The sequence below is a fragment of the Pseudomonas sp. BNK-15 genome, from assembly GCF_047456105.1.
GTDB lineage: Bacteria > Pseudomonadota > Gammaproteobacteria > Pseudomonadales > Pseudomonadaceae > Aquipseudomonas > Aquipseudomonas putida_E.
Map to the genome: position 1 here is coordinate 5532307 of NZ_CP179898.1, position 56459 is coordinate 5588765.

Below are 56459 nucleotides of genomic sequence, written 5' to 3' on the forward strand. Positions count from 1 at the left end.
AGCGCTGAAATTGATCCCTCTGCGTTGAGGCCGTGGTACTCGACCCCAGCTCCCGAAATGTGTTTCCCGCATTCGAAGCAATTGTCCTCGCTGGCCAGGGGCTGAATGAACCGATCTGCATCTGGAAGGTTTCGATGGTAGGTCACGGCTTTCTCCAAGCTGGATATGGCCTTTCACTATCAACCACTTCGCAAAAACACGCCACCCCGGCGCTGACCGCCAGCGCCTTCCCCTATTCAACGACAGGGTCGGCGCCCAGGCCTTTCCGGTAGCGCGCAATCGCAATGATCTGGCGCAGGCAGATGACCATTTCCTTCTTCAGCTGGTCATCCGGCAGACCGATCTTTTTCAGCATTGCCTGGGCTTCTTCCTCGATTGAGGCAAGGGCCTCGGTATCGCTTTTCAGTGTCATGGCGACCTCCACCAGGTCGAGTCAACCATGGATTGATAGCTCAGCAGACAATGCGCGCCACTGCGGCGCCTTCCCCTATTCAAAGATAAAGCTCCCACAATCGCCTATTTTGACGGAGGTCCGATCCGTAGCTTCTCGATCAAACGTCGGTTACTACCATACGCCTCGAACGTAAAGAAATTAATGTGATCTTGATCCAAGAGAAGCGTCTCATCAAGATTATCAAATAAAGCAAAGCTGTAAACGTACTTAGTAAACTTACTCCCCTGCGGCGTCAGGCAATTATAAAAAATCATTACTAACTCATAGTCCGACATAAGTGATCGAACAAGCAAGCCAAATTTGGCCGCCCCAGAATGATTTGAGTTTTCGATCAACCGAAACACGGAATACAGGCTCCTATAATAAATGCCAAGATCAGACCTATAGTGCCAGTAAACTTGATTGTAGGCATGACAGTGCGGATCATTGACTATTAGCACGCCATAATAAAGCCGATAGTGATGGCCGACAAACCTATCCCAATGACGAAAGCAATCACGACCTTGCGCGACGATCTTTCTAGTTTTTGACTGTTGGATATCGAAGTTTTTTACCACCTCCTGCTGATGCTGGAGCATACTGTAGAACTGAGACTCAAAATTCTGCTCTCCAATTTGTTTACGTGTCTCAGACAAGTCCTTCCTCTGGAATAGCAAGGTAATCAACACGCCAGCAAATGCTAGACCAGAGCAAAGCGCGTTGATAGTTCCAAAACTATCGCCGAACACCCCTTTACGTAGCGTTTGAGGGATATACATAAATGGAATGTTCCACAACAGCATCACCATATACCCACTATAGAAATACAGAACAACAGCGAGCACAACAGCAACTCTGAAATAACTAGCGTGATTACTACCTTTCTTTTTTGCAAGACCGTAAAAATGCCAGACCAAGAATAAACTACCCCCCAGAAAAACAACGTACCACCAAGAGTTTACATCCGAAAAAGAGAGTTGCAGGAGGCTTGAATGAGCCTCCTCGCCCACCTGCCAACTTTTAATCAGATTTTTATGATCAAGCTCGGACGCTTGAAGTTCAAACCAGCTCAATGCGAGTTCCCCTGTTAGCCAAAATCACCTAATGGCCGCTATCTAACTACGAGCAGAGGCAAAACGCCACATAGAGATAACGAAATTTATCGACGTCAATCACTCCACTTCCTGCGTCTATCGAGAACTACCAATGCCCATCACCTATGGAAGCGTGTGCAGCGGCATCGAGGCCGCGACCGTTGCCTGGCACCCGCTGGGCTGGCGTGCCGCCTGGTACGCCGAGATCGAGCAGTTCCCCTGCGCGGTACTGGCTCATCACTACCCAGACACGCCAAACCACGGCGACATGACCCGCCTGTCGGCCATGGTGCTGGCCGGCAAGATACCGGCACCCGAGATGCTGGTCGGCGGCACGCCTTGTCAAGCATTCAGCGTGGCCGGCATGCGCGAAGGCCTGGCCGACCCCCGCGGCGCCCTCACCATCAAATACGTGGAGCTGCTCGATGCAATTGACCATGTTCGAACAATGCGAGGCGAGCCCGAGGCCGTCTGCCTCTGGGAAAACGTCCCCGGCGTCTTCTCCGACAAAGGCAACGCGTTCGGTTGCTTCCTCGGCGCCCTGGTGGGCGAATCCGAAGAACTCCAACCGCCAGGGGGCAAATGGAAGGACGCTGGTTGTGTGTATGGACCCACGCGAACAGTCGCATGGCGGGTTCTGGATGCCCAATATTTCGGCCTGGCCCAACGACGCCGCCGTGTGTTCGTTGTCGCAAGTGCTAGAGCAGGGTTCGATCCCCTCGAAGTACTTTTTGAGCGCGAAGGCGTGCGTCGGGATACTCCGCCGCGCAGAGGCGAGGGGCAAGACCTTGCCGGACGAGCTCCATTCGGCCCTGCTCTGCAGTGCGGATGTGGATATGTCTTCGGGTTAGACCTGGGCCAGCACGGCTGCCCGAACTGTGAGGGCGATGAGGGGCCAGCGTTTGAGGTGCTGGCCGGCGTTCCTGCCTACGGCGGCCACAGCCTTCAGGGTGATGTCAGCCAGGCCGCAACGCTGACCGCCAAGGACACGCGCCTAGACATCGAGAGCGAAACCTTCTGCATACACGGAACACAGGATCCGGACTTGCTGAAGGGCCTGGCGCATACCCTAGGTCGCAACAATGGCGCCGAGAACGCGCTCTTTGAAGGCGAAGGAATTCGCCGGCTGACACCGAAAGAATTCGAGCGCCTGCAAGGCTTCTCGGACACATATACCCGCATCCCCTATCGCGGCAAGCCCTCCGAGGAATGCCCTGATGGTCCGCGCTACAAGGCAATCGGCAACAGCAAGGCTGTGTATGTCGTTCGCTGGATTGGCCAGCGCATCCAGCAACAACTTGAAAGTATTGCTTGAGGCATCTTCATGCTCACAGAACCTGAACGATGGCCAATCAACTCGAGGTAGTTCCTAAAAGCCATGGATGTCGTCTTTCCATCCTCATAAACAGCGTAGGCTGAGTTCGACGTAATTCCCGGTAGTAATCGAGGCAGCGAGGTGGCCGCCTATCTTGGAATGCAGCATTAGCCTCATCAGCAAGCGTTAAAGCTGGACCAAAGTACAAAGCCTTCTGAGCGCTTATTGTCAAATCTAACCCATCTCGCCAGCCCTGTGTTACGCAGGACCTTAAAGCCTCAGTCACGAGCTTTCTCTCCGTGGCATTCAGATGAGCGGACCCGCCCTCTAGCTGCAAAAGGTGTGAAACAAACTCAGCTTGAGCGGCTCCTTCCTGTCTATTAACCAAGTGGCTGGATGTAAAGGTTTCAAGGATCGAAAACAATGTTAGTGCTACTGCACAGACTGAAGCAATCCCGAACTCCGGGCTAACATAGCCATCATAGAGGAGAATTGTGAACGCTAATGCGAGGCCTGCTGCAAAGCAGCCTGCAGCCCCCCAATAACGACCATCGAACCCGGCACTAAATGCCAAAACAATACCTGCTAAAAAAACTCCGCCGCTTAAAGCCAACTTTAGGTTCCACATGACTGACTGACCACGCTCCGGATTAAATATTGTTTGAGCTAATAATTTAACTCTTGCACCAACCTTGCGACAAGGAACTTCCGATGCCCACAGAAAACCGATCCAACGACGCCGACGGCTGGATAGCCTGCGACGACGGCCTGCACCTGATCCAGATGGACAAGAACCTCAGCCATTACGGCTGGGTGTTCAGGAAAATTGATGGAGGCCTGCCCTACTCGGTTCGTGAAGCCACACCCCACGAAATGGCGCATGCCCAAGCTCGCCAGCACCTGCGGATTGGAGTCGCGCAAATCGCTGGACAGGAGCCATCCCCGCAGCCCCACCCCGAGCCGATAGCCTGGATGGTTGGTACTGCCATCTGGTGGACCAAAGAAGAGGCAGAGAGGGATGCGGCAAATACTGGGCTACCGATTGTTGATCTGGGGCCGATGACCGGTGCCGCTGAGGTTGATCGGCTGCGGGTAGAGCTTGGCTACATGCGGGAGGAGCGCGACGACCTTAGCGCCAAGCTCGATCGTTTCTACTCGCGGAGCCATGGCATCAAGAACCTGGCCGCCATCGAGGAGCTGAGCGACAAGCTGGCCGAGCGAGATGCGCTGCTGCGCGACAAGTCTGGCGACCTTATCCGCATGGCGGCTCACCTAATCAGCGCACCGTTATTCGCCCTGCAAGACCTGCAGGACGAAGACAAGAAAATGACCAGGGCCCGAGTGGACAAGGCTGTCGACGCCGCAGACGCCAGGCTGAAGGATGCAGCCTACGAGCTCCGCCGAATCGCTGACGCCCTATCCGCCAGTGCAGAGCCGAGCGCACCGATCGCCTGGCATGTCGGCGGCAATGGCTATGACCGGATCTGCTTCGAGAAGCCAGACGATCTACCGGGCCGCCCTTGCATCCAGGCCATCCATGACCAGCGCCAGCTGATCGACCTGCTCAAGCGGTACGACCTGCGCGACGAGGACGTGCCACCAGACGAGCGCGCCCACGGCATCCCCGGCACCTCCTTCCAGCGACTGAACGCACTGGTCAGCCAGGGCGAGTAAGCCTCGGACCACAAAGAGCACATTTGTACTCCACCCAGCTGTAACCCCTCTCCCCTCTATTCACTGCCGCGATATGGCGGCCAACGGATCAGCTGCGGACACGCTTCACTGCCCCAGCAGCCATGAGGGCAGCGCCCGGTATCCAAAGACCGGGGTTCGAAGTGCCCAGCCCGACAGCAAGCAGCGCGATACCAATAGCAAACATAGCGTTCTCCTTAACCGAAAGATCCATTTCACAAACCTCGCCAATTTAAGCACAAGCCGGTCGCAGGAGCGGCCAAGGAATCGTCATGCCCGAGAAAAGTGGAATCACCCTCAACCGTGGGGCGCAGGATGTCGTGCTCGAGCGCCAGCGGCAGGTCAGCGACGAAGGCTATTCGCTGTATCGCGATGACGGCTACACCAGCGGCGAACTGGCCAGGGCGGCAAGCGTCTACGCACGGCTGGCAGGTCAGCCTGGCACCATGAGCACCGATTGGCCGTGGGCGCCGGGAGCATTCAAGCCAAGCGCTGATCGGCGCCGCGACCTGGTGAAGGCTGGTGCGCTGATACTCGCAGAGATCGAACGCCTCGACCGCCAAGGCCTGATCAGGTCAGCAGTGGTGCGCCGTGACGAATACGGCATGTTTCAGCACCCTGACCTGCCCGACTTCGACGAGGGCGACGTCGAGAAAAGCAAGGATTGGGTCGCCCAGCAGGGACTTGAGGTGGTCCGAGTCGATCTCGAAACCGACGCACCGGAGGACATCGCGGAACGCTACTTCGAGTCTGGCGACCCCGATTGCAGCTACTGGGATCCCAGTAAGCCAGATGGTGATGGCTGGTTCTGCCTGGCCATCTACGACACAGACGACGGGCCATCATGCTGGTGGGGTCGTCGAGTGGTGACGCCATGACCCGCCTCGCCCTCTGCCTCCTGCTGCTGGCCACCGGCACCAGCGCAACCGAGAACGTCATCGACGTGCAGCACGACAGCCAGCGCCGCGTCACCTGTTACCTGCTAAACGGGGTCGGCATCAGCTGCATCCCCGACAGCCAGCTGCAGGCCGGCAACGAGCGCCAGCTCTCCCCGCACGAAAACCAACCCGAACCTACACCCGCTCTGGCGCCTGGGCGCTGGATTGATGAGAGGTATCAGCTGTGAGCAGGAGGAAAAAACACTTCACCATCGTTTCCAGCGCAGAGCTGGAGGAATTGCGCCGCGACCGCGAGCGATTGAACGCGCTGGAGTCATGCTGCTGGGATGTTCGTTTCGAGAGTCACTCGAATGGCATGGACGGCGACTACACGATCGGCATTGAGATCGTCGGCCATTACATGGGCAAGCCATGTGCGCGGGTGCTCGGCGAGAACTCTAACGAGAACCTGCGCGCCGCCATCGACCAGGCGCTGACCGCTGAGGCATACCCGCCAGAACGCCCGGAGTACGACCAGTATGGTAATCCCGAGCGGAGGCACGCATGACCGACCTGATCGAAGTGAGGGTATCCAACCTGACTGGCCTTGCTCTGGACTGGGCCACAGGCATTGCAGATGGGCGCGAACTGGAGTTGCCCGGAGCAGTGAGAGGGCGGAATAACGTGGTCTGGTGTGATCCGTTCGTGGTTAAGCGGGATGGTCGCCCAGATTTCCATGACAAAACGCGCCGCAAGTGGCAACCGTCCACTGATTGGAGTACCGGCGGCCCGCTGATCGACAAACACCTCGGCAGCATCCATCACAACCCGCACCTGGAGGACAGCAGTTGCCGGTACAGCGCCGGCCCAGCAGCCGCCGGCATCTGGCTCTACGGGCCAACCGCATTGGTTGCCTTCTGCCGCACCCTCGTCCTCGCCAAGCTCGGCGATACCGTCCAGGTGCCCAAGGAGCTGCTGTCATGAGCGCTGCAGCCAAAGTGCTCGACCCCTGCAGCGCCAGCCGAATGATGTGGTTCGACAAGCAGGATCAGCGCGCCCTCTTCGGCGACATCCGCGACGAGGAGCACCTGCTCTGCGACGGACGGGTGCTGAAAGTTGAGCCCGATGTGCTGATGGACTTTCGCCGGCTGCCATTCGAGGCCTCAACCTTCCGCCTAGTCGTATTCGACCCACCTCACCTCACCCGGGCCGGCGTGGACAGCTGGATGCGCGCCAAGTACGGGGTGCTCACCAGCGACTGGCGCGAAGACATCCGTCAGGGCTTCGCCGAGTGCTTTCGAGTACTTGAACCCGAGGGCATCTTGATCTTCAAGTGGAACGAAACTCAGGTACTGGTCAGCGAGCTTTTGGCCCTGACGGATGAAAAACCCCTGTTTGGCCACAAGTCCGGCAAGCGCGAAAAGACGCACTGGATCACCTTCATGAAGCGCCACGCTTCAGCCTGACCCATCCCCCTACTACTCAAGCCCGCCGACATGCGCGGGCATGGAGAGCTATTGCCATGACGAAACACAAACACACGCCCGGCCCATGGGAAGTCCTGAACGAAACCGAGGTTTTCACCGGTCTCGGCGCTGACAGCGGCGATGGCGTGAAAGCACTCCCCTCTGACGGCTGGATGATCGCTGACTGCGGCGACTGCGTGACCTTCACCGAGATCGGCCCTGCGGAACTCAGCCGGGACCTGCGCCGGGCCAACGCAAAGCTGATCGCCGCGGCGCCCCTGCTTCTGGCCGACCTGACCGCAGCCGCCGCCCAGTTGCGCAAGTACGAAACCCTGCACAGGGCAAAGGGCACTGCTGACAGCCTGGCCAAAGCCGAGGTCAACGCTGAGTTGGCGTCACGGTTCGAACAGACCATCGCACTGGCCACGGCCTGACCACCAACCTGCCGCCACCGGCGGCGTGGAGACCATCCCATGGAAACCGAAATCCTTTTGGACGAAGAGCTGGTGGCGATCACCGGCTACAAACCCCGGGCGTGGCAGCGCCGTTGGCTCACAGAAAAAGGCTGGCACTTTGTCGAGAGCCGCGGCGGCCGGCCACTGGTTGGCCGCCAGTACGCCCGCCAGAAGCTCAGCGGCGTGGTGATTGACACCGTGCCGGTCGCTGCCGCCCCTCCACCAGCGCCCGCCTGGACCCCTGATTTTTCCCGAGTGAAGTGAAATGCGCCCAAGGAAGACTGAAAATCGCGACCTGCCACCAGGCATGTATCGCCGCAAGAGACAAAAAGCTAATGGCAAGGTGTGGGAGGCCCTGTACTACAGAGACAAGTCTGGCAAGGATATCTTTCTCGGCAATGACCTGGTGAAGGCCAAGTTGAAGTGGGCGGAACTGGAGGCCAAGTCGGTGCCGAAGGAACTGACCACTATGAGGGGAATTTTCGACGAGTACCTGCTAAAGATCATCCCGGGCAAGGCCGCCAGGACCCAAAAAGACAACATCTACGAGCTCAAGCAGTTGCGCGCCGTGTTCGACTCGGCGCCGATTGACGCCATCACGCCAGCGATGATCGCCCAGTACCGCGACTCGCGGTCGGCGAAGACCAGGGCGAACAGGGAAATCGCCCTGCTCTCTCACGTATTCAACACGGCCAGGGAATGGGGGCTCACCACCCGGGACAACCCGTGCCTGGGCGTGAGAAAGAACAAGGAGAAACCTCGCGACTTCTACGCCAACGAAACAGTTTGGCAGGCGGTGTATGAGGAGGCTCCACCGGAGCTGAAGGATGCGATGGACCTCGCGTACCTGACTGGCCAACGGCCGTCGGACGTGCTGTCCATGCGAAAGGACGATATGGAGGGGATCTACCTGCTGGTAAGCCAAGGTAAAACCGGCAAGCGACTGAGGATCGTCTTGGAGATGGACGGGGTGAAGAACAGCCTGGGCCAACTGCTCGAGCGAATCATGCGCAGGACCAGCGAGCACCTGTCGCCGTTCTTCATCGTCAATGAGCACGGCAAGCGCATGAGCTGGCCGATGCTGCGCAACCGATGGGCAGACGCCCGAGAGGATGCCAGGGTCAAGGCCGAGGCCGAGAAGAAGCCCGACTTGGCCAATCGAATCGCCCAGTTCCAGTTCCGCGACATCCGGCCGAAGGCGGCGTCGGAGATCAACGACCTGAGCGAAGCCAGCGTGCTGCTTGGGCACTCGAAAGAGGGAATCACCGAACGCGTTTACCGGCGCGTCGGCGCCATCGCCAAGCCTTCAAAATGATGAAGTTTTGGGACTGGCATCAATTAGTTTTGGGACTTCGGTCTTTTCTTGCGTCCAAAGAAAAACCCCGCAGACGTTAATCTGCGGGGCTTTCGAATGTGGAGGCCGAGGTCGGAATCGAACCGGCGTAGACGGATTTGCAATCCGGAGCATAACCACTTTGCTACTCGGCCTCAAAGTTCGGATCTAGTTGCTTGCGCTTCTATCTCCTTGAAACGTAGAACCTTTTTCAAAGTTTGCTGCGTTTCGATGGGCGCCATTATGTCTGCATTCCGCCAACCTTGCAACCCCCTGAACAGAAAAAATATTCAAGGGGTTCAAGGTGTTAGCGCAAGCGGCCAAGTTTGCTCCACAGCCCCACCACGGCGTTCTCCACCGCACCGCTCGCCGCCATGCCGATTCGCTCCTGCAAGCTTTTGCGTTCGGCATAGTGCACATGGAACAGGTTGGCGTTGCGAGCACGCTCGCTGAGGTACTCGTCGCTGGTCTGCAACTGGTCCACCAGCTTGCGGTTTAGCGCGGCAACACCCAGCCAGACTTCGCCGGTGGCTACTTCGTCGATGTGCAACTGCGGGCGGTAGCGGGCGACAAAGTCCTTGAACAGCTGGTGGGTGATGTCCAGGTCTTCCTGGAACTTCTCGCGCCCCTTCTCGGTGTTCTCGCCGAACACGGTCAGGGTGCGCTTGTACTCGCCGGCAGTCAGCACTTCGAAATCGATATTGTGCTTTTTCAGCAGACGGTTGACGTTCGGCAACTGCGCTACCACGCCGATCGAACCGAGCACGGCAAACGGCGCGCTGACGATTTTCTCGCCGATACAAGCCATCATGTAACCACCGCTGGCGGCCACCTTGTCGATGCACACGGTCAGCGGGATGCCGGCCTGGCGGATACGCGCCAGTTGCGAGGCCGCAAGGCCGTAGCTGTGCACCAGGCCACCACCGCTTTCCAGGCGCAGCACCACTTCGTCATGTGGCGTGGCGAGGGTCAGCAGTGCCGTGATTTCGTTGCGCAGGCTTTCGGTGGCGGACGCCTTGATGTCGCCATCGAAGTCGAGCACGAACACCCGGCCCTTCTCTTCGGCCTTACCTTTTTTCTGCTGTTTTTCCGCTTTGGCCTGCTGCTTGCGCAGGGCTTTGAGCTGGGCCTTGTCGAGCAGGCCGGATTCCAGCCGCTCGCGCAGCTCTTTATAGAACTCGTTGAGACGGGTGACCTGCAACTGCCCGCCAGCCTTGCGCCGCCCCTTGCCGCGCAAGCCGGCGATGGCAGACAGCACCACCAGGATGGCAATCACCAGGGTGGCGGTTTTAGCGAGAAAGCTTGCGTATTCGGCAAGAAACTCCACGTTGACTCCTTATGAACCTGCGCCTGTACGGCGCGAAACTGTAGCAAGCATACCGGTGCGCCCGTGGCGCTGCCAGCTGCGGTAAACGCTGGCAACACAGTTCAAACGACCTTTTCAAACGCTTGTATGTTTTTTCGTTGACAGCCCGTGTGGCGCATCCTAACCTCGCAGCAACCTTCAAACGGCCGGATACCTTCGTGGGCAATCTCTACCTCATCCGACATGGCCAAGCCTCATTCGGTGCCGACGACTATGACGTCCTGTCGCCGGTGGGTGTGCGGCAAAGCCAGGCACTGGGTGAACACCTCGCCCGGCTGGACCTGCGCCTGGACCGATGCGTGGCGGGTGACCTGCGCCGCCAGCAAGACACTGCGCGGCTGGCACTGCAGGCACTGCAGGGTAATGGCTGCGCAGTGCCCGCCATTGAGACCGACCCTGCGTTCAATGAGTTCGATGCCGACGGTGTTATCCGTGCCCTGCTGCCCGGCCTGCTGACCGAAGAGCCGCAGGCCCTGCACATCCTGCGCAATGGCGCGCAGAACCGCAGCGAATTCCAGCGTCTGTTCGCCCTGATGGTACAGCGCTGGCACGCCGGCGAACATGCCGACGACGGCCTGGAAACCTGGCAGGCGTTCACCACGCGAGTCCAGGGTGGTTTGCAACGTGTGCTGGACAGCGCTGGCAGCGGCGACAATATCGCGGTGTTCACCTCGGGCGGCACCATTGCCGCCCTGCTTCACCTGACTACCGGAATTACCCCCAGCCAGGCCTTCGCGCTGAACTGGCAGATCATCAACACGTCGCTCAGCCAGCTGAAGTTCCGCGGCCGTGACGTGGCACTGGCTTCCTTCAACAACCAGGCCCATGTGCAGTTGTTGAAGGTGCCGGAGCTCATTACCTATAGGTGAGCCCGGCCTGTTGTGTCCCTGTTAGGGACGTGAAATCACTCAATAAGGAATGCGCCATGACCTCCGTAGCTGATGCCGTGAAAAAGATGCAAGAGAAGTTCAATCCGTCTGCAGCCGAAGGCCTTGACCTGGTGTTCGGCTTCGACATCACCGACGAAGGCAAGAAATACGCCCTGATCGTCAAGGACGGTACCTGCGACCTGCAGGAAGGCGAGAACCCGGACGCCAACTGCACCCTGGTCATGGACAGCGAAACCCTCAAAGGCATCGTCAGTGGCGAGACCGACGGCATGCAGGCGTTCATGGGCGGCAAGCTGCGCGTTGAAGGCGACATGATGCTGTCGATGAAGCTCAGCGAGCTGTTCCCTTCCTGAGTGATGGGCGCACCGCGCGAGACGAAAACCGAAGCCTGACCGGCTTCGGTTTTTTTTTGCCCGCCAGTGTGCATTCGGTGCAGTGATCGGCCGGCAACACCCAAACCTATATGGCACCTGGCACGCTTGTACCAGCGCATCGAGGCCATTAGATTAGCCAATAATCCTTGCGATCGATAATAAGGTAAACGCATGACGCTCACCGACCAGTCCACCCAGGTACGCCCCGGCGAAGAACTCGACGCGGCCGTCATCGACCCTTACCTCAAGGCCAATATCGCGGGCCTTGAAGGCGCACCGCGCATCAGCCAGTTCCCCGGGGGGGCCTCCAACCTGACCTACCTGGTCGCTTACCCAGACCGTGAGTTCGTGCTGCGGCGCCCGCCTTTTGGCCAGAAAGCCAAGTCGGCCCACGACATGGGCCGTGAGTTCCGCATCCTCAACCAGCTCAACAGCGGCTTCCCTTACTGCCCCAAGGCCTACACCCACTGCACCGATGAAACCCTGATCGGCGGCGAGTTCTATGTAATGGAGCGGGTAAACGGCATCATCCTGCGTTCGGACATTCCCGCCGAACTGAACCTGGATGCCACCCGTACCGAGGCCCTGTGCAAAAGCTTCATTGACCGCTTGGTAGAGCTGCACCAGGTCGACTACCAAAGCTGCGGCCTCGCCGACCTGGGCAAGCCTGAAGGCTACGTGCAGCGCCAGATCGAAGGCTGGACCGGCCGCTACGAAAAGGCCCTGACACCCGATGCGCCGCGCTGGGAGCAGGTCATTGCCTGGCTGCGTGAAAAGATGCCGGCCGACCACCCTCGCCCAGGCATCGTGCACAACGACTACCGCTTCGATAACGTGATCCTCGATGCTGAAAACCCCATGCGCATCATTGGCGTGCTGGACTGGGAGATGGCCACGATCGGCGACCCACTGATGGACCTGGGCAACAGCCTGGCCTACTGGATCGAGGCAGGCGACCCGGCGCCGGTGCAATTGATGCGACGCCAGCCGAGCAATGCCCCCGGCATGCTGACCCGCCGCCAGTTCGTCGATTACTACGCCGAGCGTGCGGGCATACGCCTGGACAACTTCGATTACTACTATTGCTATGGCCTGTTCCGCCTGGCGGGCATCGTGCAGCAGATCTACTACCGCTTCTACCACGGCCAGACCCAGGACAAGCGCTTCGCCCAGTTCATCCACATGAACCGGCTGCTGGAGCAGATGAGCTTGCAGGTAATGGCCAAGTCCACGCTCTGACGACAGACAACAAGGAAAACAGCATGTCCAAGACCCACCTGTTCGACCTCGATGGCAAGATCGCTTTCGTCTCCGGCGCCAGCCGTGGCATTGGCGAAGCCATCGCGCACCTGCTGGCCCAGCAAGGCGCCCATGTGATCGTTTCCAGCCGCAAGCTGGAGGGCTGTCAGCAGGTGGCCAATGCGATCATCGCCGCAGGCGGCAAGGCCACTGCAGTGGCCTGCCACATCGGTGAACTGGAACAGATCCAGCAGGTGTTCGCCAGTATCCGCGAACAGTTCGGGCGCCTGGACGTGCTGGTCAACAACGCCGCCACCAACCCGCAGTTCTGCAATGTGCTGGATACCGACGCAGGTGCGTTCCAGAAGACCGTCGACGTCAATATCCGCGGCTATTTCTTCATGTCGGTCGAAGCCGGCAAGCTGATGCGTGAAAACGGCGCTGGCAGCATCATCAACGTGGCGTCGATCAATGGGGTTTCACCGGGCCACTTCCAAGGTATCTACTCGGTGACCAAGGCAGCGGTGATCAACATGACCAAGGTCTTCGCCAAGGAATGCGCGCAATTCGGCATCCGCTGCAATGCCTTGCTGCCGGGCCTGACCGACACCAAATTCGCGTCGGCGCTGGTGAAAAACGATGCAATCCTCAACGCCGCACTGCAGCAGATCCCACTCAAACGCGTGGCCGACCCCAAGGAAATGGCCGGCGCCGTGCTGTACCTGGCCAGCGATGCCTCCAGCTACACCACCGGCACCGCACTCAATGTCGACGGTGGTTACCTGTCCTGATCAGGCCTTGATCGCCTGCAGGGTGTAACTCAGCGGCAAGCGCTCGGGCGCCAGGCGCAGGCGCCATTCGCCGTCGGCGCCTTTGTCCATCTGCCCGGGTAACGCCTCCCAGGGGATGCTCTGGTGCTCGACCAAGGCCGCCAGTTGCAGCCCTTGCGCCAGCAAGGCACTGATGACTTCGCCCAGGCCGTGGTTCCACTCATGGGTTTCGGTCTGGGTGAGGCGTTGATCGCTGTCGACGTAGGTCTGGTCGCTGTGCCAAACCGTCGGTGCTTCTTGTTCGAAGTAGGGATACTCCAGTTGCAGCCGGTCCTGGTGGTCTTCATTGACGGCCATCAGCATCGGGTGCCCATCGCGCAGAAACAGCCGTCCGCCAGGTTTGAGCAAGGCCGCCACTGCACGGGCCCAAGGCTCGATGCGCGGTAGCCAGCACAATGCACCGATACCGGTGTAGACCAGGTCGAAGGTGCTTGCCTGCAGTGCCTGATCGGCCTGATAGACATCGGCTTCTACGTAGTCGATGGCCGTATTGCAACGCCCGGCAAGGCGCCGCGCCTGCATCAGCGAAGCTGCCGAATAGTCCAGGCCGCAGACCAGCGCGCCCAACCGCGCCAGCGACAAGGTGTCGGTGCCGATATGGCATTGCAGATGAGCTGTGCGCAGGCCTCGAATATCGCCAAGGCGTGGCAAGTCGAAGCGTACGGTCTCGGAAAGGTGCGCGGGCTGCTGGACCAGCAGCTCGACCTCGTAGTCCTTCGAGGCGGCATGCAGCGGCGCGCGCTCATCCCAGCTGGCGCGGTTGAGTTGATGCGATCGGTCCATGATTGTACGTCCTTGTTGTTTAGGTTACGGTCCCCGGCCCCTTGGCGGGCTTGCCAGCGAGGCGCCGGCAAAGCCCCCAATAGCTCCAAGCGTTACAGGCAGGTGGCCGCCGCCGCCCGCCGCTGCAACGCCACACCGTCGTTCTTCTGCGCGTAGTAATCCACCCGCGTGCCACCCGCCTGCGGGTAGACATCCACGAACGATTCCGCTTCGCGGGTATACACCGTCAGCCCACCTTGCTTGCGCGACTCCAGATAGCCGCTAGCGTCATCCCCGAACACATCCTCTTTCTGCCAGCTGAACTGGATGCATTGGGCCACCAGCTCCGGCGCCTTTTGCGAATCGAGCTGTGCAGTCGGCTTGCCGCCACGGGCCGTATCCATGGCTGCAGAAGCGCAACCGACCAATACCAGCGCCGCAGCCATCGGCAGAATTGCTCGCATGTTCCATCCTCGGGGCAAAAAAGAAAGCGACTCTAGCACTGCGCAGCATTGCGAGTGAATTGTCACACGGGGGCTGTTGTCGCAGATAAGGCATGCCGCCAACAGGAGATTGTCATGAAAGTACCTCGTCTTTTGCCTTCACTGCTACTCGCCGCCCTGCCCTGCCTGCCAATGATGGCGTCAGCCGCACCCTCGGCTGAAGAGAGCGTTACCGCACCAGAAACTCACAACCGCGAACTCAAAGTGGGCGACAAGGCCCCCGACCAGTACAAACGCGACGACGAAGCCTTGACCGACTGGAAGGCCAAGGGCCTGCCAGCACCGGAGAAAGAAAGCCACTGGGTACGCATGGGCGACCACTATGTACTGGTGCAGATCACCAATGGCGTTGTGCTGGCCATCCACCCGGCGTCCTGACTCAACCGGCAGCGGTCAACGCCGCCATGTGCACCGTGTTGCGCCCGGCTGCCTTGGCCTGATACAGCGCCGCGTCAGCCTGGGCGAGCAGGCTCGCGGTAGTGTCGTGCGGGCCAGGCACGCCGCACCACAGCCCCACGCTGAAGCGCAGCGTGATCTGGTCACCGGCAAAGTGCGCCGGGCTGAGGGCAATGGCCTCCCTCAGGCCCTGCAAGGCTGCCATCGCGCCGTCACGATCGGTGCGTGGCAACAGCAGCAGAAACTCCTCCCCCCATAGCGGCCAAGACTGTCGCCGTTGCGCAGGCGCTGCTCCAACTGACGCACGCAATGGCACAACACCTCGTCACCGGCCAAGTGCCCATACAGGTCATTGATACGCTTGAAATGGTCGAGGTCGATCATCGCCACGGCCAAGCTGCTGCGTTCGCCACGGGCGCGGTCCAGCTCGCAGGCAAAGCGCTCCAGAATCGCCCGCCGGTTGTAGGTGCCCGTCAGCACATCGCGCAAGGCCAGGTGCTTAAGGCGTGATTCGCTGCGCTCCTTGGCCATCAGCACCAGGCCGATGGAGTACATCATCACCGTTACCGTACCGATGGCGACGGAAATGCTCTGCTTGAGGTTGCTGGTGTCGTAGCGCATTTCCACGGCCGTGCCATTGACCACTGCAAGCGCACGCATGCCCAGCCCGACCAGGCTGACAAGGGCGCCAATCTGCAGCAACAGGTGCGCCCTGCCCGGCCGTTCGACGTGGCGCCGCACCCAGTACAGGATCAACGTGCACTGCAGCATCAGCACCAGCGTCGCCAGCAGCATGCGCGGCTCCACGGTGTCGAGCAGCAGCATCAGGCCCACCAGCATGCAGGCGGGAATGATGAAGACCTGCCGCCACGGCACAGCCTGCTCGCGCACGCGAAACAGGCTGGCCGAATAGAAGGCCAGGGCCAGTGATAGCAGGCTGTTGCCCACCCCATAGCTGAGCCACAGCGGGGCGTGCCCATAAACGGTGTAGCAAACGTAGGCCAACGCGTGGGCGAGCAAACCGCAAGCGGTAAGCCAGAGGTTGTCTTGGCGATTGGACTGGCCGACCAGCAACAGGCAGAACGCCAGGATGGTCGCGACCAGTGCAACGGCGGCGAACAGCGTGGGTGTATGGGCGATCATCATGATTCACCGTGTGGCAGATGGCCGTCTTCGTTGCGGCCTGTGCCAAGTCTAAGCGCCCAGCCGCAGTCGAGCCATGACCGAGCGGGACAGAACAGCAGCCGGCAGGTACGCCACTCGTCGTCACCGCGGCAAAAAATTGACCGCCCAGGAAACCAAACGGATCGATCACAGTCTCAGCAAGTGTCCCGTAAACCTATGCGGATCAAGGACCTATATCGTGATGACCCGCCTTGCAAGCCTTTCTCTGATCGCCGCTTTTCTGTTGGTTGCCGGCTGCCACCATCATCGCTACCACGATGACGATGGCGGATGGCGCGATGGCGACCGTGATCACCGCCACCATCACCGGCATGACCGCGACGATGACGATCGCCGCTACCGTGACCGCGGCTACCGCTGACACGTCTTTGCAATCCACTCTTAACCTGATGATTCTTCGAGGCTCCCTATCATGCGTCTGACTTTGCCTTCCCTTGCCCTTGGCCTGCTGCTGTGCCAAGGCGCTTTCGCCGGTGACGGTACCGCCGCCATCGGCGGTGGCCTGGGTGGCGTCCTGGGTAATGTTGTCGGCCAACAGCTCGGCGGCAGCACTGGTGCAGCTGTCGGCGCAGGCCTTGGCGGTGCCGCAGGCAGCGCGGTGGCTGCGCGCAAGGGCAACCGCACCGAAGCCGCCATCGGCGGTGGCCTGGGCTCGGCAGGCGGTTCGCTGTTGGGCGGCAAGGTCGGCGGCTCGACCGGCTCGACCATCGGCGCCGGCCTGGGCGGCGCGGCAGGTGGTGCGATTGGCAACCACCTGGGTGACAACAACGGCAAGAAGCACCGCCGCCACCGTCACTGATTCAGCGCAGCCTCTGCAGGGGCCGGCTTGCCGGCTCCTGCATCGATCACCCAGTCTCCCGCTGCCTTAACAAGGCAAACCCTCTCCCCGCTGACCCTCATCAACACCCTCTTCACCACAAGCTGCCACACTGACTGCTACTGTCTTTCGTGCCCCCTTGAGTGAAGGAACACCCCCGCCCCATGAACCAGGAACTGCTCTGGGTCCTCGGCCTGCTGGCTGTCGTCATCATGCTCTTTGTCATCAACCGACCACGCATGGACGTCGTCGCGCTGCTGGTGATTCTCGCCCTGCCACTGTCGGGCATCCTCACCGTGGAGCAGGCCCTGGCCGGCTTCAGCGACCCCAACGTGGTATTGATTGCTGCCTTGTTCGTGATCGGCGAAGGGCTGGTGCGTACCGGCATCGCTTATCGCATCGGCGAATGGATGAGCGACCGGGCAGGCAACAGCGAGGCGCGCCTGCTGGTGTTGCTGATGGTGTCAGTGGCCGGGCTGGGCTCGGTGATGAGTTCGACGGGCGTGGTCGCGATCTTCATCCCGGTGGTGCTGAGCATCGCTGCACGCCTGCAGATTTCGCCAAGCCGCCTGATGATGCCGCTGAGCTTCGCCGGCCTGATCAGTGGCATGCTCAGCCTGGTGGCCACACCACCCAACGTGGTGGTGCACAGCGAACTGGTACGCCAAGGCGAGCAAGGTTTCAGCTTCTTCAGTTTCACGCCGTTCGGCCTGGTGGTGCTGGTGCTGGGGATTGGCTACATGCTGCTGACACGCCACTGGCTCAACGGCGAAGTACGCAAGGACGGCCGGGTGGAGAGCCGCCGCACCCTGCTCGACCTGGTACTGGACTACAAGCTCAACGGCCGGGAGCGGCGGCTACGTATTCGGGCGCAATCGCCGTTGATCGGCCATACCCTCGGGGAGCTTGAGCTGCGCACCCGGCATGGCGCCAACGTGATCGGTATCGAGCGCCAGCACAAGTTCACCACGCGGGTGATCGCCGCCGATTCGAGCACCGTCCTGCAGCAGGGTGACGTGCTGCTGCTCGACCTGTTCGCCAATCGCGATGACCTGCGCAGCCTGTGTCAAACCATGCAACTGGAACCTCTTCATTTCAAGGCCGCTTATTTCATCGACCAGTCCCAGGAGTTGGGCATGGCCGAAGTGTCCCTGCCCCACGGCTCGCAACTGATCGGCAAAAGCATCCTGGACCTTGCCTTTCGTACCCGCTACGGCCTCAACGTGGTTGGCTTGCGCCGTGAGCAGGCGGCGATCGACGAGCGACTGGTGGAAGAACCGCTGCGCCTTGGCGACACGCTGCTGGTCGTCGGCCCCTGGAAGGCGGTACGCCAGCTGCAAAGCCAGCCAAAGGACTTCCTGGTACTGAGCTTGCCTGCCGAGATCGACCAAGTGGCACCGGCCCGTACCCGGGCACCCTATGCCCTGATCAGCCTGGCGGTGATGGTCGGGCTGATGGTCAGCGGCGTGGTACCCAATGTGATCGCCGCGTTGATCGGCTGCCTGCTGATGGGGGCCGGGCGCTGCATCGACATGAACAGCGCCTACCGCGCCGTTCACTGGCCAAGCCTGATATTGATCGTCGGCATGCTGCCCTTCGCCCAGGCGCTGCAGCAGACCGGGGGTATCGACCTGGCAGTGGGCGGGCTGGTCAGCCTGCTGGGCGGCGCCGGGCCGATCGCCATGCTCGCCTGCCTGTTCACGGTCACAGCGGTGATCGGCCTGTTCATCTCCAACACCGCCACCGCCGTACTGATGGCGCCCGTTGCCATCAGCACGGCAACACAGTTGGGCCTTTCGCCCTATCCGTTCGCCATGACTGTGGCCTTGGCGGCATCCGCGGCGTTCATGACCCCGGTTTCCTCACCGGTGAATACCTTGGTGCTCGGCCCGGGCCAGTACCGCTTTGCCGACTTCGTCAAGGTGGGCGTGCCCTTCACAGTGCTGGTGATGCTGGTGACGGTACTGATGGTGCCATGGTTCCACGGTTTATGACGCCAGAGGATATTGGCCATTATCCTGCGCGATCTCGGCAGATTGACATTGAGTGGCCTGCGCAAACAAACTGGGGTGTTATTGCCCCAGGTGCCCACAGCCGTTGTCCTGGATTTCGTCTCCGCTTGTCGGTCGAGCCTATGGTTTTTCCAGCCCAGTCGCGCTTGTTGCCCTATTTCGCCGTGTTCGGCCTGACCTTCGCCCTGACCCTGGGCGGCATCCTGGCACGGCCAATCGAATCCTTGTCCCTGTTCTGGCCCGTCAATGCAGTGCTGGCCGGTGTGCTGTTGCGCTACCCGCGCCACGCCACCCCGGTGAGTTTCACCCTGGCCTGGCTGGCCATGATCGCCGCCGACCTGGCTTGCGGCAGCGCCTGGCGCTCGGCGCTGTGGCTCAACCTGTGCAACCTGAGCGTAGTGGTGACGGTGTGGCTCTTGCTGTCACGCTTACCGCGCCTGCACAGGCGCATGCGCAGCCCGCAGGGAGTGCTCAGCGTATTCGGTGCCTGCGCGGCCGGTGCCATGGTGGCGGCTTGCATGGCCTGCGTGGTGGCTGCCCCGTGGTTCGAGCAATCGCTGCGCACCACCTGGCTGGCGTGGTTCAGCGAGCAGTTCTCGACCGCAGTGCTGGTGCTGCCGGTGCTGCTGACGGCGCCATCGGCGCGCGCGCTGGTACGCAGTAGAGCCCAGGCCGTAAGCCTGCCCCCCTTGCTGGTGCTGCTGGCCTCGCTGGTCTTCAGTATCGCCTTCGGCGGGCCGGGGGCCATTGCCTTCCCGATCGCAGCACTGCTGTGGTGCGCGTGGACCTACTCACCGTTTCTGGTTTCATTGCTGACACTGACTACCGGCAGTACGCTGATCGTTGCGGTGGCGCAGAACCTGATGCATTTCAGCGTGCCGCAAAGCGAGCTTGGGGTCACCACATTGATGTCGGCCCGCCTGGGCATCGCCATGCTGGTGCTCGGGCCGCTGGTGGTTTCTTGCGTCAGCCAGGCCAACCGTAGCCTGCTGGCGCGCCTGGCGCATCAGGCCACCATCGATCACCTGACCGGAGCACTGACCCGCAGCGCCTTCACCCGCCGCGCCAATGCCCTGCTCGACAGCCGCCAGCAACATGCCCAGGCATTGCCGCTGACCTTGATGATGCTCGACATCGACCATTTCAAGTCGATCAACGATCGCCATGGCCACGCCGTAGGCGACCAGGTGCTGCGCCAGTTCGCCCACACCCTGCAAGACCAGTTGCATGAAGGCGAGCTGCTGGCGCGTATGGGCGGTGAAGAGTTTGTAATCCTGCTGCCGGGCCTCGCGCCAGACCGGGCCAACTTCACCGCTGAGCGCTTGCGCAGAGCGGTCCAGGACCTACACCTGGCGCAGGGCGACGAGCGCCTGCAGATCACCGTCAGCATCGGCCTGGACGGCTGCGCCGGGCATGAACCGGCGCCGGGTCTGGACGAACTGTTGGCCCGTGCGGACCAGGCGCTGTACCGCGCCAAGGCCCACGGCCGCAACCGTGTCGAACTGGCAGAGGCACAGGGCGCCGGGTAATTTGACTCACCCCATCAGCAAATCCCAGGACAACTTGGCGATCAGCACGCACAGCAAGACCAGGAACAGCCCGCGCACAAAGGCTGCGCCCTTGCGCACGGCCAGCCAGGTCCCGGTCAGCGCCCCAAGCACGTTGCATGCGGCCATGGGCAAGGCAATGGCATAAAGCACATTGCCCGATGGCACGAAGAACACCAGCGCCGCGAGGTTGGTGGCGATGTTGACCACCTTGGCAGAGGCCGAGGCGTGCAGGAAGTCCAACGCGAAAAAGCGAATGAACAGGAAGATCAGGAAGCTGCCGGTTCCTGGCCCGAACAGGCCGTCGTAGAAGCCAATGGCGCCACCGATCAGTACCGCCAGGCATTGCTCCTTGCGGCCGATCTTCGCCGGCGCGTGCAAGGTGCCGAAATCCTTCTTGCAAAAGGTGTAGATCGCCATCAGCACGATCAGCACCAGCACTGCCGGGCGCATCACGCTGGGCGGCACCAGCGACACCGTGGCCGCCCCTGCAAACGACATGATGAACGCACTGAGCGCCGCCGGCACGATCAACCCCCAGTCCAGGGTGACCTTGCGAATGAACGAGCGCGCCGCGAAAGCCGTACCGCACACCGATGCCAGTTTGTTGCTGCCAAGCAAGGCCGCAGGTTGCGCCGTGGGCAATACGTTGAACAGCGCCGGGATCTGAATGAGCCCACCACCTCCTACCGCAGCATCGATCAGGCCGGCGGCAAAAGCGAACAGGGAGAGTACGGCGATATCCATCATGGCGCGGTTCCAGGCAGTGAAAGCAGACCGCAAGGCTAATCAAATCGGCGCGCCTGTGTTGAAATGCCATATTGCAAAAACTGCAACCAGGAGACCTTCATGGCATTGGACATGCTGCGCGAAATCCAGGCCTTCGTCAGCGTCGCGCACAAACGCAGCTTCGTCGCCGCCGCCCGCGCCCTGGGCCGCTCGCCCAGCGCCGTGACGCGGGCAGTACAGGCTTTGGAAGACAACAGCGGGTGCAAGCTGCTCAACCGCAATGCCAATGCGGTGACCCTCACCGAAGCCGGCGAGCGGTTATTGCCCCACGCCGAACGCTTGCTCGATGTGCAACGTGATGCCGCCGATGAATTGGCCGCACTCAGTGGCAGCGCACAGGGCTGGATCCGCTTCGGCGTGCCGCAATTGCTTGGCGAACATGTGCTGCCCGGTGTGCTGGCGGCGTTTTCCCGCCGCCACCCCCAGGTAACGCTGGACGTCCACTACCGTGACGAGGCGCTTGACCCTTTGCTGGGCAAGCTCGATTTCGTGGTCCGCGGTGCGTTTCCACAATCAAGCGAGCTGATCGGTTACCCACTGTGGCGCTACCAGCGCCATCTGTACGCCAGCCCGGACTACCTGGCGCGCCATGGCATTCCCAAGCGGCCAGAGGACCTGGCTGACCATTCGCTGATCCTGCATACCGCCCCGCGCATTCTCAAGGCCTGGCACTTTTGCCAAGGTGACCGAATCACCAGCCTGCGCCCCCATCCAAGGCTGCGACTGAGCTCAGGCGATGCGGTCTACCACAGTACACTGGCCGGTGCCGGCATTGCCCGTCTGGCCGACTGGGTGGGCGAGGCACAAGTCAGTGCCGGCCGGCTGGTGCGTGTTTGCGCAGATTACCGACTGACATCCAGTACCGGCCAAGACCCGCAAATGCACGCTGTCTATCCTGCCGGCGAGTTGCCAGCGCGGGTCCGTGAGCTGCTGCTGGCCCTGCGCCAGGCGGGCAATGGGGGCAACCGGCAGGCTCGCTGACATCTGTTCAAATTCTGCTCAATTCAACAGAAGCCGCAAACGGCTTGGCTTACAGCATTTTATCCACAGACCTACCCACGTTTTTTGTGGACAGATTTCCCCGCGTAAAGAAGGACTTATCGCACGCGCAGTAGCGCTGCATTCGCCGCCTTGACCAGCTCGATCCACTCAACCGCACTGATCACGCCTGATTGCTCAAGCGCATCGGCACTGCGCAACGCCTGGTCGTATTCATTTTCTTCGAGAATGCCTGCGGTCAGGAAGCGGCTACGCCACTCCAGCAGCGCTGAAGGGTCCTTCTTGCATTCCATCTATATATCGACTCCAAGGTAAAAGGCCGGCCCACTGCCGCGACTCATTATGACGCGAGCGGGAGAGTACACGAGGCCTTTTCACTTGAGAACGACTTGCAGCTACCGCCAGTCTAACGGTATACCAAGGACCACTGCCGCAACGGCACGACGCTGGCCCCCTGGCAAAAGAGGCGGGCCGGAGGGGGGAGTTTTGTCAGCCTGGAGGGATGGTGCCCAGTAGGCCTACCAAAAGGGTGAGCAGAAGAAAACCACCCAGAAATAGCGCGAGCTTGCCCATCAGAACCTCTTCAATGTGATAGCAGGGATGAAAAGCATTATCGGCGCAGCGCTGATACGGATACAGATTCAGGTTTGATGAAAAAAGGCGTATCAGATGCGATCGGCCACGCATCCAGCCAAGCGTGCTCACCATGTGGCAGTGGTCGTGGGAGGTCACAAGAGCGCGTTTGACTTGTCGACACCGGCATACAATTGCAACTTTAAGTTTCAGTGCATAGCTGGCCAGCCTGCCAGCAGCATGATGCCTCTTTCAACGGTCAGGTCATCACAGGCTCAGCAATTACGGGCATCAGACGCAAGCCTGATCTACACGAATAGAAACAGCCTCTAAATTAATTTGTAGGAAGTTTTCCCCCTTACTGTAGGCCGCATCTTGGTGCCGAGTACCTGCTGTATGAAACCTCAGTTTCCGCAGCAATATCGAACTGCTAGGGTCCATTTTTCCTACAACGGCACGGAAGCCTTCAGCATGAGGGAAACATGGACCAGTTCAATACTTCTGGCCTGGGTCTGCAAAAATGCCTGCTCGCATTACGCAAAGAGCGGGATCTTCTGAAAGCACAGGGCAAAGATGAGGAGGCGCAACGGCTTACGCGAAAAATTGCGGGGATGGAGGCTACGCTGGCAGGGATGCCCCTGGAGATGAAGCCGCCGACGCTGCAGTAGCACTGCCCTTCCCTGTGCCGATGTTCGCTCGTCAACCACTGCGGGCTGAATATCGATTTGGGGCCGCTTTGCGGCCCATCGCCGGCAAGCCAGCTCCCACAGGCACAGTGCAGACCTCAAGAACTGCATGGTATCTGTGTGGCCGGCTTGCCGGCGATTGGCTGCGTAGCAGCCCTGATAACGCTAACTGACAGGCATTACCCCTAGCCCTGCCTGCATCCAGAAATGCACTGCAATCGATCCTGATAATTAATTTGTGACGTGTGCGGATCCTGCCTACCGTGTGTCATCACTCAAGCCTGGGAAAAAGGCCCGACCATGAATGACCGTGAGTTCATCAATGCCATCGACGCCGATGGCCTGCCCCTGCACATTGCCGTAAAGAACGGGCGCATCACCCATATCGGCCCGCAGCGCGCCAGTGAGCCGGCCCGCGAAACCATCGACCTTGAAGGGCTGCTGGCGTTGCCTGGGTTCGTCGATGGCCACATTCACCTGGACAAGAGTTTCGTCGGCGACCGTTGGCGCCCGCACCAGAGCGTGGCCTCCCTGCGTGAACGGCTGGCGGTGGAAAAGCGCGAGCTCGCCAGCGCCCCGCCTATTGTCGAACGCGCCGATGCCCTGATTCGTCAGGCCGCCGCCTTCGGCACCCTGGCCATGCGCTGCCATGTGGATGTGGACGCCACCACCGGCCTTGCCAATCTGCGCGCCATCCTCGAAGCCCGCGAGAAGTGGAAAGACCTGATCGACATCGAGCTGGTGGCTTTCCCCCAGGCCGGCGTGGTGACCTGCCCCGGCACCGCCGAAGTAATGGAGGCTGCCGTACGCGAAGGTGTGCAGGTGGTGGGCGGTATCGACCCGACCACCCTGGACGGTGACGCCGAAGCGCAGCTGGACATTGTTTTCGGCATCGCCGACCGGCACGGGGTGAAGGTAGATATCCACCTGCACGAGCCAGGTGACATCTGCATAGCCCAGCTCGAACGCATCGCCGCGCGTACCCAGGCACTGGGCATGCAAGGTTTGGTGGTGGTGAGCCATGCCTATGGCCTGGGTGATGTTGTCGACAGCGTGGTGGACCGCACCGCCGAAGTGCTGGCCGGTGCAGGCGTGTCGATCATGACCAACGCCCCGGGCGAGCACGCTTTCCCGCCCGTGCTGCGCCTGCGCGCAGGCGGTGTGCGAGTGTTCACCGGCAACGACAACATCCAGGACGCCTGGTGGCCCTACGGCAATGGCGACATGCTGCAACGGGCCATGTTGGTCAGCTATCGCTCGGGCTTCAACACTGACGAGGAACTGCGGGTAGCGCTGCACATGGCGACCGAAGCCAGTGCCGGGGTGATGGGTAAAAAGGGCTATGGGCTGAAGGTAGGCAACGAAGCGAGTTTTGTGCTGTTCAAAGCCCCGAATGCTGCCGCTGCGGTGGCGGCAGCGCTGCATGAACGGGTGATCGTGCGCCACGGCGCGTTCTGGGGCGGGCCTGCGCAGTTGCAACTCAAGGCGTCGCAGTTTGCTGCAGAACTTCGCCGCAGGTGATGTAGGTAATCCCAGGACTAGAACTCCACCTTGCCCCGACCCGCCTTGACATTGCTCCGCCTGGCTTTGCCTTCCAGGCGGCGGGTCTTCGAGCCGAGGGTCGGCTTGGTGGGGCGGCGTTTCTTCTCGGTCTTGCCGGCTGTGGTTATCAACTCGGCAAGACGCGCCAGTGCGTCAGCACGGTTCTGCTCCTGGGTGCGGTACTGCTGGCCCTTGATGATCAACACGCCCTCGCCGGTGATGCGACTGTCGCGCAACGCCAGCAGCCGCTCTTTGTAGAACTCGGGCAACGATGAGGCCGGGATGTCGAAGCGCAGGTGCACGGCGCTGGACACCTTGTTGACGTTCTGCCCACCCGCGCCCTGCGCGCGGATGTATGTCAGTTCGATTTCGGCATCCGGTAGATGCACGTTATTGGAGATGGTCAGCATGACATGGCCCTTGTAATTGCGCCCATTATCACAGGGTTCTCCGTTCTCCCATAGAAAACCCCGGTTTCTGGATAGGTGTCGGCCGTGCCGGCTTTCCGGCGATGTGGCCCATACTGATTACAGAGCATTGGATTGCTGCCCGCCATAGGCTGACATAGACCGATCAAAACACCCACATCTTGAGCGCTGGAAACACCAGGAAATCAGATTTTCCCTCGTCCTTGTAGCCCATTTCCCAAACATACTCGCACTGCGCTTTTTTCCGTCGCGTCCACTGTAGCTGCGCTCCAGTCTCGGCATGTCGTTGCTCATCAACGATACAGCTTTGACAGGCTGGGACGGTAAATCCCACAGACAGTCTCAGTTTTATGGTGGCTGTGCGTGTGGGCACGCTTGCGTGCGCCGGAGTTTTTCGTGATTTTACCGCCGGTCTGTCAACCCACGTACAGCTGCCCCCCCCCCCCCGCGACGCAGATGCCCTCAGGAGAAGCGTGAAGATCTCCCGCAGCGTGCGAACCGCTTCGAGGCGCCTCAACCTAAGTAAGTGGTTGTTGAAGAACAGCGGCTTGCCCTTAGCCTTACGCTTCTTGTTCAGCAGACTCGGGGCAGCGATGTCAGCAATGCGCACATTGGCGCAGTTCAGCATTACATCGCCTTGCAGGTACGCCATCACGCAGCCTCTCTTCCCCGAAACGAACGCCCTACGGCCTCCAGCTCGCCACATGCATCTCCCTGAGGTACCAATCGAATGTCCACCCGACGATTTTCTGCGCGACCATTCACGGTGTCGTTGCTGCTGACCGGTTGACTGGCCGCGACACCTTGGACAGCAAAGCAACTGTCCGGGATATCGCCCATACGCTGCATCCAGTCGCGAACAGCGGAGGCGCGGGCACGAGAAAGATCGAGATTCTTGGCTGCATCGCCTCGCGCATCCGCATGCCCGGAGATAACGATCAACCAGCCAGGCTGGGCCTTGATTCCAACCAGTGCATTGACCAGCAGCTTGGTTGAACCCGGCTTGAGTTCGGCACTGCCAGGATCGAACAGGTTCAAGCTGTCGAGTTGGATTGGATCGGACGTAGGGGGTTCTTTGGCTTGCCTGGATGACCACTCTTGCCAACCTAACCACCCCAAGCATGCAATAGTGACCATCAGCAGCAGCAACCACGGCAACACGACACGCTTCTGCGCCGGAGGCTCGACTACAAATGTGTAGGTCGAAGGGGCAGAAACGGCAGCAGCCATTTGAGGCGTGATGGATGGCTCAGCAATCGTCGCCCAGGATTGCAGAGGAAGCGGCATCGCCGCCACCCGGCCTCCTGGCATACGCTGCAGGAGGCTGGCCAGTTGGTTTCGGAAGACCTGCAGCGCAACCAAAGGTGCATGGCCAAGGCGTTCCAAGCGGTGCTCCAGGCGGTTCAACTCGACAATCAGTTCGCTCAACCCCGCCGAACTCGACCTGCCCCACGCCACCATGCGAACCAAGGGATGCAACTGAGTAAACAGCCATGCAATGAGATCGATGCGAGCTGACGTCTGCACTGGCCATACGCGCGGCCACTCATCGCTCAGTGTAGCGAGCAGCGCCACACCCTCGGTCAAGCCCGTCACACCCGTGCGGTAGCTACGCGCCAGTACGAACGCCACCGCCGTCTGCAGCTCAATCCCGTTCAGCTCGAAGAGTCGCAAAGACAACCCCTCAACTTTTGCCCAGTCCACATCGGGACAGGCGGGGTGCGTGAGCTTGGCCAGCTCACCGTGCAACACCTTGAACTCATCGAAGTTGCCTGGATCCCCACCCAAGCGAACACGCATCCCAAAAAGTGCCGTCATCTGGCCCCCTGTCAGTTCCATTGCACGGGAAGGTAGCCTTCCTGCTTGAGGTGACGCACCACAACCCTGCCTTCGGCGCCGAGTGTGGTCCCAAAGGACGCCCTGCCGCCGCCCTTGATGACCACGTCAAGGGCATAGTCAAGATGGCCAGGGCGAGACTGAGGTATCAGCTGAACGCTCACCTGCGCCAGCCGGGGCTCATAGCGGCGCAACGTGCGGGCGATGTCGTTCATCAAGCCATGTGCTGAAGCCGGTAGCCCTTGCAGCACTGTGCCCATGTCCGGCAAGCCATAGTCGGGCAGATGCGAGAGTGATCCTGCACGGCTGTTGAGAATGCGCTGAATGTTGTCCAGCACCGAGAGGGTCAGCTGGTCATCTTCATTCACCTGGTCCAGCGCTAGCTCACCGCAAAAGTTCTGCAACAGGATTTCGTAAAGAGAAGGACTGGTCTCAGGCATGCAGTCAGCCCTCCGCACGATGTTGAAGCGTCAGTCGGTTATCGCCCAATTCCAGCACTCTGGCCTGATCCGGTTCGAGGTCGTCACGCTGCAAGACAACGCGCCACGTATTTTCGATAACGTCTGGACTTCGGAACAGCGCAACCACAGCAACATACCGAGCGTCGCCTTGTAGAGGTGTACTCAGCTGCGCCGCCTCGCCGGGCTTTATCACCACCACGCGCTCATCGAGCAGATCATCGCGAAGCACTCGCTCACCTTGACTTACCAGTTCGTCATAGGTGGCGTTCTCCAACGCCTTGCTGTCCTTCAACTGGTAGACCCGCACCAGCACCGGCACCGACAATCCGCTCATCTCTTCGACATCGGTATTTATCGCTGACCGGCCGTTGAGATCCAGATGCAGCGTCTTTACTTGCTTGTAGAAGATCGCTTGGGCAGTAGACGCCGTACCGTCTGCAACCTTTTGTGCAAAGCCACACCCACTCAGTACTGCAACAAGTGTCGATGCCGTGAAGCATTTAAAAACGGTACGCCACATGCTGTACCTCCTTCCTGCAAGGGTTCGGCTGCAGACCTTGATATCGGCCCAGGTTAATCGTGATCGTGTCGTCTTGAGCCGATGCGAGTACGCCCTCTGCCCGCTTCAATACAGCGGTCATGCCAAGCATCGACCGAGTGCGTCCTAGTACAGGAGCCGGCACCATCTCGCGTGGAATTGAGAGCTGTAGCAGCGCTGTGCAACGCCATCCCAGGTACACCTCAAGCAACACCCACAAATCGGCTATCAGCCGGCCACCAGGAAGCCACTCACGCGCTTCATCCTGGTCCTCGGTATACAGCCGCAGGCGCAGCTGGCTGTTCGCGTCGTGCCCGACAGCACCCAACGGCATGCCCTGGCCCAAAGTCACCGGACGCTCTGGTGCAAGGCTGGCGGGCTGCTCAAGCACAACGCTCTGCGGCCAATGCCCGGTCACATGCGTATCCGTGTGTGGCGCCAGCAACTTCACCAACGCACCAATCCCCTCCACGTTGCGCGTGGGTAGACGCATGACGCTAAGCAGGGCCAGAAAACGTGACATCGGTGTGGCGATACGCTCTGCCGTACCGGGAATGCCCAACCCGATCAAGCCCAATAAACACTGTGAAGTGGCATCGCGCCCGCCCGGTTCGAACGTTGCCGGGTAGGAGTACTTGCGCCAGATCCGGTAGAACTGGGTGAATATTCGATGGTTGAAGATATCGAGGAAGTGCTCCAGCGCCTCATGGCCTTCGCGTCGCAGGGCGATATCGTCCAGATAGGCCGTGGGCAAAGGAGAGTCGACGCCATACAAACCCAGCAGCCGGGTTCGCACTGTCAGCGGTCGGTGTGGAGCAGACTCGTCGATTTCAATGGCCTTCAACTCGCCTGCTGGAAATCCCATTCCAGGGTCTGGCCGGAACCTGACCCTGTCATCGCTGGGATGTGCAGTGCTGCCCAACGGTGGTTGTTCAGCCAACACCTGCTCCAGCACCTGGCAGAAGCGGTAGACGTTAGCCGTCGACACCTGTTCAGCCAACACATGCACAATGCCCTCGGCCTTCAACCGGGAATACGCTGACTGTGATGTTCGTTCCATCGCAGGCACCTCCCCGTCGGCTGCAAAATCATCGTCAGTTGAGTGCACAAATGAATGTCCGCATACAGAGCGAAGAACCGGCTGAGCATTTCACCAAACAGGCAGATATCCCCCTCGCCTGAAAAGCCATTGCTATCGACCGTCACTTCGATATCCACACCTCGCAGCAAGAAGCCTTTTTCAAATCGCTGAATCAAGTGATGCTTGACGTCAACAATGGCCTCCAAGCGGCGGCGGTTCGTTTCGCTACCTGTCCACTCGTACAAGGCCAACGTGCCACGCAGTACTTCTGCACTGTTGAGCATCGGTAGAAAATTCGACCCCAGGTGACTGAGCACGCGCCAGTGAAAACGATCGCGATTCGGCGGGTAGCACGGTAGGGTCGGCGCGGTCAGGTTGCGGACTCGCAAGCCTGCCTGTGTGGACTGCGCCGCAGCGTCGAGCAACGTACTGCGCAATGCTTTGCGCGGCAGCTGGCCATTGGTACCGGTCAGGCGCAACGACAGGCTTTTGCGATTGAGCAATACATCCTTGTCAAAGCCCTCCCCGCCAAGAATCAGCCAAGTGTCATGAAGACCATTGGCGCCGCGTCTCAGGCGGGTATGAAAATAGCGCTCAGGGGCCTCATCGCGAAGCATCCCCCCTTTGTGACGAAAGCTGCTGAACGGCACGTAATCCTGACGAACGCTGTCTTTCGCTCCAGAAACCTTGTCTACCGAGTAGATCTCTGTATGACCGTCCTGCAAGCGCATTGGGCGAAGCAAGTATTCATTCTGCAACGGGTCCAAGATGACTGGATCGGCCTCTAGTGCAAATAAGTTGATCACGGGGACCGCGTGCAAACGAATGTGCTCTTGCGTCGGCGTAAACGTATGCGACCAGGGCTCACTGAGTACTACTTCAAGCTCGAACCACGGCGCGTGCGCAGGCAGCACGAGCGATTCCAGGCCGCAGAGCGTCACGAACATGAACTTCTCGCGGAACGTAAAGTACTCCAGCAACAACTGATAACCGCTGAAGGCGCTGTCGCCTTTAGGCCAAAGGCGATCATCGTCCGCAAACCCCTTTGGCTTGAATTGCCCCGCAAATGCCTTGCGCTGCGCCGCGCCTGGCAAGCGCACATGCAGCGCCTGCACGTTCAATGTCAGCGCCTGGTGCAACACACTGGCAAGCGCCGCGTCGGCATTCAGATACAAGGGAATGTGCGCAAGATCGAGTTGATCCCAGTCGGCCAGTGCTCCACGCGCGAAGCGTAGGCGTAGAACTGCACGTCCATCGGGCTCATGGTCAAGTCGCACGGTTTCCAGATTGAGCGGCCGTAGCGTCAAATCCTGCGTGGTGGAGTAGCGGCAGCGGGTACGGTGCTGCCCCACCGGCTGTGACAGCACCTGAAAGCCTCTTGCGACCTCCTCGCTGCCCTTCATCTGATTGACATCTGGCATCAGCTCGGCGATGGCCAGCGATGGGATGGTACGCAGGTAATGCGGCCACAGCAGGCTGACCAGCCCCTCCGTCAGCTCAGGCAGGTCATCGTCCAATTTCTCACGCAGACGCCCCATCAAGAACGCAAAGCCTTCGAACAAGCGCTCCACATAGGGATCTTCAGCGCCGGGTTTATCCAGGTTGAGCTGCGCCGCCCGATCCGGGAAAGCTTGGGCAAACTCCTTACCTGCTTCCCGCAAGTAGCGCATTTCAGCGTCGAAGTAACGCAGGGTTAGGTTGTCCGTAGTCAAAACAGATTCCTGATCAAAGTGAATTAACTGCACAGGATTGCAGCGCGTACCGGGTCAATGGATACGAGTGCTGCCAACTGGTGTTCCATTTGCCGCGCCAGCGCAGGTCGGTCTGCGTCGTTGCGCTGGGCCTTCAAACGCAGCAGCTTGAGTAAACGCGCCTTGACCTCGAAGAGCAGGTCGGGCTCCCAGTCGGCAAATGTGTGGCGTTGCGCGGCAGCGTCCAGCTCAGTGAACAAATGAATGGCCAGCTCGGCCTTGCCGCACTGTTCGGCCACTCGCGCCATCAGCAAACGCAGTAACCAACGTTGCCGCCCGGTCTGCACGTCTGGACGGCTCGCCAGCCACGCCAGCGCGTGCTCCACGCCATCAGCATCCGCTTGCGCCAGTGCCTCGGGCTCCAAGGCGAATATTTCGCATGCAGCCGCCGACGATGCGGGGGCCGCTGTGGGCAGCCATTGTTCTGGGCGATTACCGCTGACCTGCTGGTTGATCCACTCACGCGTGGCTTCATCGGCGAATGGCGAGCCATCGCTCCAACACAGTAACTCCACGCCCGGCAGGCGTTGCAGCAGCATGCCCAGATCGTGTTTGACCACATCCGCCCAGCTCTTGGAGGGTTCAGCTGATTTGCTCAGGGCCTGATGGAGATACCATTGCAAATCCAACCAGAAGTGGTTGACGCCTTCGGCATACATTTGCTCAACCTGATCAATCAGCTCGTTCCAGCTTTGCTGCAAGTGCAAGCGCTTGAGCTGAGCGCGATACTCGCCGCGAGGCGGCGCCAGGCGGGTAATCCCCTGGGCATTTTGCGGCGGTATCTGATGCACGGTGTCCCAACGCAAGCTCTTCATCAGCCTATGCGCTGCCAACCACCCTTCGGGTTGATCACGTAAATAGCTGGCTAGCCCTCGACCACTGTCCAGCAGATCTCGGCCCGACTTTATGGGTGTTGGGCTCGGGCCTGCCGTCCTACTGTCTACGGGTGAATCACTGCCAGTCTGAGGGACGATTGCATCGACACCTCCCGACACAGCGAGTCGGGCAGTGAGGGCACCGTACAACGCGTCCAGTCCTGGCCGTTGGTCTTCAGGCCAATGGCTGAAGCCGTGCTCCAACCATACCAAAGCAGCCACCGTTCGCTCGGTTTCAGCCTTGACCACCTGTGGGTACAGCGACAGGCTTGCCAGGACCCTGCTGCCGGCAAGCCACTCCAAGGCCATCTTGCGGCTGTTGCCACGCACAGGCAGGATGCCGTCGGCATAACGTTCCATTAACGCTGCCAACAAGTTCAAGCCATCCGCCAAGCCTGCCTCTCCGTCCCGGTGCAAGCGTGCCCAGAGGTAGTAAGTGGCAACGCGAAGGTCTTTACACGAGTGCTGGAACAGCTTCTGCCCCAGCTGCGCCACCAGCTCCACATCCGCCCCGGAAAGCTTGTTGACCTCCTCGCGCATACGCTGGAAGTCGTCGTCATAAACCGGATCCTCGCCTACGGGCGCGTCATCACGGATGGGGGTCAACCAGGTTTTCCAGCACTCGCTGTGCTCGCGCGCCACAGCCAGTGGCTCGCAACCGGGTAAACAGCTTTCGATCAGGCTTTTCAGACTCATTAGATGCCCCCATTCTGCGCGTACTGCGGCGTGTCACGGCCATCGACCAGAAAGATCTCTCGCGGCAAGCTGAACCCTCGCAATTTGAGCAGCGCAAGCGGGCCTTCCCCCAACTCGGTGCGCAAGTGCCAAGTGAGGCGCAAACCATCTGGCGCATCCAACACGACCCGGAAGCGGCTATCGCCGTCGTCCAACGCCGTGACATTGGCCTGCTCCAGCAGACGAATCAGTCCCCAGGTGCCCTGGTAGTCCGCAAAGAGACGTTCGCCGGTGTAGACACTGCTCCACGTAAGGCTGATGCCGGGGTGGTCACCCTGCCCGGGCCAGTGAAAGCGTTGCCAGCTTTCTCGCTGGTTGAAGTAATGGTGCTTTTCACCATTGAGCACGAACGTGGTCTGCACCACATCACGCACAGGTTTGCCTTGCAGCTCGAAGCTCAAGCCCATACCGCCATCGGTGTACAACACATCGGCCAGACGACTGAGCTGATTGATCGCTGTCAGAAAGTCCGGGTTGAAACGCAGCCCCTGGCTTTGCCGCGGGTCTGCCACCCAGCGGCTACCTTCTTTTCGTAGAAGCCCCGTGAGCTGCTGGGCCAGAAACTGTTCGATCCGCCCGGAGTCGGCGCGGATCATCTGCCCCAGCATGGGCAACGAGGCGCCACTGCTGGTGGCCGCGAAGGGATACCGGCCGCTGAAAGCACCCTGCCACTCGTCGACGATCGAGCGCTGCCACGCCCTGTTGAGGCCTGCCGACGACGGCTGCAGAATCTGTTGCCAGGCCTGATCCAGCGGCTGCACGAAGAGCGTATTGGCAGCCGCGCCCCAGTCGGCGCCCAGGCTGGCGGCGATCAGGTTGCCATAGGCCTGGGTATCGGTCAGGTCCACGCTTTTACCTTGGAATACCGTCTGCGCCAAGGCCTGGATCATTGCTTCAGGATCGGGCGCATTGACCACCTGCTGCAGCTTCAAGCGCACGCCGGTGACCCGCGTGAGGAAGGTTTGCAGGCTCAAACGGTCATCGCCCGATCGCCCTTCCGCCTCCTTTCCCAGCAACGCCATCAAGGGGCCAAAGGTGCTGTCGAGCGGGCCGTTTGGTGTTTGGGGAAGTTGATCGACTATCGGCGCTGCTTTTTGCCCCACCAACTTCTGTGCGGATTCAATCAGGGAATCGGCCAAGGCCTGGCCACGAACGCCTGCCTGGCCCTGGTAACTCAACGTGTTCATCAGGGCGATAAATGGCGACTGACGCACATCGCTCATCAGCGTCAACTGTGCAATCACATCGCTCAGGCCATGGCTCTGCTGCCAGCGCAGGCTGTTGAGGAAGCCCAGCCAGGCACTGCTGTAATCCTGGAAGTAGCGTGTGGTCAACCGCTCTCTGAGTTCGTCGGGGCTCAGCTCCTTGGCAATGTCGTTGGGGTTGTCGCTGAGCACCCAGTCGATCTCTTCGCGGCGCGCCTGCGCCGCCTCTTCAATGGCTGCACGTACCCGCCCTTCCCACGCTTGGCGGGTGAACACACCGGGGACTTGTGCAGCACTGGCGAACAAGGCGGTTGCATCGGTGTCGCCGACCATCTGCTGCAAGCCCAACGCCGGGTAGTGGTTCGCCGCGGTGTCGAGGACCTGCTGATACAGGCTGCTTTCGGCGTTTCGCTGGCCCAGTTCGCGCAGCAGCACGTGACGCGTTTGGGCGATCAACCTGGGGTCGGCCTTGATCGCCCAATCCGGGTGATCGGGCAGATGCTGGCCGTAGAACGTCCACAGTGCCGGTTCGGCAGCGCCCAAGGTCTCGGCCAAGAAAGCCGCATCGGCTTTTTCCGGGCGCGCCAGCATCAGATAGGCTTTGAGGCAGTTGTACGTCAGCTGGGCCCGCTTGGCGCGCTGGGGACTCGCCGGAGGTAAGTTGACCAACGCTTTGAGCCGTTTTTCCAGTTCCGAAACGGCGGGGTCGCGGAGCAGCTGGCTATTGGCCTGCGTATAGAGCGGCCACACCGCTTCACGCAGGTCTTGCGACCGGTTCAGGCCAAAGCGCTGGTACCACGGTGCGCCGTGTTCTGATCGGTAGTCCAGGCGGGAGAGTTCACGCACCATCTCGCCCAGTGCCTGTTTAGTGTCGGTGCCTGCTACAGGCTGCTGCAACGCGCTGTAGGCCGCCGCGATCTGACCGACCTCGGCACGGTTGCTGGCAAAGGACAACACCAAGCCGATGCCCCAGATGGAAGCCAGGCCCAGCGCAGAAACGTAGGCGACTCTGGCTGGGTGCCAACCCAGTCGGCGGGCTCGGGCGGAGCGATCGTTGAGGATCCCGGACCATGCTGGGTCTTCGGGCCAGTGGTGTTCGATTGCCGGCACAGATCCAGACCTATGAGCTGGCAAGCTGAACCACACGCCACGGACCTGGATGCCTCGGGAGCCCCTTCCTGAGAGAGACTCAATCAGGCGATACCATCGTGCAGCACCGTCAACCTGCAGGTCACGCGCAAGCCGCAGAAGAAAGTCGTGCGCTATCTGGACCTGCATCTGCGCCAAACCTTGTTCGCGCAGAGAGCGCTGCAGGGCGCCTAAATGCCCCTTCAAGTGAGCTACGGATCGTCGGGTAGGAAGCAAGCCACCGACCGCCTCAATGCCACGCTCCGACTCGTCCCAGTGGCTTTCACAGATTTGCCAAACATGCACAGGCAATTGCCTGCCTAGATAACGGCTCATCTCCTGCAGATGATGAGTGCTTGCACTCATGGAAGCAGCATCGTCGAGCTGGCGTTCGCTTAGCGCCCAAACGACACCATCAATGCCGCGCCAGCGAAACTGCTGTTGCCATTTGTCGAGCAGCGTTGTGTCTGGTTTAGAAAGGGGACTGCCACCATAAAGAAGCACAACTGCCCGTCCCGACAGCCACTGTCGTTCAATCAGACCAGGGACAATGGCATTGACTTGGGCAGGCTCGCCGACCACCAGCAGCACCTGTACTCTTCTCGACCAGAACCAACCGTACTGTTGGCGAAGATACATTCGACTCAAGGGACGGCTGTCTGCAGCCGCGCCGTAGAATGCATGCAAGGCTTTGGATCGGATCTCTGCTACTGGCTGAGCACTGCCCTCGGTGAGATGGCGGTAACTGGAAGCACCGAAGCGACGGGCAAGCACCAAGCCCCCAACAGTAACCAGCACAATCAGAAAAGCGATCCCAGGCAATACTACTGACAGATCCCACCCTTGAACGCTACCGAACGCGAAGTTCAAACCTGAGGGATAAAGCCAAAGTGCCACTCCCGCCAGCACAAGAATCAGTAGTGCAAAGGAAAGCACAACAATCAGTAACCGCGCCCGCTTGAATTGCATATGAAAACCCTACGTCATAGGTGGCGGAACGGGTGTCAGTACCGCTCCCCACAGCAGCGCGTCAGCGCAGCGCACGCCACTCAAAATTAGTTGTGGTACGCAACCACGTTGAACCGTCTGCGCAGCCAGGGCGACGGCCACCCACGGGGCTGCCGCTCCCGGATGTCCAAGTAAAGCGTCCAAGTCGTGAACTTTCCGATCAGCACGCAGCGGCAACTCAATCTCACTCATCAGGGTCGTTACTGACGCGTGGTACTTCTGTCCGATACCTGATCGCCAAATATGCTCGACACCACTTGCTGGCAAAGACGCCCAGGACAGTGCCAGTTGAGTTGCGCGGATCAATGCCCCAGCCGACTCGCCATGAGCTTGTTCCGGCCTATGCAGATTGGCCACTGGGAGTAACGCACGTTGACTCCCGGGGTTGCCTAACAACAGCCCCACCGCTGTTTCGGCGGTGCCTTGAGGGGCATCTGGTGCTACCACCACTGAGACAACCAAGAGCAGAGCTTGATCGTCGCTGCGTTGGTCCAGCCACTGATCAATCGCCTCCAGCCCCCTCCAGGTAATAGGCGTAACGGTTTGCCGAATACCCGACTCTGCTAACGCCGTCTGCCAGACCTCACCCAGTCTGTCTTCGCGCAGCGGACTATCGATCTCCAGCGACAACGCAAGCTCGACTTCATTAGCTAGTTCCGCGAGCTGAACCGCAACGTCGCTGAGTAGCTTCTTCAGGATCCTCAGAAGCGCACGTTCGGGATTCTCGCTCACATCGCCCGGCAAACGGGAATGACGCACCGTTCCCCCAGCAGATCTAGACGGTTGCGCCTTGAGGGCATTAGTCCCTTTTAAAATAGCATCCACCTGTCCCAGTGAATCCGCTGGTTCCGTGTATAAGGCCGTGTACACACTGATTGCCAATACGTGCTGATGACGTCGCCCCTGGCTGAGCGTGGATTCAAGATCAGCTGCACGAGCGGCGTCCCAACCATCGGCATTGTGCTGTCGTGCCAAGTGGTACAGCACCCGCAGACCACATATCAGGCACCATCCGAGGAGTGACACACCCAGTGCAGCTCCCCAAACAACGGCTGTTTGTTCTCGCAGATCCACCTCTGAAAACAGGGCTACAACAGCGCATCCGAAAAGCAGGAAGAGCGGAAGCAAACACAGCCAGAGCCATAGCCTGGGGCTACTCGGCCGATCAGCCTGAGCAGGTATGCGATCAAGGTCCACTGCCATAGGCTATCTCGCACCAGCGTTAGGCATAGACGAAATCAAAAGGCACCCGCACGCGCAACGGTGTCCGTCGAAGGCAACTGGCACACCGTTATCTCGGAAAGCGGAATGCCCTTCAGCTATCACTGTGCGCCCATGGCCAGGAATTGGGCAATCGACTTCATCCCCCTCACGAGCTACTCCAACACCCCCAAATCGCAAAGAATTGGAGCCGTTGAGAATCACTCCTCCTGCTGTATTTTTATCTCCGACTCGAACAACCCCTTTCATAACCACCCCCTGAAACTGCAATGCCACGAGATTCATCCCGCAAATAACGCCCATGAATTATAAAATACCATGCCCTTCACTCCTAATAGCGAGCCGCCAGAATCCGCACCCGCCGCACTATCTAATCCTACCCAAAAAAGAAAACTCCAAACCATCGATATCAGCATGCGCGCCACAGAAGCCCAAACCAAATGCCGTTGAGTCAATTCCACCAGATGAAATCCTCAATACATCGCCGCGCCTATCAATAGACACAACACCCAATTCAGATTCATAAATTAACCTTTTCCCATCCGGCACCATCGTAAGCACAAAGGAGCAAATATGCTGCATTGACTGAGTACTGCTTAACTCCACTCGATATCCTTTTGAACCCTTAGCAATTACCAGGACATCTCTAAAATCATCGCGACAATTACGCCCAGCCCCTGGATCAGTACACAGGCTGCTCTCCTGCGAATACTCACCCACCCACCCCTCAAAATCATTACCCTCTCCCCACGCCACCCCCAGCATTGAACCCTGAAGAAGCAACGAGAGATATAAATATTTTATCGAAAAACTATTCTTCACTAATCTCTACCTCTTAAATAAATCGCTCTACGCCGCCCGCCCTCGTACTGCTTAAGCTTGGGGGTCTCCATAATATAATTAGCAAGAGACTGCCGATCATTAGAAATAATATAAGGAAACTGAGATTCAAAGATACTACCCTGGTGGTACGTAAAATCAACAGCGATATCTCTAACCCTGCTATCAAGTTCCTCCCAAGAAGGCGAAGCCGACTTCATTTTCGCCGCAAGAACCCTGTATCGATTCTTTGCTGACACCTCATAAACTGGATAAACTATATCTTCGAATAGTGAGTATTGCTGCCGGAGCGTAAGGGCACCGTAGGCAGTTTTATTTCTTCTCACAAATTCATCGGCACTAGACCCAAAAAGCTTGGCACCCTCCGAAAACCTTTTGGCTGCCTCATACTCAATACCAGCCGCAATGAGATCAAATAAAATATCATCAGCAGTCCTGTGCTTCATATCATATCCACGACCCAACGTCACTCCAGACTTTCCGCCTGGCCAGTGCAGCATCCGGCTGAAATATCGATTACCAGGATAGTCGTTGCCTTCAGCATCGAAGGTTACTTGCCCACGCCTTACCATTAGCCACCTCAGATCGTTATCATCAACCAACCCGAGATTTGCCAACAGGCCCATAGGATTAAAATGATAGACCCGCCCATCCGCAGGAAGCCACAATTTCGCGGCCACTTCAGGCCACCAACTTGATTGTTTAATTCGCTCTTTCTCTGCCAACCAATTGACATTTGGAGTCGAGCCCGAATGCCCAAATATCTCATCTAAAGCATCCCACTTGTGCGCCGCGTAGTACCATTCACTTTCGTAATTGACCACCAGCTTCGAGAGCTTTTGGGCACCTGAAGGCGTTTGAAGTGCCGACCGCAGTTCATTCGCAGTGACCTTCCCATCACCGTCTCGATCAATCAGTTGACGCAAGCGAACCTTTACTTTCGATTTGTCGCCTTCATCTGCTATTGGCCCATATTGCTTGAACTGCTCCTCCGTAAGACGCTTTTCTGACCGGAACGACGCAGCCATCAGTTCCGCAGGAGTTGTGTAATCTGTAATGACTTCATACCCGTCCCATTCCCACGCACTTACCCAGGGTGTGACGCCTACCTCTTCCTTTACCCAACCCTTCAGCATCTTGTTTGATGCGTCATTTAGTACATCTTCAAGGTAGTACCAGTTACAGGCATTACGTCCCTCTGTGGCGGGCACAGTAATCTTATGCACTGGAGGCAACCCATCCAGCGAGGCTTTGGGAAGTAGCAGATCGGCGTCACTTACCGAATGTTCTGAGACCTCAGCAGGTGGATTGCTTTTACTGAAGCCTTCTCGGTGCGCTACAACCACCGTGCCCTTTTTAAACTTCAGCCAGTTTCTTAGATCCGGCGATAGACCCTTGCTCCATTTACGACAGCTATCAATGAACGTTTTCACATCCTCTGCAGTAAATACCTCTAAATGCAGCCTTGCCTCCGGCTCAGCTGCTGAACAGTCTTGGTATTTACCCACATGCCCAATCAAGCCCCCTGCCTTTATAGGAGACGGCTTCTCAAGCACCACTATTTCATTATACGCACAGGGCTCCAGAAGACTCCTTAAAGAACCAAAATACACATACTGCGCAACGCTCTCCAACTTGCGCAGCGAGCCTTCACCACTAATCTTAATTTGCGTGTCCTTCGGTAGCCTCAGGCTCTCCCGCTCACCCTTACCATCTGCCTGCGAATATACTATTAGCTGGTCTTTTGCACGAAAACCATACTCAAGAGGATCCAACTGATCGAATCGAACATAACCTCGCAAGCCACTGTCATCCAACAGCCCGGCGGGACCCGAGGTGTTTTCCAACTTGCGATAATCACCTTCTCCACTGATCAGTATGCGACTACCTTGAGGCAGGTGATCTATTACAATCCCCTTGCTCACTTGATGTCGCACGTTCGCGCCCAGCACGGCCGAGTCTTTTTTGCTTCTATCCTTCGCAGACGGAGAGACAATATAATCCCCCTTGTCCTGCCAGAATGCTGGACGATCAAGGTTTGGGCTATCACGATAGCTCGATCCATCCTGCAAATGCATGTACAGACTATAGAAAATTAGTGAGGGAGGGGATTCTTTGCTACCGTCAATTTCTGGCGCTTCCATCCGATGACGGACAAGTACAAAATTGCGAGAGAACTGGCACTTTTTGGCAGCTTTGTTAACTACGTATTCTGTCTCTGACGCTTCCATATCTATTAGGTACGCCACCACCTCACCATCTGCTATGCATGACACGCTACCTTGATCAAGAACACTCCCTGTGCAACTATCAAAGTGAATTCCGCCATGCCATAGCCCGCTACCCCCCAACGGGAAATACCCAGCTCTCGCATTCGCCAACTGCGTGAGTTGGTGCAAGATATTGACATACCCTTTTTGCTTAAATGGATGACTCCAATCTTGCACAAGAAGCCAGCTAACATTCACTCTCGGCATATCCTGAGCGTCATCGGCCACTGCCACGTCACGAGAAGACACCGAGTTATTCGGTGCTTCTTCAGCGACTGGACGAACGGCAGCATCTGTTTCTGGCTCGGCATCTTTTCCGAACCAATCACTGAACCATTTAAGTAAACCTTCAGACATAAGGCATCCCCCACCTTTCCTAACCTGAAAATACAGTGGTATTTAGCGATTCTGGATCATGATTCGCCAAAGGAGGCATGGACGGAACATCTATCATCTTCTTTGCAGGATCTTCTAAATATTCGAAGCTTGCAGCCTTGATTAGGCAATCGCCTTCCGTCCCAGACTCAATACTGCACGCATCTATCGCGATATAACTCCCACCCGCATTGAGCGTAATCTTCTTCTTCGCCGTGATCCGGATTTCATCTTCGGCACTAGAAATTTCTAGACCATGCCGTGCAATTAGCGACAATGAATCGTTCTGCGCTTGGATACTGATTGGCCCTTGGTTGGCAATGAGCTTGATGCCCAATTTGCGCACAAACACACTCAGCCCCTGTCCTATCCCAACAAACAACCGCTTGACCACGCTGACATCGGCCTCACCACCGGCGTTGAGCATCAGGTTCTTTTGCGCTGCCAGCTGAAGATGGCCGCCACTGGTTAGCGAGATCCCCTGAGGGGCGCTCAGTATCAGGACCGAGGATTTGAGCTGTTCCAGATCTTGCTTAAGCAGGTCCAGCTGGGCCTGGACATCCGCAGGCTCCGCCTTGCACGCCTGAGCGTCATCCGAAAGCCCTTCCAACTGCTCTTTGGCCTGATCCAGGCGCTCCAGGACAGCAGCCATTTCGAGCATGTGCCCCTTGGCCCCTGGCTGCGTATCAGCACTGATGAAGATGCCGCTGCCACCGCGCATGGCGACATGCCCATCGGTGCGTAGTTCTGCCCCCGCCCCTCGGGTTTTGCGCTCAGCGTCAACCACATGCCCCAGATTGAGCTGGCTCTTGCCACTGTGCTCGGTACTGAGCTTGATGTGCTCCTTCCCACGCGTATCGTCCATGCGCAACTTGTTGTTGGCCGGGGTGCGCAGCACATTGCGTTTGTAGTTGCGCAGCGTCACGTGGTCGGGATGTTCACTGTCGTGCAAGGCATAAGCGATGTAGGGGCGGTCCGGATCGCCTTGCTCAAACGCCACCGCCACTTCGGTACCGCAGATCAACGGCAAGTGCAGGCCATGGGTGTCACCCGCGTAAGGCCGTGCCAGTCGTAGCCAGATACTCTCCTCGCCTGCACGCCAGGTGTCCCGGTCAAACAGGAAATTGACCCGGTAACGTCCCTCCATATCGATATGGCCGTAGGAATCGTTCTTTTGAGTACTGGTAACTCGCGCCGGCACCGTACCGGCGATCTGTGGCTTGCCCAGCAATCTAGGCCGAAAGCCTATCGACTCCAAATAGGGAATCGCGTCGAACCTGGCCTCCAAGCTCCGGTCGCGTGCTGCCTCGACGGTCAAATGTGTAATGACCACCCCAGGCTCGAACACCTGCGGCGCCCCGTCAGAGACCGTCAGCACTTGCCCTGGGGCAAGCGTCACGCTGCTGCTGACGCCATTGCAACGCGTCTGGTCGTTGAGAAAGCGTTCATGATTCAGGCGCGCATAGAAGTAGCCACTTTCGCTGAGCAGGTCCTCATCCTTGTCAATGGCGTCACCCAGCGCGGTATAGGGTTCGCCGTAGTGATAGCCTTCGCCATAGGTGGTGGTGGCACCTAGGCTGTGATCAACCTCACCATCCAGGAAGGCGGCCGCGTCCCGGTGGTGATAAGCCCGCACATTGATGTGCTGCTCCACCACCTGATGCTCAACTTGGAGCGCCCATACGCCCTCCTGCCCATTGCTGGTCAAACCCGACAGCGGGCGATGTGGCAGCGTGAGTCCAAACTGGTAATGGCGTTGATGGTCGTGAAACTCGACCACATCGATGGAAAGGCGATCATCGTGGGTAAAGCGATACCAAATGCCGACCTCCGCCAGCAGACGACTGATGAAGGCCAGATCGCTCTCACCGTACTGCATTACCTGTTCACGCTTGGGATACTCGCGCGCCAGGTCAAACAAGAAGTGCTGCCCTTCGAACTGGTGGCGACTACGGAGGACACTTTCAACGATTTCCGGCACCGACTGATGCTGGTAGATCCGGTACTGCTTGCCACGCCCGAGCAATGCCAGGTGCGCTTCGAGTGTGACTTGGTAGCGGGCTTCATCCCGGGAACCGGAGACACGCTTGAAACCGGTGATCACGCCATGCAGCGTACGTGAAGCAGCGTTGATCATTGAGAGCTGGACGGTGGGTTGAGACTTGCCCAGATAAAAGCTGGCATCCTTCCCGAGGATCTGCACAGCCTCGATATCCTGCTCCGGGGAAGTGAATGCCACGGTGTACTTGAACGGTTTGCTCAGCCACTCTTCACCTTTGAACGACAGTACATCAAGCTCAACAGCAAGCTGGTCGACTTCAAGCTGGTAGTGGTTATGGGTGAAACCCATTATTGGCTTCGCCATCATCACACCCCCTCGGCAGCCGCCACGGCTGCGTGGTGTTCATCTGCAAAGCTCAAGCTGATGCCGGCGTCTTCGCAGTATCCAAGCGTCACGGCTTGGGTGGGCTGTCCGAGCGCTTGGCGCTGGAGTAACTGCTGACTGAGCACCGGCAGGATCTGTTGATTGAGCAAGCTATCGATATTGCGAGCGCCGGTATCGGGCAAAAGGCAGGCGGCGACCAGCGCTTCGTAGAGCGAGTCATCAACCTCACATTGCAGGCCGTAATGACGCAGCAAGCGTTTGGCCACTTGATCGAGTTTGATGGCGACAATGCGCTTGAGTGCATCGGCCCCCAATGGGCGGAAGATCAATGTCTGGAAGCGAGCCAACAGTGCAGCATGGAAGTGCTCGCGTAACACGGGACGCAATAGTTCATGCAGTGCCGCTTCCTCAATGCCTGGCTGCCGCTCGATACTACCTTGCAGCAGGTCGCTTCCCAGGTTCGAAGTCATGAGGATGACCGTGTTGCGAAAATCGATCTCCCTTCCTTCTCCATCACGCATGAAGCCGCGGTCGAACACCTGATAGAACAGGTTGAGCACATCACGGTGGGCCTTTTCGACTTCGTCCAGCAACACCACGCTATAGGGACGCTGGCGGACGGCTTCGGTGAGTACGCCGCCCTGGCCGTAACCCACATAACCCGGCGGCGAACCCTTGAGTTGGCTGACGGTGTGCGCCTCTTGGTACTCCGACATGTTGAGGGTGATCAAGGACTTCTCGCCACCGAACAGACTGTGGGCCAGTGCATGCGCCGTCTGCGTCTTGCCGATGCCACTGGTACCGACCAGCAGGAAGACAACCATCGGTGCCTTGTCGTCAGTGAGGCCCGTTCGGGCGGCGCGCAACCGTTGGGCAAGTGCAACCAGCGCCGGGTCTTGACCAACAACACGCTCGGCCAACTGATCTTCCAGGTTCAACAAGCTGGCGTGTTCGTCTTTCAGCAGACTACCGAGAGGCACGCCCGTCCAGTCTGCGATCACCTCAGCCACACTGCGTGCGCACACATCGAGGGACAGCAGTGGCCGACTCCCCTGCACGTAGCTGAGGTGTTCTTGCAGCTGAGCGCAGACAGTTGTATCAACCTGCTCGCCCTGGCGAGCATTGAGCAGCTGGTGGGTGAGGTCGAGTTCTTGTTGGTACTGCAGCTCCAACGCGGCTTGCTGACTCTCCAGCTGCACCAGCTGGGTAGTGATCTTCGCCAAGCGAGATTCATGCGTAATACCGGTAAGCTGCGCGTCCTCTTCCAGCGCCACCCTCTCTGCCGTGAAGGCCATTTTCTGCGACTTCAGCTGGACCAAGGCCTGAGGTTCGCAGTCCAAGCTCATGCGAACACGCGCGCAGGCGGTATCAATCAGATCCACAGCTTTGTCCGGTAAACGGCGCCCGGTCAAAAAGCGGCGAGACAAGCTGACCGCCGCCTGCACCGCAGCGTCTTGAACATGCACGCCGTGGTAGCTGGCATAACGCGCTTTGAGCCCTCGCAGCATCACACAAGCATTGGCATCATCCGGCTCATCGACCTTGATCATCTGGAAGCGACGCTCTAACGCCGCATCGCGCTCGAAGTACTGCTTGTATTCACTCCACGTGGTGGCAGCGATGGTGCGCAGCTCGCCACGCGCCAAAGCCGGTTTCAGCAGATTCGCCGCATCTGCGCCCCCTGCCTGATTGCCAGCACCGATCAAGGTGTGCGCTTCATCGATGAACAGCAGCACCGGCGTCTCTGACCGCTGGACGGCATCAATTACGTTCTTCAGCCGTTGCTCGAACTCGCCTTTGACCCCTGCGCCCGCCTGGAGCAACCCTAGGTCCAGAGTACGGATACACACCGGTTTCAAGCTATCGGGGACATCCCCGCTGGCGATGCGTAAAGCAAGCCCCTCGACCAGAGCGGTTTTTCCAACACCTGGATCGCCAACAAGGATAGGGTTGTTCTTGCGCCGACGGCTCAGCACATCGATCATTTGACGGATCTCATCGTCGCGGCCGAACACCGGGTCGATTTGCCCCGCTGCTGCCTGGGTGGTGACGTCATGGCTAAACTGATCGAGGACAGCGACTGATGCTTCGTCCCCCTTCAAGACGACAGCCGCCTTAGCCTCTCCTGACACTTCTGGCTTGAACAGTGATGTCTGCCCCGGTTGACGCTCTTGCGAGTCAAACTCAAGCAGCGTTTCCATTTGCTTGAACTGCGTCGGACCGACGCTCGATAGAGGCCAGGCGGCGGAACATTTGAGCAAGTTAGGCGTTTCAAATAACGCCCCCAGCAAGTGAACGGATCGCAATTGCTCACAGTCACGATCCAGCGATGCCAACAACCAGGCATTGGTGATCAGCTGCTGCACCTCACCGCTCAACTGAGGTTTACTGAGAACGCTGCGCGGCAATGTATGGAAGTGGTCAAGCAGCCCTTGCCAGATGGCATCCATATCCCACTCGTATCGGCGGGCGAGGACCACGAGATCGCCCTCGCCCTGCTCAAACAACTTCAACAGCCAATGTTCAACAGTGATATGACTGTGCCCGCGCGCCTGACAAAGTGAAGCCGCTGCCGTGAGTGCCTGGGTACAGTAGGCGTTTAGCCGGCGAAGCAGGCGGGTAGGATCGTGTGCCATACAGGGCATCCTTGTCGTCAATAATCAACATGCCGCCACAAGTGCGAGCGCATCTGAATAGCTGAGGTGTATTTGGCTGAACGCCCGCGCACGGACGCTCAACCCAAGACACTGGAGGCTGTCAACCAACCTCGGTTGACAGTCCGGTTTCATCCAGCGGCAGCGGCGCTAGGGCGCTCATTCCAGGAATCCGAATGGATGATGTTCCCATCCTTGAATGCCCAAGTAATTTTTTCGTAGCGCAGCTCGACTAGTTCCAAGTGATTGTGTTTTTCTTTCGCCGGATCTTTGACATCGTGCATCTTCGGTGCAACTTTCACGACCTTTACGTTTTCCAGTTTGGTGTTGAAATACTCCACCTCCTGCCCGGCATCATTAATCTTGTACCATTTGAACTCCGCCTCTTTAAGCGTCTGCCCAGTCGTCACGGCCTTGTAGAGATAAGGAGAGGAGGCGTCTATCTCCTTGGTAAAAACAAAAGGCGTATGGATACGCGTACCCGTTAATTTGCCGGTATTGTTATCGGTAGGGATATACAAATCATGATCTTGACCGACTACTTCAACACTACCCTCACGGCCCTTTACATCCACCGAGCCTTTGATATCGGCTCCACCATCGTCTTTCAGCCACAGATAAACAGGAATAGCCATTTAGAAGCTCCTCATTTCAAGCTTTGGGAGTCGCAGAGTGCGACTTGGGTTGCACTCCTGAGGCCGTAGCCGAGGGCTGACAAGCCCCCGCCTCCGGCACCAGGCGAATTTCAACTCGGCGATTAGCCGACCGTCCTTGTTCCGTGTCATTACTTGCAACGGGCTCGCTTGCACCCAAGCCTTGAACTGCGAAGCAGTTGCTGGGTATGTCACCCATGTGTTGTATCCAGTCATGAACCGCCGCCGCGCGTGTTCGCGACAAACGCAAATTCTGTTCGTCACTACCCGTCGCGTCCGTATGGCCCGTGATCACGATCAACCAGCCTGGCTGGGCCTTGATGTCTGCAAGTGCATTCACCAAAAACTTGGTCGATCCTGGCTTCAACTGCGCGCTACCACTGGTGAAGAGCGACAGGCTGTCCAGGCGAACCGTGCGTGGCTTGTCAGCCACTCCCTGAGGCATCGTCGGGATGTGATGGCCGTTGATTGCGGCCAACAACGAAGGACGCAGCCTTTCGCCCTGATAGAGCCCGATCCCCAACGACCACGGTTCCCCTTGGCGATAGTAGCGGTCCAGTCGCTGCGCCTCCTGGCGAAGCACCATCAGTGCCTCCTGGCGTTGCGATACTTTGTCCGAATCGGGGCTCAGCGAAGCCGTGCTGTAGCGTCGCAAATCATCGGTGACCTGACGGATCAAGAGCGTGTTCTGCCTCGCCGAACTAATCAGCGCAACGCAAGCCGTCAGTACGAACAACCAGACTCCAATCACCACAGCCCTGCTTCGCCGACTGTGTGGAGTACTGCCAGGCAACACATGGAGCAGTGCATCAGGAAAGGGTAACGACGCGTTTGTATGTTTAGGCCCACTACCTGCGAAGGAAAGGCCAGTCCGCTCCTGTAGCCAACGGTGCCAGAGGTTGCCATCACGCGCGCCCTCAGACTTGGGACAAAATGCAACCGCAACGGCGTCCGCTGTTACGATCCCCTCGCGGGAATTACGTTTGCCAATTTCCGGCAAGCACGCTTGATTCAACCAACCCACAGCAGCGCTCAACTGCACCGTGGTTCGGAATCGATCAGCCTGGTTCTCAGGTTCTGTGCCCCTGCGCTCCCATTCGGCCAGCGTCAGGCACTCACCCACCTCACGCGTTCGCACACTTGATGCTTCAGTTTCCCAGCTGAACCAGGGCGACACCCCAACTGCGCTCGGGAAGTAGCCCACAATCAGCAGCGGCAGCGGTCTACCTCGCTTGCGCAATATCGCAACCTGATGGCACAAGCTTTGTATCTGGTTCGCAAGCACTGCGCCGTCATTATGGGCACTGGGATTGACCAGCCACATGACACTGAGCTGCCCGTCCCACTCTGGCCGCTCCAGCAGCAGATCGGCCACGGTTGCGGACAACTTCAAGAGATCGGGCACTGGCACATAACACCCCTCCACTGTTACCCGTGGCGCCAGCTGCTCAGCAGACGAGGCCCCAAACAGCTCAGCCAAGCAATCGCCGACCGCTAGAACGACAGGATGACGATACGAGCCAGCAGGCAGGCGGACACCGCTGCCCCACTGCAACGGTGTATGTTTCTTGGCAGCACGCTGAGTCCGGCGCCAGCCCAACACCAGCAAGGCAGTGACTACCAGAGTAGCGATGGCTTGAACCTCTACAGCCAGCGGCAACGTGGCAATCAACAACCAGGACAGCGCACCGGCCCATAGCCAAAGCCCCTGTTTGTGTACCTGCGCCATTGCGCTCATTCCTGCACCGGCAAGAGCGAGGCCACTGCCTCGCCTAACGCGTGATCAAGCGCCCACCAAGCACCTACCAACAGAGCAGCTGCCATCACGATGTGAAGCAGAGGAGATCGCAACCAACCCCACATCGGCATCCGTGGGCCACTGCCTAACTGAACGACCAGCGACTGACTTGTATCCAGAGGCGGCACTTGCGCGGAGATGGCAGTCAACAACTGCTGCCGCTCCGGGTGGTTTGCCTCTCGGTAGCGCCCCAGGAATCCAAGCATCAGGACTCGATGAAATACTGTGAGTACGCAAGGGGACACAGAGGCTTCCTGCAGCGCAGAGCGCATATCTTCGTAGAGCGACTCCCCCGCCTGATGGCTGCTGAAAAACCTTGCCTGTAAGGTCTCCATCGCCCAATCCTCATGGGCACTGCCTTCGGCGCGGGCAAGTACTGTTTCGTCCAGAAGCGCACACTGCGCATGACTGATCAGATCGACGCTGCGGCGGTCCAGACCCTCCTGCTGAAGCATGGCTCGTACATGCTCGACATCAGCCACGCACCTTGACCACAGCTGCGGACTACTGTGCGCATCGGTACCGTGTCGCAACTCGACAACCAACAGATAGGTGTCCTGCAGCAACGCGTCGATGTCCACCTTGGCTGCGGTGTGCTTCTGCACTGTGCGACTCATGAGCGAAGCACCGCGAACAATTCGAGCTGGACACCCTGAAACACACTCGGGACATAGAGGGCACAGACCCCATCAGCCAGCATGGCGCGGCCCTTTGCATGGCCGAGGTCGAGCGCGAAGTACTGATTCTCCAGCCGCAGCGGTATCGCGGCGGGCACATGGCTCAAAGGTTTCAGTGGAACGCCATCGAGTGCCGCATTGACGAGATGGTCCACATCATCGGGGGAACCGATCTTGCACAGCCGTGGGAATTGGCTTTGAACTTGTACGGCTGGCAGCCGGCAACGGACCGACAAATAGAAGTCAGCCCCTTCAGGCTCAAGCAGACGTGGATCGCTCAGAGAAACCTGCCAGCGGTTTGCGCTGCGCGCCTCCAGGATCAGCGCCAGCACGCGGGACGGCAGGCTCGCCTCCAGCAATGTGGATAGGGTACGCATCAAGGGCGGGAAAACCGCCTCAAGGTCCGCGTGCTGGTAGGCGGGTATGTCCTCTATGTGCTGGTCTAACGAGAAGGTCAGCAGGCCACCTGCAAACTTCACCAACTGTTGATATACCTGCTCCGGATGGCGAGCAGGCTGCGCTTTTAGGTCTGCCAACACCGGCTGATAAGTGTTCAGTGCGTTGAGCAACCAGAACAACGTGACATCTGCAACAGCGAAATCCGCCATTCGCTGGTTGCTCTCCCGGCGCATTCCCATCAAACGCTCACGCTTGGCGGACAGCTGGGTGAGCAGGTTGTCGAGTTGAAGCAACAACCCAGCATGAGCATCAAACTTCAGCAACGGCGGGATGTAGGTATCATCAATGGCCCACCCATCCTTGCCATCACGCAGCAAACGACCCACCGGGCAGGTCAGATAATCCGCATTATCGTCATCAGCCAGACGCAAGCTCAGCGCATGTTCGAGCACGCTGATTGACTGTATTTCACTGGTGTAGAGATCCTTGGTATCACGCCATACCTGGTGATATCTGACGGGCCGCTCAGCGCTGCCACCCTCAAACAGGCAGTTGTTACCATTGGCCTGTTCCAGTGGCAAAGCGATCACAACCGTTGCCGTCTGGATATCTCCGGGCAATACCCGAGAGAGTTCCAGGGCACTGGGTAGTCGATCCAGCCGATCGGTATCGATCAAAGTACCGTCTGGTAGGCACAGCTGAAGCCGAGTGGCCTTCAGCTTACCCAACCTCAGCGCATCTGCATCAAACGCCACATTTCGGATGCCCCAAGGGTGGACCAAGCCCAGTGAGGCAATACTCTGGTTGGTCCACGATTCAAAGCGGGCCTGCTGTTGAAACTGCTGCGCAGACAACACCACTCCGGACGCCCATAAAGGCCGGTCGATTTTCACGACATACACTCCTGCAACCGCAATCAAGATTTTGCTTTGGGCATCTGCGAAACCAATGAGAGGTTGATGTCCATACCTTCAACCTGGAAATGCGGCACAGCGAACAACTTGACCCTGAAGAAGCCCGGGTTGTCATCAATGTCCTCGACAACCACTTTTGCCTCTCTCAGCGGGTGGGAAGCTTGCAAGTCATCTCCCGGATCGGTCATCTCGGTGACCAGGCCACTGACCCACCTATTGAGCTCCAACTCCAACAGGCGACGGTCTTTAGTTGTACCGATATTCTCCCGCTGGATAACTTTCAAATAATGTGCAATGCGAGAAAGCAGGAACACATAGGGCAACCTCGAATTGATACGACTATTTGCCGTGGCCTCCGCCGTGTCATAGATTGCCGGCTTGTGCGCTGAGTTGGCCGAGAAGAAACATGCGTAGTCACGATTCTTGTAATACGAGAGCGGAATCAAGCCCAAATTGGCAAACTCAAACTCTCGGGTCTCCGGAATCATAACTTCCGAGGGGATCTTGACTTGACTACCCGTCCCCATGTCGTACAAATGAATCGGCAGGTCGGTAACCGCGCCACCCGACTGTGGCCCTCGAATCTGCACGCACCATCCATTGGCAATAAAGCTCTTGACCATGTTCGCCGCGAACGCGAATGTCGAGCTTACCCACAAATACTTGCTGTGATCCGGCCCCTTGACTCGCTCCACATAGTTGAAAGATCGCACAGGGTTCGTATCAGGCCCATAAGGCAAGCGCCCTAATGTGCGGGGTGTTATCCCGCCCGCATAACGAGCATCGTCAGTTTGCCTGAAGCCGTGCCACTTAATATACTCCGCACGATCCATGTAGTTACCGATATCCTTGATCGCAGACACTTCCTCCATGGTGTTTTTTCCGAAGAAGGCCGGACCAACCGAGTACAAAAACGGCATATGGGATGCAGCCGCCACTTTCGAAACATTGCGCAACAATGCGATATCTTGCGCCCCTCGCCCAAACTCATAATTCGAAACTGCCGCCGCGATAGGCTCACCACCAGGCGTATCGTATTCCTGGGTATAGGTATGCAGATACAAACCGCTTTGCGCGATCTCCGGCGCGTCTTCAAAGTCCTGCGCCAGATGCTCCTTACTGATATCGAGCAGCTCAATTCGGACGTTTTGACGGAAATCCGTTTGGTCAATCAACGACTTCGCGCCGCGCCAGATTGATTCGACCCGTTGAAAATCCGGGTGATGCATGACCGCGTCCAGCTGGCTGCTGATCTGAGCGTCAATCGAGGCGATGTGCTCATCCAGCAGAGCCCTGTCCAGCTTCTCCACCTTCGGAGAGACTTGTTTGAGACGGTCCAGAAAAACGCTCACCGAAGCAGTAACGCGCTCATTAGCTGTCGCTTCTGACAACGCATCGATACTTTGGAACACCTCAATGCCACCCATCTGATCAAGCGGTTCAAGGTTTATTCTTTCAAACAGCGCGTGATAGACGCTCTGGTTTTCTTCCACCTGCACGGTGGCGCCACGCGATTGCGCAGAAGATTGTTCTTCGGACATTTATTAGCTTCCAGTCTGTCGAGATGATGGTTTTCTAGCGCTCGCTTGGCGGTGCAAGGGCAGCAAGTTCCTTACGCAACTCGTCACTCAGTGCTTCATCTTTAAGTATCCGCTCCAATTCAGCACGAAACGTTGCGTTATCCAGAAGATTGGCCTTCAATTCGCGCAGCAAATTTCGCATCGCCAACAGTGCACGCAACTGAGGAATCTGCAGAGCAACCTGTTCTGGCTCGAAGTCCTTCATGCGCTGAAAGCTCAGTTCGACCGGTGTTTCCCCACCCTCGCCCGACAGCGTATCGTCAACAATAACCTTGAGACTCGGAGAGAGATCGGACAGCACGCTGTCAAAATTATTCTTGTTGATATTTACCTTCGGCCGCTCTGACAGTTGGCGCTTTTCCTTCCCGTTGCTGTAGTCTCCCATCAGAATGAGTTTAAGGGGAAGTTCCACCTTGCGCTGGGCGCCACCTGTATGCAGATCAAGCTTGATATTGACACGTGCCTTCGGCACTTCATTCTGAAAGCTATTTGAAGCCATACCACCTCCTGCGAACCGGGATTCCTAGCGGGAACCAACGCCGAAATGAGCGCCACCGAACCCCCAACAAAATTAATCAAGACCAGTCGAACCATTGCGTACGACTGCTTGGGCGGGAGCGCTACCCGGAAGTGCCTCCCCGATAACCATGGCGCATCTTTTCGCGCCGCGCCACCCCCTTTCTAAAATAAGGAAGTGTCCTACAAGACATACCTAAGATGACAACAAATGTTCGAAGCGGCACACCAGAGCGCCAACATTGATGCATTTAATAAGAGCAACCCGACCGTCATCGACGCATTGACCCACATCAACAAAAACAACCTCAGACGAAATAATGATCAACATGCATAAAATGCAAGTTATTTCCACCAAGCCGCACCAGAACAGAAAATTCCTACAAGTTCAAAAGCGCCACCCCAAACCAAAGCCGCAAATAGCAAACATGTACTAGCGCCGTGAGCGGTTAGTTAATTTTCTAACGAATATTGATATACTGTCTGCCTTCATACCTCGCCTGGTTTCTCGGATGCCCCGACCCATCGCTTCCTTTTCACTGCAACCTGCTGACGCCATTACGCTTCAACATTGGTTACGCAGGAGGACGCTGGAGCGAAGCCTCGGGCAACGGGCGCGGATACTTCTTTTACTCGCTGAAGGGGTGACCCCAAGGCCATCTGTGAGCAGTTAGAGATCACTTCAACCACAGTGTTCAAGTGGCGAAAACGCTACCTTTGAATCGACGGCTGTTTCCACCGGCAGCGCCAGTGCCGACCGATCAGCGACCGATGCCTGAATGAGCATGGGTACACACCGGATTGCGTCGCCCTGGGGCCAGGGCCTTGCCCGCAGCGACGGTCGCTTCGCCAAATTGATGGCCGGATACGCCAAGACTGACCTGCTGATCCTGGACGACCGGGGCTTGGCACCGTTTACCGCAGCGCAACGTCGCGACATGCTCGAACTGCTGGACGACCGCTACGGCAACAGCTCGACGCTGGTCACCAGCCAGATGCCGGTGGACAAATGGCATGCGTTGATCGGCTATCCGACCTTGGGCGATGCGATCCTCGACCGGCTGGTGCAAAACGCTTATCGGATCGAACTGAAGGGCGAATCGATGCGCAGGCGCGCAACAAAATTGACGGCGGCAGGGACTTCAGACTAACAATTCAAACCTGCGTCGCTGCGCTCCGGCTGCCTGTCCAAGCGAGCGTGGAATGAGCGTCCAAATGATCGTGGGCTGGGTGTCCAAGTGTCGTGGAATCCGCATGCAGATGCCGACCGAGCCGCGCACCGTGCGCTAGGCCGTTAAGCCTGTTTCGCCTGAGCGGGCCCTGTCGCCGGCACGCAGGTAACCTGCCAAATCGCAGGCACAAAAAAAGAGGCCCTTAGGCCTCTTTTTTGTGATCCCAGCGACGCACTGAGGATCGAATTTGGAGCGGGAAACGAGACTCGCATCGGGCCTGCGAGCCGTTGAAATCTAAGGGTTTTACGTCATTCTTAAAACAGGAATGGCCTTGATTCTGGACTCATTTCGTAAGGTAGGCAAGCGGGACGTTCCACCTAGCGCAAGTTCCATGGGTATTACCTAACAGCGTCCAAACCAATTGACAGGGTCGGCGAACATGTCCACTTCGCGCCCTGAGACACTCGAGATCAGCACGATCGACGCTGCCTGGGAATCACGCAGCGCCGGCAGTGCCGCCTTGACCATGGCCGCGCTACCGAGCAGATCGGTCTCGAACGCACGCTGCCAGGTTTCAAGGTCTTCACCGCCCGCCAGCGCACTGACGTTGGGCACGACAATATCAAGCCCACCCATCCGCTCGGCGGCGGCAGACACCCACTGGGTTACCTGCTGGGCATCGGTGACGTCTACCGCGGTGCCAAACGCCTGATCGCCAAATGCGGCCGTGGCACGCTCTACGCCACCCTGGCCACGCGCACAGAACTCCACGCGCGCGCCCTCTTGCAGAAACAGCTCAACGATGGCGCGGCCAATCCCACGGGAAGCGCCACTGACCAGCACCCGTTTACCTTTCAAACCAAGATCCATGATTATCTCCTGCTTGGGTCAATCTCGGCAAAACACGCCCAGGCGCTGCCTGGACGTGCTCATCTGAGTTACTTGCGCAGCTTGTACGCAATGATCTCGTCGCTTGCCGCTGCTCATCGAAGAGCTGACACCGCTTTGCGCCGTACATCCGTTCAGCGCAAGACCTCTACGCGCATCCGCTGATCCAGAGCAATGGGCAGTCCGTACAATGGAAAGGCTGGTTCGCCGCCAACAACCTAGTCGTACCGTCCAGCTTTGGCCTTGCCTTCGATCGCAGTTCCATGTGCATTGCAGCGGCAGTCGGTGGGTTGGGCGTTGTGCTTGAGTCGACATTGCTGGCGGAACGCGAGCTAGCATTGGGAAAGCTGGTGTGCCCTCTACGCGGATCGACTGACTCCGTGCGCTATGTAGGCCATTACTTAGTCAACCCGCAGCCACGAGCTTGACCGCCAGAGACAAGGAAGCGCAACGGTGTCCCGTTGGCGGCGCAGAGCCATGATGAGTTACACCACTTCCTGGGACACGATCAATTAAATCCAGATTCTCACGGGTTCACGGCCAAGGCACGTGGTTAGCGACAGCACCACGGTGCGGGCAACCAAAAAACGCCTGAGGCATCAAAAATCTTCGGCGGGGCAAAAAGTGGGGCAAAAATTACCATTGCAGAAAAACGCATAGGCATAAAAAAATCCAGTCACCGCTAAGTGACTGGATTTCTTCGAGTATTTTGGTCGGGACGGAGTGATTCGAACACTCGCCCCCTTGCACCCCATTCAAAAGCCATAGTGGTCAATTAATCGTGTCGAATTCGATGGATGGACCACGAACTAAGAACGCAAGCGCTGGCTACTACGCACTTGCTCTAGCAAACACTCAATCCCCGCCATCAAGAAGCGCCGCGATGCATCGTCGACCAACCTGCCTTCACGGGTCTTGCTGCCCGAGCTGCCAATCACGATCTGTGGATACTGGACCAAGCGAGCCTGGATAGCCCACAACGTTTCATTGAGTTGCTGGTGCGCCCGAACACCCCCGGTAAACGCAGGAGAAGCTGTGAACGTCAGGACAGCGCGACCGCTCAGCACCGATTGACCATGGGGGCGCGACAGCCAGTCGAGGGCATTCTTCAGCACTCCCGACATGCCGTGGTTGTACTCCGGGGAGCCGATCAGCAGACCATCGCTACGGGCCACCGCCTCGCGCAAGGCCAGCACCTCCAATGGCGCATGCACGCCATCGCAGTCCTCGTTGTATGGGGGAAGCGAGCCAAGCCCGAAGAGCTCCAGGCGAACAAGTTCCGGCAAGCATTCAGCCACCGTGCGCAACACTGCCGTGTGGGCCGACTGTGCACGCAGACTACCGGACAATCCCAATAGATTAACCTTCGTACTCATGGCACTCGCGCCTCGATACCCTGCATGAACACGACGGCCCTCGCAGCCTTAGTAGAAGTATTACGCCAGGCGTGGCGGGTAGCGTTCTGAATCACCACATCACCCGCGACCACACGACGTTGCTGGCCGTCATCCAGCTCAAGCCAAAGCTCACCTTCAAGCATCACCACATAGTCAACCGTCGGCGTCCTGTGCATGGCCGGGTCCTGTGCCTCGAAGCATTCCAGCAAACCGGGCATCGCCGCCGACATTTCCGCGAGCGCGCGAGCCGGGTCCAGCGGTGAGGCCATCACGCTATCCGGCGCCAGACTGATCATCAGCATCGATGACCCGCCAGGCAGCGGTATCAGCGAGGCATTTCCCGGGGTTCGATCCTCGCTACATCCAAGTGATCCGGAGGTATCGTTGCGCCAGACTTGAGTGATGCCATAGCCCGGGATGTCGATGAAATCCTTAGCCCTTGGCGCCGGCTCATCACTGACGAATACCGAGCGGCCCTGGGCATCATGGCCGGTAAC

At 58.5% G+C, this 56459-nt stretch carries 55 protein-coding genes, 1 tRNA gene and 3 pseudogenes (1 of these 59 running past the window's edge); 25 read left to right on the forward strand and 34 right to left on the reverse strand.

Annotated elements, in window-relative coordinates; genetic code table 11:
- Nucleotides 1-232: 232 nt before the first annotated feature.
- On the reverse strand, nucleotides 233-412 hold the full coding sequence (locus ACMGF5_RS25505) for a hypothetical protein (RefSeq protein ID WP_414157438.1): 180 nt from the start codon (nucleotides 410-412) through the stop codon (nucleotides 233-235).
- A gap of 104 nt (nucleotides 413-516) precedes the next feature.
- Entirely contained in the window at nucleotides 517-1506 is a 990-nt protein-coding gene (locus ACMGF5_RS25510) for a putative phage abortive infection protein (RefSeq protein ID WP_414157439.1), read from the reverse strand.
- A 133-nt stretch (nucleotides 1507-1639) separates the two neighbouring features.
- Here ACMGF5_RS25510 and ACMGF5_RS25515 point away from each other — a divergent pair, with 133 nt between their 5' ends.
- From ACMGF5_RS25515 to ACMGF5_RS25560, 10 genes are all read left to right on the forward strand, one after another.
- Nucleotides 1640-2842: a DNA cytosine methyltransferase gene (locus tag ACMGF5_RS25515; RefSeq protein ID WP_414157440.1), complete on the forward strand. Its 1203-nt coding sequence runs from the start codon at nucleotides 1640-1642 to the stop codon at nucleotides 2840-2842.
- Nucleotides 2843-3553: 711 nt separating this feature from the next.
- The gene (locus ACMGF5_RS25520; RefSeq protein WP_414157441.1) at nucleotides 3554-4516 is read left to right on the forward strand and encodes a hypothetical protein; all 963 of its coding nucleotides are present in this window, start codon (nucleotides 3554-3556) and stop codon (nucleotides 4514-4516) included.
- Nucleotides 4517-5139: 623 nt separating this feature from the next.
- Entirely contained in the window at nucleotides 5140-5412 is a 273-nt protein-coding gene (locus tag ACMGF5_RS25525; protein ID WP_414157881.1) for a hypothetical protein, read from the forward strand.
- A complete protein-coding gene (locus ACMGF5_RS25530) occupies nucleotides 5409-5660 on the forward strand; it encodes a hypothetical protein (RefSeq protein WP_414157442.1) in 252 nt (83 codons plus the stop codon). Before ACMGF5_RS25525 ends, ACMGF5_RS25530 begins: the two co-directional genes overlap by 4 nt.
- Nucleotides 5657-5980 (forward strand): hypothetical protein, encoded by a 324-nt coding sequence (locus ACMGF5_RS25535; protein ID WP_414157443.1) that lies wholly within the window; start codon nucleotides 5657-5659, stop codon nucleotides 5978-5980. The genes ACMGF5_RS25530 and ACMGF5_RS25535 overlap by 4 nt, the downstream gene beginning before the upstream one ends.
- A complete protein-coding gene (locus ACMGF5_RS25540) occupies nucleotides 5977-6396 on the forward strand; it encodes a phage protein NinX family protein (RefSeq protein ID WP_414157444.1) in 420 nt (139 codons plus the stop codon). The genes ACMGF5_RS25535 and ACMGF5_RS25540 overlap by 4 nt, the downstream gene beginning before the upstream one ends.
- Nucleotides 6393-6878 carry a class I SAM-dependent methyltransferase gene (locus tag ACMGF5_RS25545; protein WP_367904212.1) on the forward strand — a complete coding sequence of 162 codons (486 nt, stop codon included), beginning with the start codon at nucleotides 6393-6395 and terminating at the stop codon, nucleotides 6876-6878. The genes ACMGF5_RS25540 and ACMGF5_RS25545 overlap by 4 nt, the downstream gene beginning before the upstream one ends.
- Nucleotides 6879-6934: 56 nt before the next feature.
- A complete protein-coding gene (locus ACMGF5_RS25550) occupies nucleotides 6935-7312 on the forward strand; it encodes a hypothetical protein (RefSeq protein ID WP_414157445.1) in 378 nt (125 codons plus the stop codon).
- Between the two features lie 39 nt (nucleotides 7313-7351).
- The gene (locus ACMGF5_RS25555; protein ID WP_414157446.1) at nucleotides 7352-7597 is read left to right on the forward strand and encodes a DUF4224 domain-containing protein; all 246 of its coding nucleotides are present in this window, start codon (nucleotides 7352-7354) and stop codon (nucleotides 7595-7597) included.
- A 1-nt stretch (nucleotide 7598) separates the two neighbouring features.
- A complete protein-coding gene (locus tag ACMGF5_RS25560) occupies nucleotides 7599-8648 on the forward strand; it encodes a site-specific integrase (RefSeq protein WP_119687427.1) in 1050 nt (349 codons plus the stop codon).
- Between the two features lie 99 nt (nucleotides 8649-8747).
- Here the strand turns inward: ACMGF5_RS25560 and ACMGF5_RS25565 are convergent.
- Both ACMGF5_RS25565 and sohB read right to left on the reverse strand, forming a co-directional pair.
- Nucleotides 8748-8821 (reverse strand) — tRNA-Cys (locus tag ACMGF5_RS25565).
- Nucleotides 8822-8973: 152 nt separating this feature from the next.
- A complete protein-coding gene (sohB, locus tag ACMGF5_RS25570; RefSeq protein WP_251962828.1) occupies nucleotides 8974-9993 on the reverse strand; it encodes a protease SohB in 1020 nt (339 codons plus the stop codon).
- A gap of 197 nt (nucleotides 9994-10190) precedes the next feature.
- On the opposite strand from sohB, the gene ACMGF5_RS25575 reads away from it, so the two are divergent.
- From ACMGF5_RS25575 to ACMGF5_RS25590, 4 genes are all read left to right on the forward strand, one after another.
- Nucleotides 10191-10901 (forward strand): histidine phosphatase family protein, encoded by a 711-nt coding sequence (locus ACMGF5_RS25575; protein WP_125923970.1) that lies wholly within the window; start codon nucleotides 10191-10193, stop codon nucleotides 10899-10901.
- Nucleotides 10902-10957: 56 nt separating this feature from the next.
- Entirely contained in the window at nucleotides 10958-11275 is a 318-nt protein-coding gene (locus ACMGF5_RS25580) for an SCP2 sterol-binding domain-containing protein (RefSeq protein ID WP_039601984.1), read from the forward strand.
- A 192-nt stretch (nucleotides 11276-11467) separates the two neighbouring features.
- On the forward strand, nucleotides 11468-12535 hold the full coding sequence (locus ACMGF5_RS25585) for a phosphotransferase family protein (protein WP_115274388.1): 1068 nt from the start codon (nucleotides 11468-11470) through the stop codon (nucleotides 12533-12535).
- A 23-nt stretch (nucleotides 12536-12558) separates the two neighbouring features.
- Entirely contained in the window at nucleotides 12559-13326 is a 768-nt protein-coding gene (locus ACMGF5_RS25590; RefSeq protein WP_414157447.1) for an SDR family oxidoreductase, read from the forward strand.
- On the opposite strand, the gene ACMGF5_RS25595 is transcribed toward ACMGF5_RS25590, so the two are convergent.
- A complete protein-coding gene (locus ACMGF5_RS25595; RefSeq protein WP_115274387.1) occupies nucleotides 13327-14148 on the reverse strand; it encodes a class I SAM-dependent methyltransferase in 822 nt (273 codons plus the stop codon).
- Between the two features lie 92 nt (nucleotides 14149-14240).
- The gene (locus ACMGF5_RS25600; protein WP_012315062.1) at nucleotides 14241-14591 is read right to left on the reverse strand and encodes a hypothetical protein; all 351 of its coding nucleotides are present in this window, start codon (nucleotides 14589-14591) and stop codon (nucleotides 14241-14243) included.
- A 114-nt stretch (nucleotides 14592-14705) separates the two neighbouring features.
- Here ACMGF5_RS25600 and ACMGF5_RS25605 point away from each other — a divergent pair, with 114 nt between their 5' ends.
- Nucleotides 14706-15008 carry an RcnB family protein gene (locus ACMGF5_RS25605; protein WP_115274385.1) on the forward strand — a complete coding sequence of 101 codons (303 nt, stop codon included), beginning with the start codon at nucleotides 14706-14708 and terminating at the stop codon, nucleotides 15006-15008.
- Nucleotide 15009: 1 nt separating this feature from the next.
- Here ACMGF5_RS25605 and ACMGF5_RS25610 read toward each other — a convergent pair.
- Nucleotides 15010-16169 (reverse strand): annotated as a pseudogene (locus ACMGF5_RS25610) (GGDEF domain-containing protein).
- Between the two features lie 223 nt (nucleotides 16170-16392).
- On the opposite strand from ACMGF5_RS25610, the gene ACMGF5_RS25615 reads away from it, so the two are divergent.
- From ACMGF5_RS25615 to ACMGF5_RS25630, 4 genes are all read left to right on the forward strand, one after another.
- The gene (locus tag ACMGF5_RS25615) at nucleotides 16393-16572 is read left to right on the forward strand and encodes a hypothetical protein (RefSeq protein WP_046785716.1); all 180 of its coding nucleotides are present in this window, start codon (nucleotides 16393-16395) and stop codon (nucleotides 16570-16572) included.
- Nucleotides 16573-16623: 51 nt separating this feature from the next.
- Nucleotides 16624-17010 carry a glycine zipper domain-containing protein gene (locus tag ACMGF5_RS25620; RefSeq protein ID WP_039604046.1) on the forward strand — a complete coding sequence of 129 codons (387 nt, stop codon included), beginning with the start codon at nucleotides 16624-16626 and terminating at the stop codon, nucleotides 17008-17010.
- Nucleotides 17011-17192: 182 nt separating this feature from the next.
- Nucleotides 17193-19022, forward strand: a complete 1830-nt coding sequence (locus ACMGF5_RS25625; protein WP_196996611.1) for an SLC13 family permease — start codon at nucleotides 17193-17195, stop codon at nucleotides 19020-19022.
- Between the two features lie 125 nt (nucleotides 19023-19147).
- Nucleotides 19148-20569: a diguanylate cyclase gene (locus tag ACMGF5_RS25630; RefSeq protein WP_414157448.1), complete on the forward strand. Its 1422-nt coding sequence runs from the start codon at nucleotides 19148-19150 to the stop codon at nucleotides 20567-20569.
- A 6-nt stretch (nucleotides 20570-20575) separates the two neighbouring features.
- On the opposite strand, the gene ACMGF5_RS25635 is transcribed toward ACMGF5_RS25630, so the two are convergent.
- Nucleotides 20576-21337 (reverse strand): sulfite exporter TauE/SafE family protein, encoded by a 762-nt coding sequence (locus ACMGF5_RS25635; protein ID WP_115274382.1) that lies wholly within the window; start codon nucleotides 21335-21337, stop codon nucleotides 20576-20578.
- Between the two features lie 99 nt (nucleotides 21338-21436).
- Here ACMGF5_RS25635 and ACMGF5_RS25640 point away from each other — a divergent pair, with 99 nt between their 5' ends.
- Nucleotides 21437-22357, forward strand: coding sequence for a LysR family transcriptional regulator (locus tag ACMGF5_RS25640; protein ID WP_119687430.1), 921 nt, complete (start codon nucleotides 21437-21439; stop codon nucleotides 22355-22357).
- Nucleotides 22358-22473: 116 nt separating this feature from the next.
- Here ACMGF5_RS25640 and ACMGF5_RS25645 read toward each other — a convergent pair whose 3' ends face one another.
- Both ACMGF5_RS25645 and ACMGF5_RS25650 read right to left on the reverse strand, forming a co-directional pair.
- Nucleotides 22474-22668, reverse strand: a complete 195-nt coding sequence (locus ACMGF5_RS25645; RefSeq protein ID WP_115274380.1) for a hypothetical protein — start codon at nucleotides 22666-22668, stop codon at nucleotides 22474-22476.
- A gap of 196 nt (nucleotides 22669-22864) precedes the next feature.
- On the reverse strand, nucleotides 22865-23083 hold the full coding sequence (locus ACMGF5_RS25650) for a hypothetical protein (protein WP_174142157.1): 219 nt from the start codon (nucleotides 23081-23083) through the stop codon (nucleotides 22865-22867).
- A 347-nt stretch (nucleotides 23084-23430) separates the two neighbouring features.
- Between ACMGF5_RS25650 and ACMGF5_RS25655 the strand changes: the two genes are divergently transcribed.
- The gene (locus ACMGF5_RS25655) at nucleotides 23431-23616 is read left to right on the forward strand and encodes a hypothetical protein (protein ID WP_046785709.1); all 186 of its coding nucleotides are present in this window, start codon (nucleotides 23431-23433) and stop codon (nucleotides 23614-23616) included.
- 318 nt (nucleotides 23617-23934) lie between these two features.
- On the forward strand, nucleotides 23935-25155 hold the full coding sequence (locus ACMGF5_RS25660) for an amidohydrolase family protein (protein WP_119687431.1): 1221 nt from the start codon (nucleotides 23935-23937) through the stop codon (nucleotides 25153-25155).
- A 17-nt stretch (nucleotides 25156-25172) separates the two neighbouring features.
- On the opposite strand, the gene arfB is transcribed toward ACMGF5_RS25660, so the two are convergent.
- The 21 genes from arfB to tssB all read right to left on the reverse strand — a co-directional run bounded on the left by arfB (nucleotide 25173) and on the right by tssB (nucleotide 52488).
- Nucleotides 25173-25586, reverse strand: a complete 414-nt coding sequence (arfB, locus tag ACMGF5_RS25665) for an alternative ribosome rescue aminoacyl-tRNA hydrolase ArfB (protein WP_046785705.1) — start codon at nucleotides 25584-25586, stop codon at nucleotides 25173-25175.
- Between the two features lie 163 nt (nucleotides 25587-25749).
- Nucleotides 25750-26259, reverse strand: a complete 510-nt coding sequence (locus tag ACMGF5_RS25670) for a hypothetical protein (RefSeq protein WP_414157449.1) — start codon at nucleotides 26257-26259, stop codon at nucleotides 25750-25752.
- On the reverse strand, nucleotides 26256-27422 hold the full coding sequence (locus ACMGF5_RS25675; protein WP_414157450.1) for an OmpA family protein: 1167 nt from the start codon (nucleotides 27420-27422) through the stop codon (nucleotides 26256-26258). The genes ACMGF5_RS25670 and ACMGF5_RS25675 overlap by 4 nt, the downstream gene beginning before the upstream one ends.
- Nucleotides 27423-27433: 11 nt before the next feature.
- The gene (gene tssE / locus ACMGF5_RS25680) at nucleotides 27434-27880 is read right to left on the reverse strand and encodes a type VI secretion system baseplate subunit TssE (protein ID WP_174142220.1); all 447 of its coding nucleotides are present in this window, start codon (nucleotides 27878-27880) and stop codon (nucleotides 27434-27436) included.
- A gap of 4 nt (nucleotides 27881-27884) precedes the next feature.
- Entirely contained in the window at nucleotides 27885-28421 is a 537-nt protein-coding gene (gene tssJ / locus ACMGF5_RS25685) for a type VI secretion system lipoprotein TssJ (RefSeq protein WP_174142221.1), read from the reverse strand.
- On the reverse strand, nucleotides 28402-29499 hold the full coding sequence (gene tssG / locus ACMGF5_RS25690; RefSeq protein WP_414157451.1) for a type VI secretion system baseplate subunit TssG: 1098 nt from the start codon (nucleotides 29497-29499) through the stop codon (nucleotides 28402-28404). The genes tssJ and tssG overlap by 20 nt, the downstream gene beginning before the upstream one ends.
- The gene (tssF, locus tag ACMGF5_RS25695) at nucleotides 29463-31232 is read right to left on the reverse strand and encodes a type VI secretion system baseplate subunit TssF (protein ID WP_414157452.1); all 1770 of its coding nucleotides are present in this window, start codon (nucleotides 31230-31232) and stop codon (nucleotides 29463-29465) included. Before tssF ends, tssG begins: the two co-directional genes overlap by 37 nt.
- Nucleotides 31233-31255: 23 nt before the next feature.
- Nucleotides 31256-32842, reverse strand: coding sequence for a type VI secretion system protein TssA (tssA, locus tag ACMGF5_RS25700; protein WP_414157453.1), 1587 nt, complete (start codon nucleotides 32840-32842; stop codon nucleotides 31256-31258).
- Nucleotides 32842-36183: an ImcF-related family protein gene (locus tag ACMGF5_RS25705; RefSeq protein ID WP_414157454.1), complete on the reverse strand. Its 3342-nt coding sequence runs from the start codon at nucleotides 36181-36183 to the stop codon at nucleotides 32842-32844. The genes tssA and ACMGF5_RS25705 overlap by 1 nt, the downstream gene beginning before the upstream one ends.
- Nucleotides 36184-36192: 9 nt before the next feature.
- A complete protein-coding gene (locus ACMGF5_RS25710; RefSeq protein WP_414157455.1) occupies nucleotides 36193-37197 on the reverse strand; it encodes a hypothetical protein in 1005 nt (334 codons plus the stop codon).
- A 231-nt stretch (nucleotides 37198-37428) separates the two neighbouring features.
- On the reverse strand, nucleotides 37429-37746 hold the full coding sequence (locus tag ACMGF5_RS25715; RefSeq protein ID WP_414157456.1) for a PAAR domain-containing protein: 318 nt from the start codon (nucleotides 37744-37746) through the stop codon (nucleotides 37429-37431).
- Between the two features lie 63 nt (nucleotides 37747-37809).
- Complete coding sequence (locus ACMGF5_RS25720) at nucleotides 37810-38265, reverse strand: hypothetical protein (protein WP_414157457.1); 456 nt, start codon at nucleotides 38263-38265, stop codon at nucleotides 37810-37812.
- A complete protein-coding gene (locus tag ACMGF5_RS25725) occupies nucleotides 38265-40910 on the reverse strand; it encodes a hypothetical protein (RefSeq protein ID WP_414157458.1) in 2646 nt (881 codons plus the stop codon). Before ACMGF5_RS25725 ends, ACMGF5_RS25720 begins: the two co-directional genes overlap by 1 nt.
- Before the next feature lie 19 nt (nucleotides 40911-40929).
- On the reverse strand, nucleotides 40930-43296 hold the full coding sequence (locus ACMGF5_RS25730; RefSeq protein ID WP_414157459.1) for a type VI secretion system Vgr family protein: 2367 nt from the start codon (nucleotides 43294-43296) through the stop codon (nucleotides 40930-40932).
- The gene (tssH, locus tag ACMGF5_RS25735) at nucleotides 43296-45950 is read right to left on the reverse strand and encodes a type VI secretion system ATPase TssH (protein ID WP_251961674.1); all 2655 of its coding nucleotides are present in this window, start codon (nucleotides 45948-45950) and stop codon (nucleotides 43296-43298) included. The genes ACMGF5_RS25730 and tssH overlap by 1 nt, the downstream gene beginning before the upstream one ends.
- 149 nt (nucleotides 45951-46099) lie before the next feature.
- Nucleotides 46100-46603 carry an Hcp family type VI secretion system effector gene (locus ACMGF5_RS25740; RefSeq protein WP_012315100.1) on the reverse strand — a complete coding sequence of 168 codons (504 nt, stop codon included), beginning with the start codon at nucleotides 46601-46603 and terminating at the stop codon, nucleotides 46100-46102.
- Nucleotides 46604-46619: 16 nt separating this feature from the next.
- Nucleotides 46620-48350, reverse strand: coding sequence for an OmpA family protein (locus ACMGF5_RS25745; RefSeq protein ID WP_220453470.1), 1731 nt, complete (start codon nucleotides 48348-48350; stop codon nucleotides 46620-46622).
- A 5-nt stretch (nucleotides 48351-48355) separates the two neighbouring features.
- On the reverse strand, nucleotides 48356-49036 hold the full coding sequence (gene tssL, locus ACMGF5_RS25750; protein WP_168216545.1) for a type VI secretion system protein TssL, short form: 681 nt from the start codon (nucleotides 49034-49036) through the stop codon (nucleotides 48356-48358).
- A complete protein-coding gene (tssK, locus tag ACMGF5_RS25755; RefSeq protein WP_119687439.1) occupies nucleotides 49033-50388 on the reverse strand; it encodes a type VI secretion system baseplate subunit TssK in 1356 nt (451 codons plus the stop codon). Before tssK ends, tssL begins: the two co-directional genes overlap by 4 nt.
- Nucleotides 50389-50411: 23 nt before the next feature.
- A complete protein-coding gene (gene tssC / locus ACMGF5_RS25760; protein WP_115274363.1) occupies nucleotides 50412-51950 on the reverse strand; it encodes a type VI secretion system contractile sheath large subunit in 1539 nt (512 codons plus the stop codon).
- A 34-nt stretch (nucleotides 51951-51984) separates the two neighbouring features.
- Complete coding sequence (gene tssB / locus ACMGF5_RS25765) at nucleotides 51985-52488, reverse strand: type VI secretion system contractile sheath small subunit (protein ID WP_012315105.1); 504 nt, start codon at nucleotides 52486-52488, stop codon at nucleotides 51985-51987.
- Between the two features lie 529 nt (nucleotides 52489-53017).
- On the opposite strand from tssB, the pseudogene ACMGF5_RS25770 reads away from it, so the two are divergent.
- Nucleotides 53018-53223: pseudogene (locus tag ACMGF5_RS25770) on the forward strand (helix-turn-helix domain-containing protein); the annotation flags it as partial.
- Between the two features lie 103 nt (nucleotides 53224-53326).
- Nucleotides 53327-53656: pseudogene (locus ACMGF5_RS25775) on the forward strand (ATP-binding protein); the annotation flags it as partial.
- Between the two features lie 423 nt (nucleotides 53657-54079).
- On the opposite strand, the gene ACMGF5_RS25780 reads toward ACMGF5_RS25775, so the two are convergent.
- The gene (locus ACMGF5_RS25780) at nucleotides 54080-54547 is read right to left on the reverse strand and encodes an SDR family oxidoreductase (protein WP_414157460.1); all 468 of its coding nucleotides are present in this window, start codon (nucleotides 54545-54547) and stop codon (nucleotides 54080-54082) included.
- A 182-nt stretch (nucleotides 54548-54729) separates the two neighbouring features.
- Here ACMGF5_RS25780 and ACMGF5_RS25785 point away from each other — a divergent pair, with 182 nt between their 5' ends.
- Nucleotides 54730-54993 (forward strand): hypothetical protein, encoded by a 264-nt coding sequence (locus tag ACMGF5_RS25785; RefSeq protein ID WP_414157882.1) that lies wholly within the window; start codon nucleotides 54730-54732, stop codon nucleotides 54991-54993.
- Between the two features lie 381 nt (nucleotides 54994-55374).
- Here ACMGF5_RS25785 and ACMGF5_RS25790 read toward each other — a convergent pair whose 3' ends face one another.
- Together ACMGF5_RS25790 and ACMGF5_RS25795 are read right to left on the reverse strand one after the other, a co-directional pair.
- A complete protein-coding gene (locus ACMGF5_RS25790; protein WP_414157461.1) occupies nucleotides 55375-55941 on the reverse strand; it encodes an NADPH-dependent FMN reductase in 567 nt (188 codons plus the stop codon).
- Nucleotides 55938-56459: the 3' portion of a cupin domain-containing protein gene (locus ACMGF5_RS25795; protein WP_414157462.1), read on the reverse strand. The gene runs 18 nt beyond the window's last position; 522 of the gene's 540 nt are visible here — the last part of the coding sequence; its start codon lies off the right edge, out of view — the gene reads right to left on this strand; it ends in the stop codon at nucleotides 55938-55940. The genes ACMGF5_RS25790 and ACMGF5_RS25795 overlap by 4 nt, the downstream gene beginning before the upstream one ends.

Excerpts from the sequence above, each read along its gene's own strand:
- tssL (WP_168216545.1), bottom strand. The coding sequence starts at position 49,036 with ATGAGTCGCACAGTGCAGAAGCACACCGCAGCCAAGGTGGACATCGAC.
- ACMGF5_RS25640 (WP_119687430.1), top strand. The coding sequence starts at position 21,437 with ATGGCATTGGACATGCTGCGCGAAATCCAGGCCTTCGTCAGCGTCGCG.
- ACMGF5_RS25545 (WP_367904212.1), top strand. The coding sequence starts at position 6,393 with ATGAGCGCTGCAGCCAAAGTGCTCGACCCCTGCAGCGCCAGCCGAATG.
- ACMGF5_RS25725 (WP_414157458.1), bottom strand. The coding sequence starts at position 40,910 with ATGTCTGAAGGTTTACTTAAATGGTTCAGTGATTGGTTCGGAAAAGAT.
- ACMGF5_RS25540 (WP_414157444.1), top strand. The coding sequence starts at position 5,977 with ATGACCGACCTGATCGAAGTGAGGGTATCCAACCTGACTGGCCTTGCT.
- ACMGF5_RS25620 (WP_039604046.1), top strand. The coding sequence starts at position 16,624 with ATGCGTCTGACTTTGCCTTCCCTTGCCCTTGGCCTGCTGCTGTGCCAA.
- ACMGF5_RS25595 (WP_115274387.1), bottom strand. The coding sequence starts at position 14,148 with ATGGACCGATCGCATCAACTCAACCGCGCCAGCTGGGATGAGCGCGCG.
- ACMGF5_RS25585 (WP_115274388.1), top strand. The coding sequence starts at position 11,468 with ATGACGCTCACCGACCAGTCCACCCAGGTACGCCCCGGCGAAGAACTC.
- arfB (WP_046785705.1), bottom strand. The coding sequence starts at position 25,586 with ATGCTGACCATCTCCAATAACGTGCATCTACCGGATGCCGAAATCGAA.
- ACMGF5_RS25605 (WP_115274385.1), top strand. The coding sequence starts at position 14,706 with ATGAAAGTACCTCGTCTTTTGCCTTCACTGCTACTCGCCGCCCTGCCC.
- ACMGF5_RS25730 (WP_414157459.1), bottom strand. The coding sequence starts at position 43,296 with ATGATGGCGAAGCCAATAATGGGTTTCACCCATAACCACTACCAGCTT.
- ACMGF5_RS25660 (WP_119687431.1), top strand. The coding sequence starts at position 23,935 with ATGAATGACCGTGAGTTCATCAATGCCATCGACGCCGATGGCCTGCCC.
- ACMGF5_RS25525 (WP_414157881.1), top strand. The coding sequence starts at position 5,140 with ATGTTTCAGCACCCTGACCTGCCCGACTTCGACGAGGGCGACGTCGAG.
- ACMGF5_RS25650 (WP_174142157.1), bottom strand. The coding sequence starts at position 23,083 with ATGGTGAGCACGCTTGGCTGGATGCGTGGCCGATCGCATCTGATACGC.
- ACMGF5_RS25780 (WP_414157460.1), bottom strand. The coding sequence starts at position 54,547 with ATGGATCTTGGTTTGAAAGGTAAACGGGTGCTGGTCAGTGGCGCTTCC.
- ACMGF5_RS25635 (WP_115274382.1), bottom strand. The coding sequence starts at position 21,337 with ATGATGGATATCGCCGTACTCTCCCTGTTCGCTTTTGCCGCCGGCCTG.
- tssG (WP_414157451.1), bottom strand. The coding sequence starts at position 29,499 with ATGGAACGAACATCACAGTCAGCGTATTCCCGGTTGAAGGCCGAGGGC.
- ACMGF5_RS25705 (WP_414157454.1), bottom strand. The coding sequence starts at position 36,183 with ATGCAATTCAAGCGGGCGCGGTTACTGATTGTTGTGCTTTCCTTTGCA.
- ACMGF5_RS25790 (WP_414157461.1), bottom strand. The coding sequence starts at position 55,941 with ATGAGTACGAAGGTTAATCTATTGGGATTGTCCGGTAGTCTGCGTGCA.
- ACMGF5_RS25590 (WP_414157447.1), top strand. The coding sequence starts at position 12,559 with ATGTCCAAGACCCACCTGTTCGACCTCGATGGCAAGATCGCTTTCGTC.
- ACMGF5_RS25625 (WP_196996611.1), top strand. The coding sequence starts at position 17,193 with ATGAACCAGGAACTGCTCTGGGTCCTCGGCCTGCTGGCTGTCGTCATC.
- ACMGF5_RS25560 (WP_119687427.1), top strand. The coding sequence starts at position 7,599 with ATGCGCCCAAGGAAGACTGAAAATCGCGACCTGCCACCAGGCATGTAT.
- ACMGF5_RS25740 (WP_012315100.1), bottom strand. The coding sequence starts at position 46,603 with ATGGCTATTCCTGTTTATCTGTGGCTGAAAGACGATGGTGGAGCCGAT.
- tssE (WP_174142220.1), bottom strand. The coding sequence starts at position 27,880 with ATGCCTGAGACCAGTCCTTCTCTTTACGAAATCCTGTTGCAGAACTTT.
- ACMGF5_RS25645 (WP_115274380.1), bottom strand. The coding sequence starts at position 22,668 with ATGGAATGCAAGAAGGACCCTTCAGCGCTGCTGGAGTGGCGTAGCCGC.
- ACMGF5_RS25505 (WP_414157438.1), bottom strand. The coding sequence starts at position 412 with ATGACACTGAAAAGCGATACCGAGGCCCTTGCCTCAATCGAGGAAGAA.
- ACMGF5_RS25550 (WP_414157445.1), top strand. The coding sequence starts at position 6,935 with ATGACGAAACACAAACACACGCCCGGCCCATGGGAAGTCCTGAACGAA.
- ACMGF5_RS25675 (WP_414157450.1), bottom strand. The coding sequence starts at position 27,422 with ATGACGGCACTTTTTGGGATGCGTGTTCGCTTGGGTGGGGATCCAGGC.
- ACMGF5_RS25530 (WP_414157442.1), top strand. The coding sequence starts at position 5,409 with ATGACCCGCCTCGCCCTCTGCCTCCTGCTGCTGGCCACCGGCACCAGC.
- ACMGF5_RS25655 (WP_046785709.1), top strand. The coding sequence starts at position 23,431 with ATGGACCAGTTCAATACTTCTGGCCTGGGTCTGCAAAAATGCCTGCTC.
- ACMGF5_RS25555 (WP_414157446.1), top strand. The coding sequence starts at position 7,352 with ATGGAAACCGAAATCCTTTTGGACGAAGAGCTGGTGGCGATCACCGGC.
- tssC (WP_115274363.1), bottom strand. The coding sequence starts at position 51,950 with ATGTCCGAAGAACAATCTTCTGCGCAATCGCGTGGCGCCACCGTGCAG.
- ACMGF5_RS25515 (WP_414157440.1), top strand. The coding sequence starts at position 1,640 with ATGCCCATCACCTATGGAAGCGTGTGCAGCGGCATCGAGGCCGCGACC.
- tssJ (WP_174142221.1), bottom strand. The coding sequence starts at position 28,421 with ATGTGGCGTACCGTTTTTAAATGCTTCACGGCATCGACACTTGTTGCA.
- ACMGF5_RS25580 (WP_039601984.1), top strand. The coding sequence starts at position 10,958 with ATGACCTCCGTAGCTGATGCCGTGAAAAAGATGCAAGAGAAGTTCAAT.
- ACMGF5_RS25615 (WP_046785716.1), top strand. The coding sequence starts at position 16,393 with ATGACCCGCCTTGCAAGCCTTTCTCTGATCGCCGCTTTTCTGTTGGTT.
- tssA (WP_414157453.1), bottom strand. The coding sequence starts at position 32,842 with ATGAGTCTGAAAAGCCTGATCGAAAGCTGTTTACCCGGTTGCGAGCCA.
- tssB (WP_012315105.1), bottom strand. The coding sequence starts at position 52,488 with ATGGCTTCAAATAGCTTTCAGAATGAAGTGCCGAAGGCACGTGTCAAT.
- tssH (WP_251961674.1), bottom strand. The coding sequence starts at position 45,950 with ATGGCACACGATCCTACCCGCCTGCTTCGCCGGCTAAACGCCTACTGT.
- ACMGF5_RS25520 (WP_414157441.1), top strand. The coding sequence starts at position 3,554 with ATGCCCACAGAAAACCGATCCAACGACGCCGACGGCTGGATAGCCTGC.
- ACMGF5_RS25600 (WP_012315062.1), bottom strand. The coding sequence starts at position 14,591 with ATGCGAGCAATTCTGCCGATGGCTGCGGCGCTGGTATTGGTCGGTTGC.
- ACMGF5_RS25745 (WP_220453470.1), bottom strand. The coding sequence starts at position 48,350 with ATGGCGCAGGTACACAAACAGGGGCTTTGGCTATGGGCCGGTGCGCTG.
- ACMGF5_RS25715 (WP_414157456.1), bottom strand. The coding sequence starts at position 37,746 with ATGGGCGTTATTTGCGGGATGAATCTCGTGGCATTGCAGTTTCAGGGG.